Source organism: Agrobacterium sp. SOY23, assembly GCF_027212525.1.
GTDB classification, from domain to species: domain Bacteria; phylum Pseudomonadota; class Alphaproteobacteria; order Rhizobiales; family Rhizobiaceae; genus Agrobacterium; species Agrobacterium tumefaciens_I.
Genome location: NZ_JAPWDT010000003.1, coordinates 689,006 through 746,676, shown reverse-complemented (window position 1 = coordinate 746,676; position 57,671 = coordinate 689,006). Strand labels below are relative to the sequence as shown.

At 60.0% G+C, this 57,671-nt stretch carries 50 protein-coding genes (2 of these 50 running past the window's edge); 22 read left to right on the top strand and 28 right to left on the bottom strand.

Going from position 1 to position 57,671, the window contains the following annotated elements; genetic code table 11:
• The 4 genes from O3S81_RS12185 to O3S81_RS12170 form a co-directional block, all read left to right on the top strand.
• On the top strand, positions 1–506 hold the 3' portion of the coding sequence (locus O3S81_RS12185) for a quaternary amine ABC transporter ATP-binding protein (protein WP_269343478.1). Its footprint begins 574 nt before the window's first position; the window shows 506 of its 1,080 coding nt (coding positions 575–1,080); its start codon lies beyond the left edge, outside the window; it ends in the stop codon at positions 504–506.
• A 9-nt stretch (positions 507–515) separates the two neighbouring features.
• Entirely contained in the window at positions 516–1,760 is a 1,245-nt protein-coding gene (locus O3S81_RS12180; protein WP_269343476.1) for a DUF3422 domain-containing protein, read from the top strand.
• A gap of 115 nt (positions 1,761–1,875) precedes the next feature.
• Positions 1,876–2,892, top strand: coding sequence for an Ldh family oxidoreductase (locus tag O3S81_RS12175; RefSeq protein ID WP_269343474.1), 1,017 nt, complete (start codon positions 1,876–1,878; stop codon positions 2,890–2,892).
• A gap of 27 nt (positions 2,893–2,919) precedes the next feature.
• The gene (locus O3S81_RS12170; RefSeq protein ID WP_269343472.1) at positions 2,920–3,972 is read left to right on the top strand and encodes a proline racemase family protein; all 1,053 of its coding nucleotides are present in this window, start codon (positions 2,920–2,922) and stop codon (positions 3,970–3,972) included.
• A 92-nt stretch (positions 3,973–4,064) separates the two neighbouring features.
• Here O3S81_RS12170 and O3S81_RS12165 read toward each other — a convergent pair whose 3' ends face one another.
• Positions 4,065–4,814: an SDR family NAD(P)-dependent oxidoreductase gene (locus O3S81_RS12165; protein WP_269343470.1), complete on the bottom strand. Its 750-nt coding sequence runs from the start codon at positions 4,812–4,814 to the stop codon at positions 4,065–4,067.
• 102 nt (positions 4,815–4,916) lie between these two features.
• Between O3S81_RS12165 and O3S81_RS12160 the strand changes: the two genes are divergently transcribed.
• Positions 4,917–5,516 (top strand): TetR/AcrR family transcriptional regulator, encoded by a 600-nt coding sequence (locus O3S81_RS12160; RefSeq protein WP_269343468.1) that lies wholly within the window; start codon positions 4,917–4,919, stop codon positions 5,514–5,516.
• Positions 5,517–5,653: 137 nt separating this feature from the next.
• Here the strand turns inward: O3S81_RS12160 and O3S81_RS12155 are convergent, their stop codons facing one another.
• Positions 5,654–6,655 (bottom strand): glycine betaine ABC transporter substrate-binding protein, encoded by a 1,002-nt coding sequence (locus O3S81_RS12155; RefSeq protein WP_269343466.1) that lies wholly within the window; start codon positions 6,653–6,655, stop codon positions 5,654–5,656.
• A gap of 435 nt (positions 6,656–7,090) precedes the next feature.
• Positions 7,091–7,468, bottom strand: a complete 378-nt coding sequence (locus tag O3S81_RS12150) for a hypothetical protein (protein ID WP_269343464.1) — start codon at positions 7,466–7,468, stop codon at positions 7,091–7,093.
• Positions 7,469–7,631: 163 nt separating this feature from the next.
• Between O3S81_RS12150 and O3S81_RS12145 the strand changes: the two genes are divergently transcribed.
• Positions 7,632–8,999, top strand: coding sequence for an enoyl ACP reductase FabMG family protein (locus O3S81_RS12145; protein ID WP_269343462.1), 1,368 nt, complete (start codon positions 7,632–7,634; stop codon positions 8,997–8,999).
• 376 nt (positions 9,000–9,375) lie between these two features.
• Here the strand turns inward: O3S81_RS12145 and O3S81_RS12140 are convergent, their stop codons facing one another.
• Positions 9,376–10,263, bottom strand: a complete 888-nt coding sequence (locus tag O3S81_RS12140; protein WP_269343461.1) for a LysR family transcriptional regulator — start codon at positions 10,261–10,263, stop codon at positions 9,376–9,378.
• Positions 10,264–10,542: 279 nt separating this feature from the next.
• Between O3S81_RS12140 and O3S81_RS12135 the strand changes: the two genes are divergently transcribed.
• Entirely contained in the window at positions 10,543–11,319 is a 777-nt protein-coding gene (locus O3S81_RS12135; RefSeq protein WP_269343459.1) for an alpha/beta fold hydrolase, read from the top strand.
• Here O3S81_RS12135 and O3S81_RS12130 read toward each other — a convergent pair.
• Positions 11,294–11,527 carry a LysR substrate-binding domain-containing protein gene (locus O3S81_RS12130; protein ID WP_269343457.1) on the bottom strand — a complete coding sequence of 78 codons (234 nt, stop codon included), beginning with the start codon at positions 11,525–11,527 and terminating at the stop codon, positions 11,294–11,296. The two genes, O3S81_RS12135 and O3S81_RS12130, sit on opposite strands and share 26 nt — an antisense overlap.
• Positions 11,528–11,600: 73 nt before the next feature.
• Here O3S81_RS12130 and O3S81_RS12125 point away from each other — a divergent pair, with 73 nt between their 5' ends.
• The gene (locus O3S81_RS12125) at positions 11,601–12,809 is read left to right on the top strand and encodes an MFS transporter (protein ID WP_269343455.1); all 1,209 of its coding nucleotides are present in this window, start codon (positions 11,601–11,603) and stop codon (positions 12,807–12,809) included.
• Positions 12,810–13,274: 465 nt separating this feature from the next.
• Here the strand turns inward: O3S81_RS12125 and O3S81_RS12120 are convergent, their stop codons facing one another.
• Positions 13,275–14,087: a nickel-binding protein gene (locus O3S81_RS12120; RefSeq protein ID WP_269343454.1), complete on the bottom strand. Its 813-nt coding sequence runs from the start codon at positions 14,085–14,087 to the stop codon at positions 13,275–13,277.
• Positions 14,088–14,315: 228 nt separating this feature from the next.
• Between O3S81_RS12120 and O3S81_RS12115 the strand changes: the two genes are divergently transcribed.
• Positions 14,316–15,380, top strand: coding sequence for a class I SAM-dependent methyltransferase (locus O3S81_RS12115; protein ID WP_269343528.1), 1,065 nt, complete (start codon positions 14,316–14,318; stop codon positions 15,378–15,380).
• Between the two features lie 123 nt (positions 15,381–15,503).
• On the opposite strand, the gene O3S81_RS12110 is transcribed toward O3S81_RS12115, so the two are convergent.
• Positions 15,504–18,293, bottom strand: coding sequence for a bifunctional aconitate hydratase 2/2-methylisocitrate dehydratase (locus O3S81_RS12110; RefSeq protein ID WP_269343452.1), 2,790 nt, complete (start codon positions 18,291–18,293; stop codon positions 15,504–15,506).
• A gap of 363 nt (positions 18,294–18,656) precedes the next feature.
• Here O3S81_RS12110 and O3S81_RS12105 point away from each other — a divergent pair, with 363 nt between their 5' ends.
• From O3S81_RS12105 to O3S81_RS12090, 4 genes are read left to right on the top strand one after another with little or no spacing between them, the layout of a single operon-like run.
• Complete coding sequence (locus tag O3S81_RS12105) at positions 18,657–19,154, top strand: Csu type fimbrial protein (protein WP_269343450.1); 498 nt, start codon at positions 18,657–18,659, stop codon at positions 19,152–19,154.
• Between the two features lie 21 nt (positions 19,155–19,175).
• The gene (locus O3S81_RS12100; protein WP_269343447.1) at positions 19,176–19,892 is read left to right on the top strand and encodes a fimbrial biogenesis chaperone; all 717 of its coding nucleotides are present in this window, start codon (positions 19,176–19,178) and stop codon (positions 19,890–19,892) included.
• Entirely contained in the window at positions 19,864–22,302 is a 2,439-nt protein-coding gene (locus O3S81_RS12095; protein WP_269343445.1) for a fimbria/pilus outer membrane usher protein, read from the top strand. Before O3S81_RS12100 ends, O3S81_RS12095 begins: the two co-directional genes overlap by 29 nt.
• Positions 22,299–23,249 (top strand): Csu type fimbrial protein, encoded by a 951-nt coding sequence (locus O3S81_RS12090; protein WP_269343443.1) that lies wholly within the window; start codon positions 22,299–22,301, stop codon positions 23,247–23,249. The genes O3S81_RS12095 and O3S81_RS12090 overlap by 4 nt, the downstream gene beginning before the upstream one ends.
• Here O3S81_RS12090 and O3S81_RS12085 read toward each other — a convergent pair.
• From O3S81_RS12085 to O3S81_RS12060, 6 genes are all read right to left on the bottom strand, one after another.
• Positions 23,243–24,844 (bottom strand): ABC-F family ATP-binding cassette domain-containing protein, encoded by a 1,602-nt coding sequence (locus O3S81_RS12085; RefSeq protein WP_269343441.1) that lies wholly within the window; start codon positions 24,842–24,844, stop codon positions 23,243–23,245. The genes O3S81_RS12090 and O3S81_RS12085 overlap by 7 nt on opposite strands.
• A 183-nt stretch (positions 24,845–25,027) precedes the next feature.
• A complete protein-coding gene (locus tag O3S81_RS12080) occupies positions 25,028–26,842 on the bottom strand; it encodes an ABC transporter ATP-binding protein (RefSeq protein WP_269343439.1) in 1,815 nt (604 codons plus the stop codon).
• A 420-nt stretch (positions 26,843–27,262) separates the two neighbouring features.
• Complete coding sequence (locus tag O3S81_RS12075) at positions 27,263–28,252, bottom strand: Bug family tripartite tricarboxylate transporter substrate binding protein (RefSeq protein ID WP_269343437.1); 990 nt, start codon at positions 28,250–28,252, stop codon at positions 27,263–27,265.
• A 114-nt stretch (positions 28,253–28,366) separates the two neighbouring features.
• Positions 28,367–29,062 carry a superoxide dismutase gene (locus O3S81_RS12070; RefSeq protein WP_269343435.1) on the bottom strand — a complete coding sequence of 232 codons (696 nt, stop codon included), beginning with the start codon at positions 29,060–29,062 and terminating at the stop codon, positions 28,367–28,369.
• A 183-nt stretch (positions 29,063–29,245) separates the two neighbouring features.
• The gene (locus tag O3S81_RS12065) at positions 29,246–29,575 is read right to left on the bottom strand and encodes a GCG_CRPN prefix-to-repeats domain-containing protein (protein WP_269343433.1); all 330 of its coding nucleotides are present in this window, start codon (positions 29,573–29,575) and stop codon (positions 29,246–29,248) included.
• 261 nt (positions 29,576–29,836) lie between these two features.
• Entirely contained in the window at positions 29,837–30,019 is a 183-nt protein-coding gene (locus tag O3S81_RS12060) for a hypothetical protein (RefSeq protein ID WP_269343432.1), read from the bottom strand.
• A gap of 375 nt (positions 30,020–30,394) precedes the next feature.
• Here O3S81_RS12060 and O3S81_RS12055 point away from each other — a divergent pair, with 375 nt between their 5' ends.
• From O3S81_RS12055 to O3S81_RS12030, 6 genes are read left to right on the top strand one after another with little or no spacing between them, the layout of a single operon-like run.
• The gene (locus O3S81_RS12055) at positions 30,395–31,546 is read left to right on the top strand and encodes an extracellular solute-binding protein (protein WP_269343430.1); all 1,152 of its coding nucleotides are present in this window, start codon (positions 30,395–30,397) and stop codon (positions 31,544–31,546) included.
• Positions 31,543–32,427 (top strand): ABC transporter permease, encoded by an 885-nt coding sequence (locus O3S81_RS12050; RefSeq protein ID WP_269343428.1) that lies wholly within the window; start codon positions 31,543–31,545, stop codon positions 32,425–32,427. Before O3S81_RS12055 ends, O3S81_RS12050 begins: the two co-directional genes overlap by 4 nt.
• 1 nt (position 32,428) lies before the next feature.
• The gene (locus tag O3S81_RS12045) at positions 32,429–33,253 is read left to right on the top strand and encodes an ABC transporter permease (protein WP_269343426.1); all 825 of its coding nucleotides are present in this window, start codon (positions 32,429–32,431) and stop codon (positions 33,251–33,253) included.
• Between the two features lie 9 nt (positions 33,254–33,262).
• Positions 33,263–34,297, top strand: coding sequence for an ABC transporter ATP-binding protein (locus O3S81_RS12040; RefSeq protein ID WP_269343424.1), 1,035 nt, complete (start codon positions 33,263–33,265; stop codon positions 34,295–34,297).
• A gap of 1 nt (position 34,298) precedes the next feature.
• Complete coding sequence (locus tag O3S81_RS12035) at positions 34,299–35,135, top strand: glycerophosphodiester phosphodiesterase (RefSeq protein ID WP_269343422.1); 837 nt, start codon at positions 34,299–34,301, stop codon at positions 35,133–35,135.
• Positions 35,132–35,941, top strand: coding sequence for an inositol monophosphatase family protein (locus O3S81_RS12030; protein WP_269343420.1), 810 nt, complete (start codon positions 35,132–35,134; stop codon positions 35,939–35,941). Before O3S81_RS12035 ends, O3S81_RS12030 begins: the two co-directional genes overlap by 4 nt.
• A 30-nt stretch (positions 35,942–35,971) precedes the next feature.
• Here the strand turns inward: O3S81_RS12030 and O3S81_RS12025 are convergent, their stop codons facing one another.
• The 12 genes from O3S81_RS12025 to O3S81_RS11970 form a co-directional block, all read right to left on the bottom strand.
• On the bottom strand, positions 35,972–37,783 hold the full coding sequence (locus tag O3S81_RS12025; RefSeq protein ID WP_269343418.1) for an ABC transporter ATP-binding protein: 1,812 nt from the start codon (positions 37,781–37,783) through the stop codon (positions 35,972–35,974).
• Positions 37,784–37,787: 4 nt separating this feature from the next.
• Positions 37,788–39,572 carry a gamma-glutamyltransferase family protein gene (locus tag O3S81_RS12020; RefSeq protein ID WP_269343417.1) on the bottom strand — a complete coding sequence of 595 codons (1,785 nt, stop codon included), beginning with the start codon at positions 39,570–39,572 and terminating at the stop codon, positions 37,788–37,790.
• A gap of 21 nt (positions 39,573–39,593) precedes the next feature.
• Positions 39,594–40,466: an ABC transporter permease gene (locus O3S81_RS12015; protein WP_269343415.1), complete on the bottom strand. Its 873-nt coding sequence runs from the start codon at positions 40,464–40,466 to the stop codon at positions 39,594–39,596.
• A gap of 10 nt (positions 40,467–40,476) precedes the next feature.
• Positions 40,477–41,424: an ABC transporter permease gene (locus O3S81_RS12010; protein WP_006311351.1), complete on the bottom strand. Its 948-nt coding sequence runs from the start codon at positions 41,422–41,424 to the stop codon at positions 40,477–40,479.
• Positions 41,425–41,491: 67 nt separating this feature from the next.
• The gene (locus O3S81_RS12005) at positions 41,492–43,000 is read right to left on the bottom strand and encodes an ABC transporter substrate-binding protein (RefSeq protein WP_269343407.1); all 1,509 of its coding nucleotides are present in this window, start codon (positions 42,998–43,000) and stop codon (positions 41,492–41,494) included.
• A gap of 79 nt (positions 43,001–43,079) precedes the next feature.
• Positions 43,080–43,880 (bottom strand): FadR/GntR family transcriptional regulator, encoded by an 801-nt coding sequence (locus O3S81_RS12000; RefSeq protein WP_269343406.1) that lies wholly within the window; start codon positions 43,878–43,880, stop codon positions 43,080–43,082.
• A 136-nt stretch (positions 43,881–44,016) separates the two neighbouring features.
• Complete coding sequence (locus tag O3S81_RS11995; protein WP_269343405.1) at positions 44,017–44,883, bottom strand: aldose epimerase family protein; 867 nt, start codon at positions 44,881–44,883, stop codon at positions 44,017–44,019.
• Positions 44,870–46,057: a galactarate dehydratase gene (locus O3S81_RS11990; protein WP_269343404.1), complete on the bottom strand. Its 1,188-nt coding sequence runs from the start codon at positions 46,055–46,057 to the stop codon at positions 44,870–44,872. The genes O3S81_RS11995 and O3S81_RS11990 overlap by 14 nt, the downstream gene beginning before the upstream one ends.
• Positions 46,058–46,100: 43 nt before the next feature.
• Positions 46,101–47,825 (bottom strand): ABC transporter ATP-binding protein, encoded by a 1,725-nt coding sequence (locus O3S81_RS11985; protein WP_269343402.1) that lies wholly within the window; start codon positions 47,823–47,825, stop codon positions 46,101–46,103.
• Positions 47,826–47,833: 8 nt separating this feature from the next.
• The gene (locus O3S81_RS11980; protein ID WP_269343400.1) at positions 47,834–48,958 is read right to left on the bottom strand and encodes an ABC transporter permease; all 1,125 of its coding nucleotides are present in this window, start codon (positions 48,956–48,958) and stop codon (positions 47,834–47,836) included.
• A gap of 9 nt (positions 48,959–48,967) precedes the next feature.
• Positions 48,968–49,954, bottom strand: a complete 987-nt coding sequence (locus O3S81_RS11975; RefSeq protein ID WP_142841996.1) for an ABC transporter permease — start codon at positions 49,952–49,954, stop codon at positions 48,968–48,970.
• A 121-nt stretch (positions 49,955–50,075) separates the two neighbouring features.
• Entirely contained in the window at positions 50,076–52,025 is a 1,950-nt protein-coding gene (locus O3S81_RS11970) for an ABC transporter substrate-binding protein (protein WP_269343396.1), read from the bottom strand.
• A gap of 300 nt (positions 52,026–52,325) precedes the next feature.
• Here O3S81_RS11970 and O3S81_RS11965 point away from each other — a divergent pair, with 300 nt between their 5' ends.
• From O3S81_RS11965 to O3S81_RS11955, 3 genes are read left to right on the top strand one after another with little or no spacing between them, the layout of a single operon-like run.
• Positions 52,326–53,045, top strand: a complete 720-nt coding sequence (locus tag O3S81_RS11965) for a FadR/GntR family transcriptional regulator (RefSeq protein WP_269343395.1) — start codon at positions 52,326–52,328, stop codon at positions 53,043–53,045.
• Between the two features lie 54 nt (positions 53,046–53,099).
• On the top strand, positions 53,100–53,981 hold the full coding sequence (locus O3S81_RS11960) for an SMP-30/gluconolactonase/LRE family protein (protein ID WP_269343394.1): 882 nt from the start codon (positions 53,100–53,102) through the stop codon (positions 53,979–53,981).
• 31 nt (positions 53,982–54,012) lie between these two features.
• Positions 54,013–54,909, top strand: a complete 897-nt coding sequence (locus O3S81_RS11955) for a dihydrodipicolinate synthase family protein (RefSeq protein WP_269343392.1) — start codon at positions 54,013–54,015, stop codon at positions 54,907–54,909.
• Between the two features lie 169 nt (positions 54,910–55,078).
• Here the strand turns inward: O3S81_RS11955 and O3S81_RS11950 are convergent, their stop codons facing one another.
• The 3 genes from O3S81_RS11950 to fdhF all read right to left on the bottom strand — a co-directional run.
• Entirely contained in the window at positions 55,079–56,731 is a 1,653-nt protein-coding gene (locus tag O3S81_RS11950; protein ID WP_269343390.1) for an OFA family MFS transporter, read from the bottom strand.
• 115 nt (positions 56,732–56,846) lie between these two features.
• On the bottom strand, positions 56,847–57,191 hold the full coding sequence (locus tag O3S81_RS11945) for a formate dehydrogenase subunit delta (protein ID WP_269343389.1): 345 nt from the start codon (positions 57,189–57,191) through the stop codon (positions 56,847–56,849).
• A 74-nt stretch (positions 57,192–57,265) separates the two neighbouring features.
• Positions 57,266–57,671, bottom strand: the final stretch of a protein-coding gene (gene fdhF / locus O3S81_RS11940) for a formate dehydrogenase subunit alpha (RefSeq protein ID WP_269343387.1). 2,477 nt of this gene lie beyond the right edge of the window; the window shows 406 of its 2,883 coding nt (coding positions 2,478–2,883); the start codon falls outside the window, past its right edge — the gene reads right to left on this strand; the stop codon is at positions 57,266–57,268.

The window sequence follows — 57,671 nt, the reverse complement described above, 5'->3', positions numbered from 1 at the left end:
TGGATGAGGCGTACTCGGCACTTGATCCGTTGATCCGCACTGACATGCAGACCGTCCTCCTCGACATCCAGAAGGAGATAAAGAAGACCATTGTCTTCATCACGCACGACCTTGACGAGGCCCTTCGTCTTGGAGACCAGATCGCGATCCTGAGAGATGGTGAGGTCATCCAGCAGGGCACAAGCCAGGACATCGTCCTGCGTCCGGCTGATGACTACGTCGCGAACTTCGTAAAGGAGGTCAACCGAGGCAGGGTCGTGCAGGTATCTGCCGTCATGGTTCCCCTGAAGGCGGGCTCCGCTGCGAGCGGGATCACCATCCCGGCTGAAACCACCATCGAAGAAGGGCTCAGAACTCTTGCGTCCCTACCGGATGGGGAGGTCACAGTTGTCGGAGCGGCGTCCCAGCCTGTGGGAACGGTCAGCTTCCGACAGCTCGCCAACGCGATGGTGAACTCCCATCCTAATGAAGTTCGCGAGAACGCTATCAAGTTGGTACGGCAGTAGGGCGCGGTCATGTCTATCGGGACCGAGCATCCGGCTCGAAGGGTGCTCCACAGGGAGCTGCACGCCCGGCCGTCGCTCTACTTCGACGGAGAGGTCAATGTCTGGCACGCGGCGATCGTGCCTGACATTGACGCTCCGTCGTCTGTGGCAGATCTCTTGGACACGGAGGACGTCTCCTTCGAGGGTGACGAGCAGAACGGAACAGCAAGCTTGGGAACGGGTCGCCTGAAGTGGGAGTGCCACTCCGAGTTCGTGTCCCTCACCTACGCCGAACCAGCGACTCCTGACGCTTGCCTGAATGTTCCTTCGAGTTTCCGCCATCTGGTGGAAAGGACTTCTGGTCGCCTTGTCGCAGCGGTGGTCGTGATCGTGCGCGAAGGAGAAGCACCACCATCTTTTGGAAGCGAGGGTGACTTTGTAGCTTCCAAGGTCGGTGGTGGGGACGCCGAAGTGCACTCCAGCTTTCGATTGAGCGTGGAGGGGTTCGTTGAACTTCATCTGTTCAACCGGAACCTTAACTCCTACCGGGCAGGACGCATGGTGAGACGCCTGCTCGAAATAGAGACCTACAGGATGATGGCACTTCTCGCGCTGCCTGTAGCGCAGGACACCGTGGCGGCCCTGCCTGACATCGACCGACGTCTGGCGAGCCTCAACCAGCATCTGAAGCAAGCCGGCAGCGTGGAGAAGCGACTTTTGTCGGAGGTAACGCATCTCGCCTCGGATATTCTGTCGCGCTCCGTTTCGGCTCGTCAGAGATGTGGAGCTACAAGGGCTTACGCAGACATCGTCGCGAGCAGGCTGCAGGAGCTGCGGGAGGACCGCGTCGAGCAGCGGCAACGCATCTCGACCTTCATCGAGCGTCGCTTCCAACCATCGGTCCGCTTTATCCAGACATCCGAACGGCGGTTGGACGAAGTCACCCAGAGAGTGACAATGGCTAGCGATCTGCTCCGCACCGCAGTCCAGGTGCAACTAGAGGAGCAGAACGCCGAGCTGTTGCGATCGATGGAGGAGCGGACGCGCGTGCAGGTCCATATCCAGCAGGCCGTAGAAGGCTTTTCGGTCATAGCTATAAGCTACTACGCCGTCAGCCTTGCGAAGCTTGCTCTCGAAAGTCTGACCGAGGTCGGCGTTGAGTTGCATGCCGTGAAGCTGCTGCTGGCCATATCCATTCCTGCCCTCGTCGCGTGCGTCTGGCTCGCCATCCGTCACGCCCGGAGACGTATCGCAACCCCCTGCCCCACGCATTGAAGCCGAATCGCTGACTCATAAAGCCCGCGGGGAATCCACATGGCGCATCTACCGGAAAGTCGAGCGAGTTGCTCCGAGTTCAACGCATACTGAGAATGGTGATCGGGAGAAGAGAATGACAGAAGAAGTAGAATTGCCTATGGCGGAAGCGAGACAACTGGCAACCGACGCGTGCCTTGGCGCGGGAGCCGATGCTGCATCGGCCCGTTCCCTCGTCGACGCCACCTTGTCGGCCGCGCTTTTGGGCCCCCCGACGCTGGGGTTCCCCCACCTCGTGGACTATCTGAATGCGTTCATCGAGGGTCGCATCAACGGGCATCCAGAACCACGGCTGACGCACGCACTTCCCTCGTCTATCGTCTCCGACGCCGACAGAGGAATTGCCCAACTCGGATTCGATCTCGCGGTGAATGATCTCGTTGAAGCCGCACAGAAGAACGGAATAGCCATCTTCACCCAGACCAACAGCTACACGGCAGGTGAACTGGGATACTACGTGAGAATCCTCGCCTCTCACGATCTTGTCGGGCTTGCCGTGACGAATGCCAATGCAATGGTCGTCTCGAAGCCCGGTGACCCAGCCGTCTACAGCACCAATCCGCTGGCATTCGGCTTCCCTCTGGGGCCTGACAGCCCTCCTATGATCATCGATCAGGCCTCGAGCGCTACCGCGTTCGTAAACGTTGTCAGAGCTGCGGAGGAAGGACAGCCAATTCCGGAAAGCTGGGCCGTCGATGCCGAAGGCAATTCCACGACAGACGCAACGAAGGCTCTCTCGGGTGCGCTTCTACCGTTTGGCGGCCGAAAGGGCGGCAATGTGGCACTACTGGTAGAGATGCTGTCTGCAGGCCTTTCAGGTGGAAACTGGTCCCTTGACGTTCCTGATTTCCGCTCGGGGTCTACCTCGCCCGCCGTCGGACTGACTGTGATCGCCATAAGGCCAGGACAACCCAGCGACGGACGTATCCAAAGAGCGCACGATCAATCCAGGCGCCTTGCGGGGTATGGCGTATTCGTACCCGGTGTTACCGGAATCGCCCATCCGATGTCCATCGAGACGTTGAAGATTCCAAAGACCGTGTTCGACCGAGTTTCTGCAGTCGCTTCCAACAAGCGAGTAGCCCTAGCCTAGAACTCATACACTAACAGGAGCAATCACGTGGCATTCAAGAGAACGATTCAAGCGGTAGACACTCACGCCGGCACCCCGATGCGAGTTGTTACTGGAGGCATACCGAACATCCCCGGCAACTCGTCATATGAGAAGATGAAATGGTTGGAGGCTAACGACGACGGCCTTCGCAAGCTCCTGCTACGTGAGCCGCGCGGCTACCCAGCCCACTGCTGCAACATCATCGTGCCGCCAAGCCACCCCGAGGCGGACGCGGGCTATATCATCATGGAGCAGATCGAATACCCCGTGATGTCCGGCGGCAACACTATCTCGGTGGTGACCGTTCTGCTGGAAATGGGCATGCTCCCGATGAAGGAGCCGGTCACGGAACTGGTTCTCGAAGCTCCAGCCGGGCTTATCCGAGTGAAGGCCGAATGCGAAAACGGCAAGGTCAAGAGCGTCACCTTCAAGAATGTACCGGCGTTCGCGGCTCACCTCGACGCGGTGATCGACGTACCACACCTCGGTAAGGTCAGGGTCGACGTGGGTTGGGGCGGCATGTTCTACGTCATCGCCGACGTCCGTCAGTTCAAGGGATTGGAATTGAAGCCGGAGCATGGTCGGGAGATATCCCGGATCTCGTCGATGGTGCGCGAGGCGGCCATCGAACAGTTGCCTGTGGCGCATCCTGACTACCCCGGCGTGGGGATCACGATTTCTCAGTTGTCGGGTCCGACGGAAGACCCGAACGCGGACTGGAAGAATGCGGTCACGATGGCGTCGGGCGAATTCTCATGGGACGATCCTGGAACTTGGACGGGTGCTTTGGACAGATGCCCATGCGGAACGGGGACCTGCGCGAAAATGGCGGTTCTTCATGCCAAAGGCGAGTTGCCTCTCGACCAGGCCTTCCGTCATCAGGGCCTTCTGGGCAACATCTACACCGGCCGCCTTGTTGAGGAGACTTACATTGGCGACAAGAAAGCGGTCGTGCCCACGGTCAGCGGAAAGAGCTGGATCTACGGCCTGAACACCATCGTACTTGATCATGATGACCCCTTCACCGAAGGATTCATGCTCGGCGATATTTGGGCCTGATAATCTGCTTGCAACAACGGATTTAAAACAATAGCGCCGATTTAGAGTCGGCGCCATTCTCTTTGAAGACATAGCCAGCGTTTCTCAAACAGTCACCATGGAAGATGTCCGTGCACGTTCACGAACTCGCCCGACTGGCCGTCGGATCCGAGGGTGGCGGCGTGTACTGGCGCGCGTGCAGCCTGTTCGACTGTCTGCGGACCTAAGAACCTGTTGTTGTCGGTAGCAGTAAAGCCTGGGCAGACGGCATTGACCTTTATGTTTGTTCCCTCAAGCTCTATCGCAAACGCTTGGGTTACGGCGTTCAAGGCAGTCTTCGATGAAGAATAGGTGCCCGCGTACTGCCGGAGATGATGCTGCCGATCAGCATTCAATGTAAGGGAACCGGTTTCGCTCGACACGTTGACGATCCGTCCCGCCGGGCTTTCACGAAGAAGCGGCAGCATCGCCTGGGTGACGGCAACGACACCGAAGACGTTTGTTTCGAATATCCCGCGCATTTCGTTCAAGTCTACGACTGAAAGGTATGTTTCCTTGGCGATATCTTCGGCGGCACGAGAATCTCCACCCAAATGCGAAACCCCGGCGTTGTTGACTAATACATCCAATCGCCCGTACGCTTCTTTAATATATTCGGCAGCCTCCGCTATCGAATGTGCTTGCGTCACATCGAGGTAAACTGCAGACGCTCCCTCTCCGATCAGGGCGGCAGCGGTACGGCCAGCGTCCAAATTCCTTGAACCGAGAATGACCTTGTATCCTTTTTTTACAAGATCTTTGGCGATCTGCAGACCAATACCTTTGTTAGCTCCAGTTACTAGAGCTACTGAAGTTTCCAGCATTTTTTCTTCCTTGAAACGTGTTAAGACTAACAGTCGAGCCATAAGTGGAACGAGTGTCCGCTTAATATGCGGAATGCTATTCCGTTTATCAAGGGGATATTGATGAGACGGCAAGAACTTGTAACCGAGGATCAAAAGTCAGCCGCAGCGCAGCCGCGGTCACAGAGGTCGGATGCTCGCAAGAACATGGAACTGCTCATAAACGCTGCAGCAGCAGAGTTCGAAGAAGAGGGAGTTGACGTTCCGATTCACGTGATAGCAAAGAGGGCTGGAATGGGCGTTGGAACACTGTATCGCCATTTCCCCACGAGATCGGATCTTATCGTGGCCGTGTTCAAGAATGACGTCGAAAGATGCGTTTCTGAGATCTCGTCGATCAGAAGCCGCTTTGCGCCTGCTGAGGCACTGACTTTCTGGATAGAAAGTTATGTCGACTTCATCACGGCCCGTCGTGGGCTTGCGGCAGCTATGAACTCACTTGATCCCGCGTTGATAAATCTTCCAGCCTACTTTCAGGAGAAGCTGGGGCCGCTGCTTCAGGAGTTGCTAGATGATGCTTCGGTTGAAAATTCATCGAAAAGCGATCTTCGCGCATCTGAGGTACTACACGCGGTGGCCATGCTATGTGTGCCCTCAAGTTGCGGTGAAGTATCCGATCCGATGCGTTTAGTCAGAACCTTCATCGCTGGCATCAAGCAGTAAGCTGAAGGCTGAAGCGGATAGGAAAATTACGGGCACAAGCCCTGGCTGGTTGACCTGGGTATTGGCCGAATGATCACCCATTCCCTATCGAACTAAGCGGAAGGAGGCGCGCGACATGGCCGCGCGCCGTTTTCTGGTCAGAGCGCAGCTTCGACCTTCGCAGCGACGTCGGCGGTGACCCACTTCGTCCAAAGGTCCTTGTTGTCCTTGAGGAACTTCTTTGAACCTTCTTCACCCGTTGCCTGGTTGTCGGTCTGCCAAGCCATGATCTTGCCAACCGTATCGTTGCTCCATCCGCGAGTGCCGAAATAAGTCTTCACCTCTGCAGGAGCGCGCTCATCGAACTTCTTCGTCAGAACGGTATAGACGTTATCGATCGGCCACGCCGCAGGCTTGGGATCATTGCACTCCAGGTTGGTGATGCAACGCTTCCACTCCCCGGAATCCTGTGGAACCTCGAACTTGAGAAGAACCATTTCATACTTGCCAAGCAGAGCAGTCGGAGCCCAGTAATAAGTGATGAACCCCTGCTTACGTTCGTAAGCCTTGGCTATCGCACCATCTAGGCCGGCAGCAGAGCCTGGATCCAGCAGAGTGAAGCCTTTGTCTTCAGCCTTGTAGGCCTTGAAGAGTTGAGCGGTCACGACCGTCGCGCCCCAGCCTTGTGCACCGTTGAAAATCACGCCCTTGCTCGGATCCTCAGGCGCGGGGAAAAGCTCAGGATGTTTCAGCGCGTCGTCGATGGACTTGATATCCGGATGGGCGTCCGCAACATATTTCGGGATCCACCAGCCCTGAACGCCACCATCGGGCAGAGCCTTCGCCGCCTCAACGATCTTGTTTTCCTTGAGACCACGGGGAACAATCTCTGGCAGCAGGTCGACCCATGTTTCTGGCGATACGTCGGGCTGGCCCTTTTCGACCATGGAAGTCGTAGACGGAACTGTGTCGCCTGGTATCATCTCCACCGTGCAGCCAAAGCCGTTTTCAAGGATGAACTTGTCTACGTAGGCAAGGACTTCAGCACTTTGAACGTTGTGGAGTGCAAGGCTCACCGTACCACAGTCTGCCGCGCTTGCAGTATGCGAGAGCGCCATAAACCCGGCCACCAGACAGGTGGATGCGAGAAGATTCCTCATTTTTGTTCCCTTGTTTTATAGCGGCTGGTTCTGAAGCAGGTCGCCGCGTTCCCGGCTTCAATGAATGCTGAATGACCCGCCGTGTTCGGCGGTATATGCGCATGCTTTCAGAAACGGATTATGGATCCGTGTCCGGGAGGCGACGTCCAGCACCGCACTGATCGTGCAAGTAGGCGTTGGTCTGTTCCTCAATGCTTTCGTATCAAACACTCAAGCTTCTGCCAAGAGAAATGTACACATATGTCATTAAATTATTCTATTGCGAATAGTAAAATGACTAATATGTACATTTTATTGACGAACATTCCTGTCGCAACCGGTTTTCGGCGGCAGTGGACTATTTTGCGAGCGTTCTTCAAAGTCGGTTGAAGTGCGCGAGAAGTCTTTCGCAAGCACCAGAGATCGCTCGTGTTTTACCGATCCGCTTGCGGGCGATCAAAGGTCTTGTATCGCATAGACGTCGCGAAAGAGGACACTCCAATGGCGGATGTCAATCCGAAGGCACTGGCGCTTTCCGCAGCAGTTAAGCGGATATCCGGATAGCGTTTCCACGATCAGTGGCGGCTTGTGACCGATCTCGCCCACCGTCGGCAAAGCCTCCGGCTGGATCACTTCGGCTCCCGACGGCTTGTCCTTCTTCCAACGGCCGCTGTTTTCGGTGTCGGACGGCTTCGACTGCTCGCGCGAGCCTTGGGGTTTCTCGGTGGATGTGCTGGAGGATGCCGATCCGGATGCCTTGTCAAGCGACCGTCCGCTACTGCGCACCGCGCGTGCCGGAATCATGGTTGCAACGATTTGACTGACCAGTGGCATAGCCGTTGCCCGATCCACTTGTAGGCCTAACAGGGACCGACTTCACGTTTTGAAATGAACGGTCACCGAAAATGAGTTCCCATTCTGTGCCAATGCGGTCATGTCTCTGTGAAAGTTCGTATGAGCCATTGCTCGACGACACACGAATTAAAGAGCTGACAGTATGGAAAATCCGGTTGCACTGAATCATCTTTCCGAGAACACGGTCTTCCGTGAAGGCGATGTTTTCGTACTCTTCGGAGAACTGTTCGGTCGTGGATACGCCACCGGCTTGCTCGATGAAGCCAGACGGGCTGGAATGGAGATTGTGGGGATCACCGTCGGGCGGCGCGACGAGAACAACGCGCTGCGGCCGCTCAACGCCGAGGAACTGTCTTCGGCGGAGGCCCAGTTGGGCGGCAGGATCATCAACATACCTCTTATGGCGGGTTTCGATCTCGATGCGCCCGCAGGCGGCCCAACTCCTACCGATCTCCTGGCAAAGATGACGCTTGAGAGCTGGGAACACGACAAGCTCGACTGGGACTATGTCGGCCAGTGCCGCGACATCGCCACTGCGCGTTTCACGGAGTCGCTTTCAAAGGTCATGACCGTTCTGGACGGAATGATCGCCGATGGCCGCAATGTTTTCTTCGCCCACACAATGGCCGGGGGCATTCCGAAGGCGAAGGTATTCCTGGTCGTTGCCAATCGAATCTACAAGGGAACCGGCACTCGCCACATGTCCTCGCAGACCTTGCTCGACAGTGACATGGGAAAGCTCATTCTACAGAATTTTGAGGATGTCTCCGCAAACACCTTTCGCCATCTCATTGATTTCAGCGCGGCGATCCGCGAGCGCGTGGAAGCTTCGGGCGGACAAGTGCGGTACACGGCCTATGGTTACCACGGATCGGCGGTCCTCATTGACGGAAGCTATCGTTGGCAGACCTACACCAACTACACCCAGGGTTACGCGAAGATGCGGCTCGAAGGCATTGCAGAGGAAGCCTGGGCGACAGGGATCAAGGCAACTATCTATAACTGTCCCGAAATCCGGACCAATTCGTCCGATGTGTTCACGGGTATAGAGCTGCCCCTGATACCACTGCTACTTGCGTTGAAGAAAGAAAATGGTGGCCAATGGGCAGAAGAACAGTGGCAGGCATGCCAGCAGCTTCTGGCCGACGGCTTGACCATGACGGATGTTTTCCGGAAGATCACCGACATGCAGGCCAGCGAGGTCATGCGTCCGTTCTATGATTTTTCGGCTTGGCCCATGGCAAACAGCCAGGCACAGGCCGATTTGACCATCGGCACGTCAAACGAGATCACCCAGATGCATCGGGATGGCAAGGTGATGATCAGCGACCTTCTGAGCGGTCTCGTTGTGAAGGCAACCGGGCAGCTAATTTTCGGCGAATCTTCCGAACCCTCCGGTCCCGTCCTGTGGCTCAACCACGATATCGTGGCTCGGCGACTTAACGCTTCCCACCCGCATTCGAAGTCTCCCGCGCAGGGAATGCAATCCTCGCACCTTGAGACGGCGTGAAGGCTTCCCAGCCTAGCCTAAGAGCTGTTTTTTTTGGCGTGAAGCGACAAATCTTGCGCGGGAATCGCCCCCATATCTGCCGTAGGCGTGCGGCGGCGTTTTCCCGAAAGCAGAGGTCGATCAAGCCAAAGCTTCGACCGCATCGTTTTTCGCGCGAGCATCTCCAACCGCAATGACCATGGTTGGCACATTCGTGGCACCAATCCCATGAAGGTAGCCATCGGAACTGTCTGTCGCGCTTAGTCAATGTGGGCGGAAGGCGCCGCTTATTTTCCAGGAAACGCGGCCGGCGAATATTAACTGCGCAACACGCACAGCGGCACACGGAATTCTCCCCCAGCCTTTGCTGGACTGGCGATGGAGTGCCAATGCACAATCAGCCTTTGCCAAATTTCCTGACAGCAAAATCGAGGAAACTCCGGAGTCTGGGCGTCATCTGACGATCGGGCGGATAGAGCAAATGCAAGTGCCGATCAGGTGAACGGAAATCAGAAAGCAGCGGGAGCAGCCGGCCGGCCTTTATATCTTCCCTCACCAACTCCTCGGGCTGGAGAATCAGCCCCATTCCGGCCACCGCAGCCGCTCGTAGCGCCTCACCGCTATCAGTCGAAAAGCGCCCTTTGATTGCGATCGTCGTTGTTCCCTGGGGGCCGTGGAACAACCATTCTTTTCGCATGGACGTGTGAGAAAACAGCAGGCATTCGTGATGCCGCAACTCTTCCGGAGTGCTCGGTGTCCCGGCAGTTTTCAGATAGGCGGGTGCCGCGCACAACACAAGGCGAAGAGGCCGAAGGCGCCTGGATTGAAGAGCACTGTCTGCGAGGTCGCCCGTTCGAAACGCGACATCAAAACCCTCTTCCACCAAGTCCACTGTTCTATTGGTCAGGCTGAGATCAACGGTCACCTCCGGCTGATCTTTTGCATATTCAGGCAGTTCCGGCGCCAATGCGTGGCTCCCAAATGTAATCGGCGCGCTGATACGCAGGCGTCCCCGCGGCGTCGAGCGTGTCTGCGCGACGAGAGTTTCGGCCTCCGCAAGCTCCTCCAGAATGTTCTTTGCCCGTTCATAGAAGACACGGCCGCTGTCCGTCAGGCTTTGTCTCCGCGTTGTTCTGTTGAGGAGTTTGACGCCGAGGCTGGCCTCCAGCATACGCAATTGTTTCCCCGCCAGTTGCGGCGACAGGTTCAACTCGTTTGCAGCAAGCGAGATCGAGCCTTGTTCGACGGACTTCACAAACACAGTCATGCAAGCCAAGCGGTCCATTTGAAACGTTCTGTTCCTAGTGTTGCAACATTGTCATCATTTATCTCCCTGTGTTTCAAATGTAAATCTTCGCCGTCCCGAGCCTGAGACGCCCTAGAAACCGAAACTCGTTCATATCGAGCGGCCTCCGGCCAAGCCGGGACACGGCCTACGGAAGAAAGGCAGCCTTCGACGTGCGAGACCTCGATGGTCAGTGAGCGCTGCTGGTTAAGATTAATATCTACGCAAGGTCTCGAGGAACCAGGGTTCCGTCGCTTGTGTTTCCAAACGGAGAATAAGATGATGTCTTTTGTAAAAAAAGCAGCCCTCGCTGCCACGCTCGCCAGCACCGCCGTGAACGCGGGCGCGACGACAACCAGCGCGGCCGGCAAAGAAAATCCGACCATTGTTCTGGTACATGGCGCGTTCGCCGACGGCTCGGCATGGAGCAGAGTAATCCCCTTTCTTCAGGCACAGGGACTGAAGGTGGTTGCGGTTCAGAACCCGTTGACGTCGCTTGCCGACGACGTCGCCTCGACAAAACGGGTCCTTGATGCGCAGACCGGCCCCGTGATTCTTGTGGGTCATTCCTATGGCGGCGTGGTGATTAGCGAAGCTGGCAACAACGCGCATGTTCGCTCCCTCGTTTACGTCGCCGCTTATGCGCCTGGCGAAGCTCAGTCGATTGCGGACTTGAACAAGGACTATCCAACGCCGGCCGGCTTTTCAGAACTCGTTGCCGACAAGGACGGCTTCCTGACCCTGACCGCGAATGGTGTTGCAAAGTATCTGGCACAGGACGTTGCGCCTGAACAGGCCGGCGTGATTGCGGCAACGCAAAGGCCGACCCGCGGAAAGAACTTCGAGGAAAAAATCGGGAGCCCGGCCTGGAAGACCAAGCCGTCCTGGTACATCGTCGCCGAGCATGACTTCATGCTTCAGCCCGACCTGCAGAAGGTGATGGCCAAGAATATTTCGGCTCATGTCGTCACGCTTTCAACGAGTCATTCACCCCAGGTTTCCCAGCCGGACGAGGTTGCCAAGGTGATCCTCAAAGCCGCTGCCAATGTAGAGTAATATCGAGACGAAGACGCAGGCAATCGAAGGGCCGCCTGCGTCTTCTCCCGCCGGCCGCTGCGAAACGCGGCAGCATGGCAATTCCCATTCCTCCGACCGCGGCACGACGTAGCGCCAGGGCGTCATTGGCCTGGAAGCTGCCGGCCACCGGCAACGCACATGCGCGCCCGAACGTTGTGCAACGCACAAATTTCGGAGGAATAGGCATGAAATTCGGATTTTTAGATACATATCATCCGAAAAAATTCGTCTAAAACTCTCCCAACTCAAGGAGAGAAACCATGACGGACACGACATCCCAATTTGATGGGTCAACAATTGCCCTGGAGGCCGCCGAGCAACCCGCATGGACCGCTGCGACCTGGTTCGCGGTTCTTTCGATGGCGGCCACCAGCTTTGCGCTGGTATCGGCCGAGTTCCTGCCGGCGGGATTGTTGACGCCCATGGCGCGCGATCTCGGCATTACCGAAGGTACGGCCGGACAGGTCGTGACGGCGACCGCTTCCGTAGGCGCCGTGACGGCTTTGCTGAGCAATGTTCTGATCGGCAAACTGAACCGCAAGACCGTGCTTGTCGGCCTTAGCGCGCTGGCGATCGGCTCCAACATTCTGGCGTCATTTGCGAGCGATTTCTGGCTATTGCTGGTAGGCCGGGCGGGACTGGGGATCGCGCTCAGCGGTTTCTGGGCGCTTTCGGTTGCGGTTGTGGCGCGGCTCGTCGGCGCAAATTCGACCGGGCGCGGCATGGCTATCGTCACCCTCGGCGTTTCGCTTGCCACCATCGCTGCCCCTTCAATGGGCGCCCTGATCAGTGACTGGCTGGGATGGCGCATCGCCATGTCGATGACGGCGGGACTTGCCGTCATTGCCATGCTGCTGCAGATACTCAGCCTGCCGTCGCTGCCGGCAAGCACGAGCAACAGCCTTTCCGATGTTCTGCGGCTGACGCGGCGGCGCAGCGTTCAACTGGGGATGCTTGCAATCCTGTTGCTGATGACGGGGCATTTTGCCGGTTCGGTCTATGTGCGTCCCTTCCTCGAACAGGTGACGCTGCTTGACACCACGCCGATTGCCCTCGCCCTGCTCGGCTTTGGCGTCGCCTCCGTAATCGGCAATGTGCTGGGGGGCCGGATGGCTGACACCAGTATCCGCCTCGCACTCATCGTCACCGCCGCCCTGATGGCATTTGCGACGATTGCCCTCGTTGTCTGGGGTGTTCATACCAGTGCTGCATTTGCTCTCGTCGCCCTTTGGGGCCTTGCCTTCGGCATGGCGCCTGTGGTGCTGCCCACCAACCTTTCCCGCGGCGCGCCCGATGCCCTGGAGGCAGCGGGCAGCCTGATGGTCGTTTCTTTTCAGGTGGCTATCAGTATCGGTGCGGTTTTTGGCGGCTATATCGTCGATTCCTACGGTGCTACAGCTCCGTTGGCTCTGACCGCGATCCTGGCCGCATCCACGGTCGCTCTGGCTTTGCTGCAGCGTCCCGATTGATCACTGCCTTTCCGCCTTGCACCGTTTGGGGGCAAGGCGTCTGATCAAGTGCAAGTGTGCTGGCGTTGCCCACGCCAGCACACAGGCGGACTAAATGGACGGCGCTTCTCTAATCCGCGGGCGCTTAAGGTTCGCGGGTTTCGTTATTTGTTTTTCGCTTGATCGTGATGCCACTTGATGGCGAAAAACATGCCCACGCCTAACACGAGAAGCTTGAACGGCAAGAAGACTATAGGGAAAAAATCCCACATTTCAGATATTCCAGGCTGTGACTCGATACTGTCTATTGTTAGGAAGCACTACTTCAAAACCGCTGCAGACAACATCAGCCATTTTGACGCAGATGAGAGCATACATTCCCCATCACACGGCGCAGGTGGCTTGCGCCATGTTTCAGCGGACGCTCTCAGCGTCAAATATTGCGCAAGGACAATGTGATCCTTCCGATCGCGGCACAGGCCGTCGCTAATGCAGCCATTCGCAGCGATAAGCGAGAACCGGTTCGGCAAATCCTTTCAGACTGTAACGATCGCCATGCACAAGGACATCGGCGCCGCCATATTCCTGGAAGGTCTTGTCCGATATCAGGATTTGATCGCTCTGGGCGGCAGCGCAAAGTCTTGCGGCCAATTGCACGGTGGTGCCGAAGAAATCATTGCTGTCTTCGATCGGCTCCCCACAATCCAGTCCGATGCGGATGTGAAGCGGCTCGCCGTTTTCGCTGTTATAGCGATGGAACTCGCGCTGGATATCAATGGCGCAGTCCACGGCAAATGGCGTGGAGGAGAACACGGCCATTATGCCATCACCGGTGTGTTTGACCTCCCGTCCCGATCGTCGCCCCAGACAACCACGCACGAGAGCATCATGCGCCCGGATGAGTTCCGCCGCCATACGATCACCGAGGCGCGACGTCATTTCAGTTGAACCGACAATATCCGTGAAAAGGATCGCGCGATGGCCGGCATCCATGTTTTTCGAGGCAGTCCCAACCGCTACCGGATCCTGTATTCGCCCCAGAAACGCTTCGACAGCCGACAGGGCAACTTCCACCACTTCGCTGGCGACAAAGCCGTGCGCTTCCCGATGCACGCACTGCGCGGTTTCGGCATCCGGAGCGTCCATAAGGCAAAAGGCCGTGCCACGCCTTTCATCAAACCAGTAGGTTAAGAACCTGACGCCATACCGATCCTGGATGTTGATATCTTTGAGGTGTGCTGCGGCAATATCCGCCGCTGAAACTCCGGCAAGCTCGTGCCGGTCCATGAAGATAGGCATTGTTTCCTCCCAAGAGTATATCGTTGCCTCCTCTGCCGACCAGTTTACGACTTCCCCAAACCATCGTCTATCGCCCGTGTGGGTGACCCCGGACAGGAACGCACCACCGAAAAGAGCGATATCGGTTTAAGGGGTATTCGGCTATGTTATATGGCCTACGAGCATTCACTGACGCATCAATTTGCGGTCAGCCTTTGCCCGCCAACGAAGCAAATTGGGGGGAATGAGATGACACAGATCGACGAAGCAAAATTGCATTCTTTCATTGGCAAAATGCTGGGTGACCTTGGTGGCGCCTTCAGCGTTCCGACCGTCAGGATCGGCTTGAGGCTGGGCCTGTTCGATGCGCTGCATCGCGCCGGGCCGCTGACATCCGCAGGGCTGGCGGCAGCATCCGGCGGCCTGTCGGAGCGATATGTCAGGGAGTGGGCCCTGGCACAGGCGGCAAACGGATACATCGACTATGACGGCAGCTCCGGGATGTTCAGTCTCTCACCCGAGCAGGCGATGGTGTTCGTCAACAAGGACAGTCCCGTCTATCTGGAAGGGGCTTTCGATCTGGTGGCCGCGATGATCGAAGGAGAACCGAAGGTCGAACAGAGCTTCCGCACAGGCGGCGGGGTGCGGTGGGGAGACACCGCAGGTTGCCTGTTCTGTGCGACGGGCGCGTTCTTCCGTCCGGGATATGTGAACAATATCGTGCAATCGTGGCTGCCTGCCCTGCAAGGCGTCAAGGAAAAACTGGTGAAGGGTGCCAAGGTTGCCGATGTCGGCTGTGGCGTCGGTTTTTCGACGATTCTCATGGCCGAGGCTTATCCCAACACAAGCTTCATAGGCTATGACTTCCACGAGCCATCCATCGAAGAGGCGAACAGGCATGCCCGAAACCACGGGGTGGATGACCGGGTCAAGTTCCTCGCGGCAACGGCCAAGGACATCGAAGACAAGGACTTCGATCTCATAACCAGTTACGACTGCCTGCACGATATGGGGGATCCGCGTGGGTGCGCGGGGCACATGTCCCGTATCCTCAAAAAGGACGGCACATGGATGATCGTCGAGCCCATCGCCGGCGATCGCCCTCAGGACAACATGAACCCCGTCGGCCGCCTCTATTACAACGCATCGACCATGATCTGCGTACCGACGTCGCTCGATCAGGAAGTCGGTGAAGGATTGGGCGCCCAGGCTGGCGAAGCGAAGCTTGCCGAAGTCATCCGCTCAGGTGGGTTCACGCATGTCAGCCGAGCCTTTACGGGGCCTTTCAACATGGTCCTGGAGGCGCGCATCTAGGGCTGTTCGCGCTCTATCAAAGACAAACAGCGGGGATTTCTCCCCGCTGTGGTCGTTCAACCGATATTTTCAGTGGGTCGCCGGCACGGGCGGTCTTACCCCCGCGCGGCGACAATCACGGCCTCAGTAATGCACCGACTGGGAATCGATCGGCGTTACCTTCGGCGGGGCGAACTTCGTCAGGTCGATCCCTTCGACGGCGGAGCGATATTCCTCGATGCTCGGCGTACGGCCAAGGATGGCCGAGAGCACCACGACCGGCGTGGAGGCCAGCAGCGATTCACCCTTCTTTTCAGCCGTATCTTCCACCACGCGGCCCTGGAACAGGCGGGTGGAGGTTGCGAGAACCGTATCGCCCTTTTCGGCCTTTTCCTGGTTGCCCATGCACAGGTTGCAGCCCGGGCGTTCGAGATAGAGGATGTTCTCGTATTCCGTCCGGTTGCTGGTCTTCGGCTTCAGATCATCGAACTCGAAGCCCGAATATTTCTGCAGGATTTCCCAATCGCCTTCGGCCTTCAGCTCATCGATGATGTTGTAGGTCGGCGCGGCGACGACGAGCGGCGCCTTGAACTCGACCTTGCCTTCGGACTTCTCGATGTTCTTCAGCATCTGGGCGACGATCTTCATATCGCCTTTGTGCACCATGCACGAACCGACGAAACCGAGATCGACCTTCTTGGTGCCGCCATAATAGGAGACCGGGCGGATCGTATCGTGGGTGTAGCGCCGGGACACGTCGTTGTTGTTGACGTCAGGGTCGGCGATCATCGGCTCGTCGATCACGTCCAGATCCACGACGACTTCGGCGAAATATTTCGCATTGTCATCGGGCTTCAGCGCCGGCTTTTCGCCCGAGCGGATTTCAGCAATGCGCTGATCCGCCTTGTCAATCAGGCCCTTGAGCGTCTGGGCGGCGTTATCCATGCCCTTTTCGATCATGATCTGGATGCGCGACTTGGCGATTTCCAGCGACTCGATCAGCGTTTCGTCCTGCGAGATGCAGATCGACGCCTTGGCCTTCATTTCGGCCGTCCAGTCGGTGAAAGTGAAGGCCTGGTCGGCGAGCAGCGTGCCGATATGGACTTCGATGATGCGGCCCTGGAAGACGTTGTCGCCGTGCTGCTTCAGCATCTGCGCCTGCGTGGCATGCACCACGTCGCGGAAGTCCATATAGGGCTGCATCGTGCCCTTGAAGGTGACCTTGACCGATTGCGGGATCGGCATGGTCGCCTCACCCGTTGCCAGCGCCAGCGCGACGGTGCCGGAATCGGCGCCGAAGGCCACGCCCTTGGACATGCGGGTATGGCTGTCGCCGCCGATGATGATCGCCCAGTCATCCACGGTGATGTCGTTCAGCACCTTGTGGATCACGTCCGTCATGGAATGATAGACGCCCTTCGGGTCACGCGCGGTGATGACGCCGAAATTGTTCATGAAGGACATGAGCTTCGGAATGTTCGCCTGCGCCTTCTTGTCCCAGACGGAGGCCGTATGGCAGCCCGACTGATAGGCGCCATCCACCAGCGGCGAAATGACGGTGGCCGCCATCGCTTCCAGTTCCTGCGCGGTCATCAGGCCGGTCGTATCCTGCGAGCCGACGATGTTGACCTTGACGCGAACGTCCGAGCCGGCATGCAGCACCTTGCCGGGCGTAACACCAACGGCGTTGCGGTTGAAGATCTTCTCGACGGCGGTGAGACCCTGACCTTCGATCGCGATTTCCTTGTTCGGTGCAAAGACCGGGGTCACCTCGACGCCGAGCGTCTGGGCCGCGAATGTCTGCAGCTTCTTGCCGAAAACGATGGCGTAGGAGCTGCCGGCCTTCATGAACTCCATCTTCTGGGGCGTGAAGGCGGCGGCGATATCCACCAGTTCCGTGCCGGCCTCGTCACGAAGCTTGCGGTTCTTGGCATCGATCTTGAGGACGGTGCCGGTCTCGACCGAATATTTCTGCTCGAGGATCGGGTTGCCGTCATTGTTGAGGATCGGCTTGCCGTCTTCGCCGAGCTTCTTCACCCAGTTCTTGAGGTTGATGCCGATACCGCCCGTCACGTCGACGGTGGTGGCGAAGATCGGCGAAATGCCGTTGGTACCGGCAACGATGGGGGCGTAGTTAACGAAGGGTACATAGGGGCTGGCCTGCTTGCCGGTCCACAGCGCCACGTTGTTGACGCCGGACATGCGCGACGAGCCGACGCCCATCGTGCCCTTTTCGGCGATCATCATCACCCGCTTGTCGGGGTGTTGCTTCTGCAGCGCGACGATTTCCGCCTGCGCTTCCGGCGAGATCATACACTGGCCGTGCAGTTGGCGGTCGGAGCGCGAATGCGCCTGATTGCCGGGCGACAGGAGGTCGGTGGAAATATCGCCTTCGGCGGCGATGAAGGTGACGATCTTGATCTCGTCCTCGACATCCGGAAGCTTGGTGAAGAATTCGGCCTTGGCGTAGCTTTCCAGCACGGCCTTGGCGATCGCATTGCCGGCCTTGTAGGCATCGCGCAGGCGGAACATGTCGGCATCATAAAGGAAGACCTGGGTCTTCAGCACTTCGCCAGCCTCGGCGGCGATCGCGGCGTCGTTGCCGAGCGCGATATCGAGCAGAACCTCGATGGAAGGACCACCCTTCATGTGCGACAGCAGTTCCAGCGCGAAGGACGGCGTGATTTCCGGAACGGGCACTTCGCCGAGAATGATCTGCTTCAGGAAGGCAGCCTTGACGCCAGCGGCGCTCGTGGTGCCCGGCAGGGTGTTGTAAATGAAGAATTTCAGCGCATCGGCGCGGTACTCGCTGCCGGCATCCTTGATGAGGGCGATGATTTCGGCCGTCAGTGCGCCGTCATCGATCGGTTTGGGAGCAAGCCCCTGTTGTTCTCTGCTTTTGATTTCAGCCAGGTAATCCAGGTAAAGGTTCATCGCAATCCCAACGTCATGATGTCTATGGAGCCGATACAGAGCGCCACCCAACGGTATTGCTCATCGGCCCGGGTTTCTATCGATTTCGAGTACGCCAACCGGGGCTTGCTGACAAGATGTCGCATTTCAGTAAAAACCCGCAGAAGGGATTTAGCGTCGATCCCGGCACCGCAACCTGCCCAGGTGAATATACTTTCGATTGTACCCATCAATATAATTCAGCCAGTGGTTTTTCACGATCCCTTCATTAAGGATTTATTAACCAAATCAGCGCGAATATTAGACCATTCTAATTACCCGTTTTTGGCGTAGTTCGAAGGCGCGTTCCGGGTAACCGGCAGCGCGGCAGCTTGGGGAGGCAGCATGAGGTTTTCGACATCAGGCTACTTGTTATCGCTGGCGGCACTTGTTCTCACACCGGCATCAGGCCTCGCGCAGGTCGCCACGACAAATTTCAACGTTCAGATCACCATTCAGGCGGCATGCCAGATCAATTCGGCCGGCAATCTCGACTTCGGGACCAATGGCGTGATCGGCAGCAACATCGACGCAACCAGTAACATTGTCGTGCAATGCACGGCCAGCACACCCTATAGCCTCGGCCTCAGCGCCGGTGCCGGCTCGGGGGCGACGGTTGCCAACCGACTGATGACATCGCCCGCGGGTGCGACCATATCCTACTCGCTCTATACGACTGCGGCACATAGCACGGTGTGGGGGAACACCGTTGGAACGGACCGGCAAACGGGTACGGGAACCGGGGCACCGCAGACCTTCACTGTCTACGGGCGCGTACCTGCCCAGACGACACCTGCGGTCGGCGTCTATACCGATACGGTGACGGCCACGCTCAACTACTGATCGCCATAAGGAGGATCGCGCATGCGTCTTTTTACCTTAGCGGCTGCGTTTTTTGCCGGTTTGAGTGTCTCGCCTTCACAGGCTGCATCCTTGCGGGTCGCCCCCGTTCTTCTCGATCTCAAGGCCCCGACGGCGGCCTCCAGCCTGCGCATCTGGAACGATGCGAAAACCCCGATCAACGTGCAGGTCCGGATTTTCCGCTGGACCCAGCAAAATGGCCAGGATGTCTACACGGCGGTAAACGACGTCGTCGCCAGCCCGCCGATGACGCAGCTGAAGGGTGGCGCGGAAAATCTCATCCGCATCGTCCGGCTTTCCAAAACACCCATCAGGGCGGAGGAGAGTTACCGCATCATCGTCGACGAATTGCCGCCGGCGGGAAAACCGCAATCCGGCACCGTCAATCTGGTGGTCCGCCACTCCATACCCATCTTCTTCTCGCCCGCCTCCACCGGTGATGCGGAGCCGGTCTGGAAGGTGACGCCGCAGGGCAAGGGTTACAGGGTCTCGGTGTCGAACGCCGGTGAGAGGCGGATCAGGATCGCCAACCTGATACTTTCCGGCGGCAACGGCCAGCCGATTGGCCGCCAGCAGGGACTGGTGGGCTACGTGCTCGGCAAATCCGCGGCAACCTTCCTCGTTCCGGCAACGGGCGGCAAGGCCGGCGGCACGCTGAAGATTTCGGCAGACAGCGAAGGCGGCCCCGTCAATGCGACGGCGCGCGTCTCGGGCGGCTGACCTTGCCGTTTTGACGATTGCCGGTTTGACGGTCTTTTTTTCGGGCAGTTTCTCCATGGCGCAGGATATTCCCCCTGCGGCAGCACCGCCTTCTTTTGCCGCAGGAGAAGCGGGACAATTGCAGCTCGAAGTCTACATCAACGATGTTTCGACGGACCTGATCGCGACATTTCGCCAAAACGACGCCGGATCGCTTCTCATCGAGCCGGATCAGCTGAAGAATATCGGGATTTCTCCGGTTGAGAACGCCATAGGCGCGGATGGCTGGATCGATCTCTCCCGGCTGCCGGATGTGACGGCGCGTTACGATGAAAGCACCCAGTCCGTGCATTTCACCCTGTCGATGGCGGCCCGCGCGAGCAAGGTGATCGACGCCTCCGGCAAAAGTACGCAGGAGGAAGATGAAGAGACCGAGGAAAAGGCCACGAGCGATTTTGGAGGTCTGGTGAACTACACGATCTATGGCTCGTCCGGCGGTGGCACATGGTCGGATCTCGCCGATTTCAACGGCGTTTCCGCCCTTCTGGAAAGCCGGGTCTTCGGCCCGCTCGGCGTCCTGTCCTCGTCCCAGGTTCTGAGCACATCGCGCCTGTCGGAATTCGATACGCAGCGCCTCGATACCACCTGGAGCTATTCGAACGAAGAAACGCTGACGACCTACCGGGCCGGCGACCTGATCACCGGCGGGCTGAGCTGGACCCGCCCTACCCGGCTGGGTGGCCTGCAAATCCGCCGGAATTTCGATCTGCGGCCGGATATCGTCACCATGCCCATGCCCGAATTTGCCGGTTCCGCCGCCGTGCCCTCCACGGTCGATGTCTATGTCAACAATATCCGCCGCCTGTCGCAGGATGTGCCGGAAGGCCCCTTCTCCATCACCAATCTTCCCGTCATCAGCGGCGCAGGCAATGCGAGACTGGTGGTGCGGGATGCGCTCGGCCGCGAAATCGTGTCGGAAACGCCGTTTTATACCTCGCCGGACCTGCTGGCGCAGGGCCTCCTCGATTTCTCTGCCGAACTCGGTTTTGCCCGGCGCAACTACGGAACCTCGTCTTTCGATTATGACGACAGGCCGCTCGGATCGGCGACGGTGCGTTACGGTGTATCGGACGGGTTCACGGTCGAAGGCCATGCGGAAGGCGGCGAGGATTTCTACAATATCGGCCTTGGCGGTGTTTTCACGCTCGGGGCCCACGGATTGGCGGCACTTTCCGGCGCATCGAGCCGTTTCGGCGACGAGAGCGGCTATCAGCTTTCCGCAAGCGTCGAGGCCGAATTGCTCGGGGTAAGAATTAATGCACGATCGCAACGGGCATTCGGCGACTATAACGACATGGCCTCCGTCTCGGCCAGTTCATCGAAAAACCAGCCAATATCCGGACTGCTCAGCGTGCGGCCGCCGCGCGCCCTCGACCAGATTTCCGTTTCCACGCAGCTGGGTTTCGATGAAACCAGCCTGAACTTCTCCTACACCCAGCTCGAAACCTTCGACGAGCGCCGATCCCGCCTTCTCGGTCTCTCCGCCACACGGCCCTTTGGTGAAAACGGCAATATCTTCATCACCGCCTACAAGGACCTCGAAGACAGCAACTCTTACGGCATTTTTGCCGGCCTCTCCTGGTCGTTCGGCGGCGGTGTCTCGGGCTCCGCCGGCATGTCCTCCAATGCCGATGGATATTCGCTGACGGCGGAAGTCGTGAAATCCGAAGAACAGGCGGAGGGAAGTTATGGCTGGCGGCTGCGCGGCGCGCTCGGCGGCAACGACATCGTCTCCGCATCCGGCAGCTATCGCGGCAGCGCCGCACGGGTTTCGGCCGGTATCGACCAGTTCAACCACACGACACAGGCCTATGCCCAGATCGAAGGATCGATCGCGCTCGCCGGCGGTGATGTCTTTGTTGGCAACCGGATCGACGACGCCTTCGCCATCGTGGATGCGGGCGCGCCCGGTGTCGATATCCTGCTCGAAAACCGCCCGATAGGCCAGACGAACCGTCGCGGCAAGATATTGCTGCCGAACCTGCGCGCCTATGACGTCAACAACATCACGCTCGACCCCAGCAACCTGCCCGTCGACGCCCGCATCGACCGCACGAAACAGACGGTGAGGCCGACCGAGCGTGCCGGCGCGGTCGTCAATTTCAAGGTGGAAACCGAAGGCCAGGTGGCGCTTGTGACGCTGAAAAACGAAAGCGGCGACTTCATCGAAACCGGATCAACCGGCACGATCGACGGCAAGCGCGAGTTCATCGTCGGCTACGACGGGCAGGCCTATCTCGACAATATCGGCGAAACCCATCGGCTCAGCATCACCCAACCCACCAGGGGAAAATGCGAGGCCGAAATCACTGTCCCTACCGCAGGCGCTCAACGCGCAACTCTCGAAACCCTCTGCAGGAGCGTTCAATGAAGGTCCTGATCCGAGCTGCGCTTGCCATCGCCGCTTCTTTCGCCGCCTCCCCGGTTCTGGCGCAAACCTGCACCTTCAGCATGTCGGATATGAATTTCGGCTTCGTCAACCTCGCAGGTGGCGCTGCGGTGGACACCACGGCGACATTGTCGGTGACCTGCAATAACCCGTTGTCGCTGGCGCTTTCCATTCGCATCTGCCCCAACATCAATGCCGGCAGCGGTGGACAGTCGGGCGGCATCCGGCGGATGCTCCAGGGCAGCAACATCCTCAATTACCAGCTCTATCAGAATTCCGCCCGAACGACCTCCTGGGGATCGGTCAGTCAGCCGGCGCTCGGCTCGCCGCCGCCGATCGATATGGCGCTGCCGCTGCTGATCAACACCACGACCCGCACGGTTTACGGCAGGATCAATGCGGGCCAGGCCTCTGCAGCGCGCGGCCTTTATCTCTCCAGCTTTGCCGGCGCCGAGACCAGCTTCACCTATACGGGTTTTACCTTGATCGCACCGAGTTGCTCCTCCGTGACCCAGAACCCCACGCAGGTGCCTTTCACCGTGAGCGCCGCGGTGGCGCCCACCTGCATCATCTCGGCCCAGAACATCGATTTCGGCAGCCACGGCGTGCTCAACGCGGCGGTCGATGCGAATGGCGCCATCAATCTCACCTGCACCAACGGCCTGAACTACAGCGTGGCGCTGAATGGCGGCCTGAGCAACAGCCCGCCCGCTGCACGCCAGATGGTGCAGGGTGCGTCATCCATCATCTACGGCCTCTATCGCGATATAGGTCGCACCAATGTGTGGGGAAGCGCCACCGGGCAAATCGCTACCGGCACGGGAAACGGCAGCCTGCAGACTTTGACCGTCTATGGGCGCGTGCCGGCGCAGAACACACCGGCACCGGGAAATTACTCCGATACGGTCGTCGTGACGGTGAATTACTGAGGCGCATCGGATAAGGCCCCAAGTTCCAGCCGCCGATCAATGCCGATGCTGGTGAGAAACGCCTCGTCATGGCTGACGACCAGCAAGGCGCCGTCATAGGCCCTGAGGCCCGCCTCCACGGCGGCGATGGAGTCGATATCCAGATGGTTCGTCGGCTCATCAAGGATCAGCAATTGCGGCGGCTGAGGACCACCGAGGACACAGGCAAGGCCGGCACGCAGCATCTGCCCGCCTGAAAGTGTTCCGACAATCCGTAAGGCCGCATCGGACCGGAACATGAAGCGCGCAAGCGCTGCCCGGCAGGCATTTTCCCCTGATTGCGGGTTGAGCCTGAGGAAGTTATCGCGGATCGACAGTTTCGCATCCAGCAGGCTGACCTGCTGGTCGAGGAACGCCGCGTTGACACCGAGGTGAAACCTTCCTGCGAAGGGTGGCAAATCCCCTGTTATCACCGACAGCAGCGTCGTTTTTCCCGATCCGTTCGGACCGGTAACGGCGACCCGTTGCGGACCGGTGATCTCGAAGGACAGATCGACAAGCACGGGATGTTCGGCGGAATATCCCGCAGTCAGCTTTTGCAGGCTCAGCACTGTTTTCGTCGCGTGCAGGCCGCTGGGCGGCAGGGTGACGGTAACGTCCTGCAGGATTTCGATCCTTTCACGCGCCGTGCGCACATCATCCGTCGCTTCGGCTTTCAGGCGGGTAGCGAGATTGGCATTGTCACCGCTGGTCTTTTCGGCGCGTCTTTTCATGCCGCCGGCAACGATGCGCGGCATGTCCCCCTTCGCCGCCTTTGCAGCCCCCTTCGCATCGCGGCGGGCCTTGCGTTCCAACGCCTCCTGCGACTTCCTCCTGACCTCGGAGAGCCGTTTTTCGGCGCTGGCAAGGTCCTGTTCGGCAGCCGCCAGTTCCAGGGCCTTTTGCGCGCGGTAATGGCTCCAGTTGCCGCCATAGCGCGTGGCACCGAGCGAGGTCATCTCGACTATGGCATCGAGCGTCTCGAGAAGTTCGCGATCATGGCTGACCACGATCGCGCCGCCACGCCAGCCCGCCAGGAAATCGGCAACGAAGATGCGGCCATCGCGGTCGAGATTGTTGGTCGGTTCGTCGAGGATCAGGAAATCCGGCGCGGCGTGGATCTGCGCGGCAAGTGCTGCCCGTGTGCGTTGCCCGCCCGAGAGCGCGGAAAGCGGTGTGGTGGGGGATGCATCGAGCCCGACCCCGGCCAACGCCTCGGCAATCGCCTCCTCCAGCATCCAGTCGACGTCGCCGAGTTCCTCGAGCGTCGCCATTCCTGCCTGCGCGCGCGAAAGGACCTGCAGCGCATGGCGCGCGTCGAACAGGTCGGCGATGGTCTCGTCGTCCCCGACCTGCACGCTTTGCCGCAATACGCCGATCCTGCCGGAAACGGAGACCGTGCCGGCAGAGGGTGGCAACTCACCGGCGATCAGCTTCAGAAGCGTCGTCTTGCCGACGCCGTTGCGCCCGACAAGGCCAACGCGTTCAAGGCCGAAGCGAAGATTGATGTTGGAAAAAAGCGGATGACCGTCAGGTGTTGCCCACGAGAGGTCTGAAAGGGTGATGGAATGCGGCATGGATATGGGTTCTCCTGATGACAAGGCGTTGCGGCTTTGTGATCGGGTTGAAATCCATGGTGCACCATCCTGTTGGTATTGCGGAGAAAACGCCCTTAAGCGAACAAAGCGGCGCGTTCGTGGCGTGGGTTCAGTATTTCCAGAGGAAACGCCGGGAGGATGCCCCCGGCGTCTCTTTTTTTTTCAGGCCACAAGACCCTTGGTCAATTCCAGCGCCTGCCGTTCGAACAGCCGGCGATAGATGCCGTCATGGAGCCGGATCAGCGCCTGATGGTCACCCTCTTCGACAATCCTGCCCTTGTCGAACACCAGCAGCCGGTCGAGCGCCCGGACCGTGGAAAGTCGGTGGGCGATGACGAGCGTCGTGCGGCCATCCATCAGCCGTTCCATCGCCTGCTGGATCTGCACTTCGCTTTCGCTGTCGAGGCTTGATGTCGCCTCGTCGAGGATCAGCACCGGCGCATCCGCCAGGAAGGCGCGGGCAATGGCGACACGCTGGCGCTCGCCGCCCGACAGCTTGACACCACGTTCGCCCACCATGGTCTCATATCCCTTGGGAAGGGACATGATGAAATCATGGGCACTCGCCTGCTTCGCCGCCTGCTCGATCTCACGACGCGAGGCATCCGGCCGGCCATAGGCGATGTTTTCCGCCAGCGTGCGGTGGAACAGGATCGGTTCCTGCTGCACGATGGCGATCTGGCCGCGCAGGCTTGCCTGCGTGACATCGGCGATGTTCTGCCCGTCGATGCGGATCGCCCCCGCCTTTATGTCGTAAAGGCGCTGGATGAGCTTGACGAAGGTCGTCTTGCCCGAACCGGAATGACCGACCAGACCCACACGCTCGCCCGGCTTGATGGTGACAGAGAAGTCCTCATAAAGCGGGGTTGCATGCGCACCATACTGGAAGGTGACGTGATCGAAGACGATCTCGCCCTTGCCGATATTGATCCGCTTCGCGTCCGGCCTGTCTTCGACACCCAGCGGCATCTTGTCGAGCAGCACCAGCTCTTCCATGTCGTTGACGGCACGCTGCAGGTTGCGGATATCCTGGCCCACATCGCGCAGATAACCCTGCAATACGAAGAACATCGCCAGCACGAAGGTGATGTCGCCGGGGGTCGCCAGACCCTTCTGCCACATGATGAGGCCAGTGCCGAGGATGCCCGCCTGCATCGACACCATCATGAAGCTCTGGATCGTGCCGTTCAGCGTGCCGCGTTTCCAGGTCCTGCGCGTCCGGTTGTCCCATTTCACCAAAACATGGCCGAGCCGCTCTTCTTCGCGGGTTTCAGCACCGAAGGCCTTGACCACCGCGTTGCAGCTGATCGCATCCGCCAGTGCCCCGCCAAGCCGGGTATCCCAGGCATTGGCAAGCCGTGCCGCCGGCGACACATACCCCATCGAAAGCCCGACGGTGACGCCGATATAGATCAGCGAGCCGAGGCCGACGATCAGACCCATGACCGGCCAGTAGCTGCCGAGCACAATGGTGGCGCCCACCAGCATGACGATGGATGGCAGGAGCGCCACGAGCAGCAGGTCGTTGAGCGAATCCAGCGCCCACATGCCACGCGTGATCTTGCGCACCGTCGAGCCGGCAAAGCTGTTGGCGTGCCAGTCCGTGGAGAAACGCTGCACCTTGTGGAAGCCGTTATTGGTGACATCCGCCATGGTCTTCAGCGTCAGCCGGATGATGCCGTTGAAGATGAACCAGCGCAGCACAACACTGGTGAGGCCGAGCGCCACCACGATGACGAAGGCGCGCAGCGCGCCGTTGCCCCCACTGGCGCCCGCATTGGCGCCACCATTCCCGCCGGCAATGGCATCGACGATCTGGCCGGAAAAGACCGGCACCATGACTTCGGCGAGCGTGCTGGCAACCACCAGCACGATGATGAAACCAACGAGCGCCTTTCGGTGGCTCCAATGGTTGAAAACAAAGCCGAGCACATGGCGATAGGCATCGGCGCGGAAATCGAGCTTCTTGCTTGACATTTTAACCAGCCCGGCGCCCAAAAACAGGACGACCGGTCCTCAAAACGGAAGTTGGATGGCACAGCCCGGGCGGGAAGACAAAATGATCCCGTCAGATCAATCGGGCTATGGGGGAAAACAAAACCGCATGTCGGGCGCGCATAAGGCGGGCCGCGAATGGATATGACCTAGTGTCTGGTCATGCCCTGCGGGAGGGTTTTGATGAATGCTGATGTCATGCAACGCCTCCCTTGTTCGATCTGACGCGGTGATGAATTTGTAGCTGAGCCGCTCGACCTTGCCAAGCGGATTTTTGCAACCTTATGGCAAGTGATGCGGAAACGACACAGCGGCTGGCGCCACAGCAATGATCGTGGCCGATACCGATGGGGACCCGGCCACGATTTTTTTTGGTGTCAAAACCGGATTTACCGATCCTGATCAGTCCATCTGCACATTGGCGGCCTTGACGACGGGTCCCCACTTGGCGATTTCCGCCGCGACGTGGGTTTTCAGCTCATCCGGCGAGGAGGCGACGATCTTGGCGCTGAAATCAGCCATGCGTGCGGCGACACCCGCATCCGCAAGCGCCTTCTTGGCGGCGGCGTTCAGCCTGTCGACCACATCGGCCGGCGTGCCTGCCGGCGCAAAGAGCGCGTTCCAGGTATAGGTTTCGTAACCCGGTACGGTTTCTGCAATCGTCGGCAGATCCGGGAAGGACGAAGCCCGCTCCTTGGTGGTGACGCCGAGCGCCCGCAGGGTGCCGGATTTTATATGTCCGGACGAGGACGGCAGATTGTCGAACATGATGGAGATCTGGTTGCCGAGAAGATCGTTGAGCGCCGGGCCTGCGCCCTTATAGGGCACATGCTGCATGCTGACGCCCGCCATGCTCTTGAACAGTTCGCCGGAAAGATGCAGCGGCGTGCCGTTGCCGGAAGAGGCATAGGCATATTTGTCGGGCTCGGCCTTCAAAAGCGCGATCAGCTCCTCGACGCTGTTGACGTTGAGTTTCGGATTGACCACCAGCACATTCGGAACCACGACAAGCAGCGAAACCGGCGTGAAATCCTTTTCCGGATCATAGGGTTTCGTCTTGAGAATGAGCGGGTTGAGCGCATGGGTGGCAACGGTGCCCATCAGGATCGTATAGCCGTCCGGCTCGGCACGGGCCACCCGATCGGCGCCAAGATTGCCGCCGGCACCGGCGACGTTTTCAACCACGATCTGCTGGCCGAGTTCATCACCCATCTTCTGTGCGATGACACGCGCGACCACATCGGTGGAGCCGCCCGCCGCGAAAGGAACGACCAGCGTGATCGTTCGATCGGGAAAACCCGCGGCACTCGCAGCCGTTCCCATCATGCCAAAAGACACCGCCGCAGCGGCAAGTTTCAACACGGTGCGCCGTTTTGAAGACCGGTAAATCATGAACCCTCCTTATACATGGCCTCCTCGCCATGGGCGCATAGTAGCTCAAATGCACCTCAGGGCAACCCGCCGGGGACCGGACGTCCCGGCAGGCCCCAAGACAGGAAAGACCCGTCAGGCCTTCATGCGCTCTTCGACGACCCGCCAGTTGACCAGCCTGTCGAGCACCGCGCGGATATGTTCCGCCTTGCGGTTTTCATAATCGAGGTAATAGGCGTGTTCCCAAATATCGACGCCGAGATAGGCCGGGCGGCCGACGGCGACCGGGTTGTTGCCGTCCTCATATCCGACCAGCGCGAGCCTGTTGTCATCATCCCGTGTCAGCCACACCCAGCCGGTGCCGAACACCGTATCGGAAACATCGACCGCACGCTTGATGAAACCGTCATAATCGCCAAAGGTCTCGTTTACGGCAGCGGCAGGTTTGCCCGTCGGCCGGTTCGGCCCGCCTGGAACGAATTGATCCCAATAGGCGACGTGGTTCCATGCCTGCGCGGCATTGTTGAAAATTTTGACATCCGCCGCCGCCTTCGATCTGGCGGCCTCCGTCACGATCTCGGCCAGCTCCATGTCGGCATAACGGGTGCCGGCCGCAAGCGTGTTCAGCTTGTCGAAATAGGCCTTGTGGTGTTTTCCATAATGCAGGCCGACCGCTCTTGCCGAAATGACCGGCGCCAGATCGGCCTCGGCAAAGGGAAGTTTCGGCTGCGCCAGAGGCAGCGCGGCGCGTGCGACATGTGGCCGGGGAAAGATTGCAACGGCGGCAGTTGCCGCACCGGCGGTGAGAATGGTGCGTCTGGTGATGTCCATCATATCCTCCTTGGGACGGTGATATGGGACTAACCCGAAACTGCGGCCCGGGTTTCCTCAGGCCGAATGCAATTTTGCTTCAGGCCGTGGTGACCTCGTCAGGCACCCTCTGTCCACGGGCGCGATGATGAGGCTTCACCGCATAAAAGAAAGGCCCTCCCGGCTGGAGAGGGCCCTGTCCGATCAATATCGATAATAATCGCGACGGTCGCGGTAATCCCGGTAGTCCCGACGATCCCGCCATTCGCGCCATTCCCGTCTGGCCTGGCGTTCACGCCATTCCCTGCGGGCTTCCCAGCGATCGCGGCGGTCCCAGCCGCGCTCGTAACGGGGCGGGCCATTCGGACGGCAATAACCGCGGGGTGACAGGTGAAAGCCGCGTCCGCAGGCATAATCCACCTTTTGAACGTGGGATACCGAAGGTGCGGACGGCTGGCCGAGTGGCATGGCGTTCGCGCCGGTGCCGAACAGGGCGCCGAAGATCAGTCCGGCGGTTAAAATCATCTTGCGCATCTTATTTCCCTCCTTGTGGGATGCGGGGATTTAGCGCCACGCCGGGTGAACTGTGGCTGAATGAATCGTGATCTTTTCGTGGCAACGCCTGCCGTGCGGGCCACGCGGTATTTACCGGTGCAAGCAAACAGGAAAGGGAGAACCCGACGGATTGGAATCGCGTTGAAGACTACTGGAGACAGATGAAGGGCAAGGTACGGCCGTCAGGGCTGGTAAGCTGAAACCCCGCTTCAGCAGGGTTTTTCTTTGCCTCGATTTCTCTCAGCTGGCCACGGCAAGAACGAGTGCGATGACAAGCAGCAAAGGTCCCATCCATTTGAAGTGACGGACGACGGGCGGTTGGCTGTCCGTATTTTTCGACAATGGCAGATAACCAAAGCCGACACATGTCATCCACAGGCCGGCGCAAAACATGATGAATTCGTCAATATAAGCCGCGATCATCGCTTCCCTCCCCCTGCTGCAATTCCGCTACCTGCCCGTCGGTCTCGCAGACAATCATTCAGACCGAATCGGATGCGCGGCCTCGATGCGGTAGCAGACGCAATATATGCGATATTCGATTTTTCTCCGCAGAAATCGCAATGAAGCCGACCCAACAATGCCGGGATCACATTCTCTTTTCCTCTTATCCGCCTGAAGGTTTGCAGCCGTGCCCGTCCGCATCGGCCGTCACGAAAGCGTTATGGAAAGGCATTAGAACCGCCGCCGACCGCCAAAAAAATGCACAGCTGTGCAACGACCGGTCAGCGCCTCTCCCACCGCTTCCAGAGGGTCAGCGCTCAGAGTTCACTCGCGCCGAAAACATCGGAGACATAGATGAAACGCCGCACCTTTATGATGTCCGCCGCAGGCGCCGCCGCCGGTCTCGCCCTCGCACCCCGCATGAGCTTTGCCGCGCCGGGCACGATCGACTGGTACACCAGCTCGGATACCAATATCCTCGATTTCTGGTCCAACACGATCAAGCCCGCTTTCGAAGCCGCCAATCCCGGCCTCAAGCTCAATCTCGTCGATGCCGGCGACGGCGCCGGCATCATCGCCATCGGTGAGCGCGCCATCGCCGCAAAACAGACCGGCACCGATCCGCAGGCCGATTATTTCGAAACGGCCGATCCGCTGCTGCCCGCCGGCGCCATCGATGCCGGCATCTATGTGAACATGGCGAAGGCCGGCCTTTCCAACTATTCGCGCGTCAACCCGCTCGCCATCCGCAGCGAATACAGCCTGCCCTATCGCGGCAGCCAGGTTCTGCTCGCTTATGACACCAGCAAGCTCAAGCCGGCGGATGCACCGAAGACCTGGGATGAACTCGTCAAATGGATCAAGGCCAATCCCGGCCAGTTCGTTTACAACCGTCCCGACAAGGGCGGCTCCGGCGGCAACTTCGTCCGCCGCGCCATCCATCAGGCCAACGGTCTCGATCCCAAGGCCTTCACGGTCGACAACTACACCCAGGAAACCGGTGACAAGGCTCTCGGCAAGGCATGGGCGCTGCTGAACGACATCGCCCCGTCGCTTTATGACAAGGGCGCATATTCCTCCGGCAACACGCAGTCGCTGCAGCTTCTTTCCCAGGGTGTCGTCACCATGACCCCGGTTTGGTCCGATCAGGTGCTGAAGGCCATCGATCAGGGCGTTCTGCCGAAGGAAACCGGCCTCGTCCAGCTTCAGGATCTGGCACTTTGTGGTGATTTCTCGCGCGCCGTTGTGCTTGCGAACGGCGCCAATCGCGACGCAGCCTTGAAGCTCGCCAATTTCGTGCTGTCGGAAGAAATTCAGGGCGCCATCCTCACCGAACTGGGCGGCTTCCCCGGCGTTTCCTGGGACCATGTATCGGCCGACCTGCGCAAGCGCTTTGCCGACATCATCCCGCAAACCATTCCGACCTTCCCGGCCGGCAAATGGGAAACCGCCATCAATGATGGCTGGTATCGCAACGTCGCCCCGAACGTCGACCGCAAGTCGTGACCGAGGTTGCGGAAGGAGCGGTCCGCCCGCTCATCGACAATACGGCAGGCAGGAGGCCAATCGGCCTCCTGCTCGTCGCCATTCCCGTTTTCCTGATGATCTGGCTCGTCATCTGGCCGGCCATCAACGCGATCGGCCGCACCGTCTGGCGCAAGGGTGCCGACGGTCAATCGAGTTTCGATCTGTCGAGCTATGTTTTCTTCTTCTCGGATCGCTACAGCCTCGACAATCTCGCCGTCACGCTCTGGACCACGCTGGTCTGCGCGGCGCTTCTGCTGGTGATCTGCCTGCCGATCGCGCTTTATCTCCGCTTTTCGCAGGGCCGTCTGCCGGCCTATGTGCAGGCGCTGGCGATCTTTCCGATGTTCGTGCCCTCCATCATCCTCGCTTTCGCCTTCATCCGCGTTCTGGGGCCGAACGGCATGGTGGATATATTGCTCAATGCGGTCCATCTGCCGAAGATCCGCACACCCTATCTCACGCCCTGGGGACCGGTGATCGGCCTTGTGTGGGACAATATTCCGCTGACCGTGCTGATCCTGCTCGCGGGGCTCGGCAGTGTCGCCAACCAGTCGGTGGAGGCCGCGCGCGACGTGGGGGCGAATGCCCTTCAGGTCTTCCGGCATATCATCCTGCCGCGCATTTCCAACTCCATCCTCGTTGCGCTGTCCTTTTCGGTGCTCGGCATTTTTTCCTCCTTCACCCTGCCCTATCTGCTCGGACCGGCATCTCCCGAAATGATCGGCCCCTTCATGCAGCGCACGCTGCGCGATGTGCAGGACCCCATTGGCGCCATGACCCAGGCCGTCATCGCTTTTGGTTTCTGCATCGCATTCGGCCTGTTCTACGTGCGCTCGGTCGCGCGCAATCAGGGGAAATGACATGACGACCCTTATCCCGGCGCGACCGCGCATGGACTGGCCCGGCATCTTCTTTGCCACGCTTCTCACACTCGTCATCGTCGGGCCGCTGCTCGTTGTAGGCACCTGGGCCTTCACCGAGGTCTGGCGTTTTCCGAACGTCATCCCGCAGCAATTCGGTTTCCGCTTCTGGGGCCAGACCCTGGGGCGCGCCGATGTCTGGAATGCCCTGATGCTGAGCCTGCAGCTGACCACGGTGGTGACCCTGCTTTCGGCGCTTATCTGCCTCCCCGCCGCCTATGCCTTTGCGCGCATGAGCTTTCCCGGCCGCAATCTCCTGTTCTTCTCGTTCCTTGCCGGCCATGCCTTCCCGAAATTCGGGCTGCTGGTGGCGATTGCCGCCATTTTCCTGCAGCTCAACCTTATCGGCACGTTCTGGGGCGTTGTCCTGATCCAGCTTGTTGGCACGCTGATGTTCATGATCTGGATTCCGGTCGCCGCCTTCCAGGCCGTCGACCGGCGCATGGAAGAAGCGGCCCGCGATGTCGGCGCGAGCCCGCTGCGGGTCTTCTGGTCCGTGACCCTGCCGCAGGCTGGGCCGACCATCGCCGCCGCCCTGCTCCTGAGCTTCGTCAGCACATTTTATGAAACCGAAGGCGCCTGGCTCATCGGCGCACCGGGCATCCGCACGATGCCGGTGCTGATGATCAGCTACATCAACAACCAGATGGTCATCCAGTATGGCGCGGTTCTTTCTGTCCTGCTCTGGGTGCCCTCCTTCATTGCCCTCATGTTCGCCCGCCGCGTCATCGGCGGCGGCGCATTCGCCCGCGGCTTCGGCGGTTAGGAAATCAGCATGTCCGTACTTCACATCCGCCAGGTCACGAAAACCTTCACCGGCGGCACCAAGGCAGTCGACAGTTTTTCGCTCGATGTCGCCGATGGCGAACTCGTCTGCCTTCTCGGCCCTTCCGGTTCGGGCAAATCGACGCTGCTGCGCATGGTCGGCGGTTTCGAGCAACCGACCGGCGGGCAGATCACCATCGACGGGGAGGACGTCACGCATCTGCCGCCGGAGCGACGACCGACCGGCATGGTGTTCCAGAGCCACGCGCTCTGGAGCCATATGAACGTCTTCAACAACCTCGCCTTCGGCCTCAAGCTGCGCCGGATACCCGCTGCCGTCATCAGGGAGAAGGTGGAGGCCGTGCTCGATCTCGTCGGGCTTTCCGGTTATGGCGAACGCGCCACCAGCCAGCTTTCCGGCGGCCAGCAGCAGCGTGTGGCGCTCGCCCGCTCGCTGGTTCTTGAGCCAAAAATCCTCCTGCTCGACGAACCCTTCGCCAGCCTTGACCAGCATCTGCGCGAACGCCTGCGGGAAGAGGTGCGCGATATCCAGCAGCGCCTTGGCATCACCACGCTGTTCGTCACCCACGGTCAGGACGAGGCGCTTTCCATGGCCGACCGCATCGTGGTGATGGCCAATGGCAAGACCGAGCAGATCGACCGGCCCAATGTCATCTATCGCGAACCGCAGACGCCTTTCGTCGCCAGCTTCATCGGCACCATGAACCTGATGGAAGGCGCGGTTTCGGACGGCAACTTCATGCGCGCCGACTTCGCCCTGCCGCTTCCCGTTTCCGACGGGCCGACCGTGCTTGCGATCCGCCCGGAAGCAATCGACCTGACGGCATCCGAAACGCCGCAGGCGCATGTGCACCGGGTCACGGACTATGGCACCCACGGCCTTGTCGATCTCGACCTTGCCGATGGCACGCGGATCAAATCCATGGTTGCCCATCCGGATCTGTTCCGGGCCGGACAGGGGGTGCGCATCATGCCCCGCGCCGTCACGGCCTATCGCGACAACCGTCCCATCTACCGGAGCTGACATGACCCAGCCGATCTTCATCGAACGCGATGGCCACAGGACGTGGCTGAAATGGCACCGCGCCCGCCGCCGCGCGGCAGACCCGGTCTTCACCGGCGAGCGCATCATCGAGGCGATGCGCCTTGGCGCAAGCATCGAAGTCGATCTCGTCATTCATGCCGACCATGGCTGCGCCGTGCTGCACGATCTCAGCCTCGAACGCGAAACCACCGGCACCGGCAGGGTACGAGACACCTCCGCCGCCACGCTGCGCCAGCTTCACCTGCGCGACAATGAAGGCCAGCCGATCGCTTCGAAGGTGATGTTGCTCGAAGACCTCTGCGCCCTGCTCGCGGAAGGCGTCGTGCATCCCGGCGCCTTGTTGCAGCTCGATTTCAAGGAAGACCGACAGGCGCTCACCCCGCAAATCGTCGCCGGCTTCGGGGCGAGCGTTTCGCCCATAGCGGGTTCGATGATCCTCTCGGGCGGCGACTTCGACGCCATCGCCATGCTGGCGGGCTCCGCCCGCGGCCTGCGCACGGGATACGATCCCTGCCATCGCAACACGCTCGCCGAGCTGCAGGCAAGTGGCAACTATCTTGGCTTCATCGATGAGGCGCTTGCCACGGCACCCGAGGCGGGGATGATCTACCTCGCTTATGACATCGTGCTTGCCGCCGAGGATGCGGGCGTCGATATCATCGCTCCGATCCATGCCGCCGACCGCCGTATCGACGCCTGGACGATCAACAGCGTCACGCCGCAATCCATTGAGGCGGTCGAGCGTCTTCTGCGGCTCAAGGTCGACCAGATCACTACCGATGACCCGGAAGGACTCGCAAAGGTTTTCACCCGATGACCATCAATTACAGCAGCATTCTCGACCATATGGTCGCCACCGCCCGCGAGGCCGGCGCATTGACGCTCGACCATTTCAGGCGCTTCCGCGATATCGAGATCGGCGTCAAGGGACCGGGGGATTTCGTTTCCGATGCCGACAGGGATTCCGAGACGCTGATCCGTGACCGCCTGCTCGGGCAATATCCCTGGGGGCTGACCGGGGAGGAATTCGCACCCGTCGACGGTTCGGACCGGGATCATCGCTGGCTGGTCGACCCGATCGACGGCACCACCAATTTCATCTACGGCCAGCACTATACCATCGCCATCGCCCTGCGCCGCGGCAATGAAACCATCTGCGGACTGGTCTATAATCCCGTCTCCGACGAGATGTTCACCGCAATCAAGGGCGACGGCGCCTATCTCAATGGCGAGCGCCTGCGGGTCAGCGCCAGCACCGATGTCGCCCTGATGTGTGTCGGCACCGGCCTGCCCACACCCAACCTGTCGCTTTATCCCGGCGCCTATCAGCGTCTCGACGATATTCGTGCGCCCATCGGCGCGGTTCGCGTGGTCGGCAGCGCCGCCAATTCCTGCGCTTACGTGGCCTGCGGCCGGCTGACCGGCTATTACGAGGAAACCGGCTTCGTCGATACGGCGGGCGGCATCCTGCTGGTTCAGGAAGCCGGCGGTATCGTCACCGACTGGTGGGGCCGCGGACCGGAGTTTTATGAGAAGACCGGCACGCTGATCGTCGCCAATGCCGCGACCCATGCCTATCTTATGGAGCACCTGCGCGGCGTTCCGCCCAAGAACCCCGCATAGCTTCGGAACATCCGCGCCGCCGCAATCGTCTCAGGCCACCTGCACCAGGTGGCCGGGCGACACGGTCCTGTAGCTTCGCGTCGGTGTTTCATATCCCATTGCCCGTATCGGGCTCTTCAGCTCGTCATTGGATATGCCGCGCCTCACCCCACGCCTTGCCGGATCCGGCACCGGCACCGCCGCCATCAGCTTTTTCGTATAGGCATGCTGCGGATTGTCGAAGACGGCGGCACGCGGGCCGATTTCCACGATCTCACCGAGATACATCACCGCGACACGGTGGCTGACACGCTCCACCACCGCCATGTCATGGGAAATGAACAGGAAGGCGAGGTTGAGGCTCTGCTGCAGGTCCAGCAGCAGGTTGCAGACCTGCGCCTTGATCGACACATCGAGCGCCGACACGCTTTCATCGGCAACGATGACCTTCGGATCGAGCGCAAGCGCGCGGGCAATCGCGATGCGCTGGCGCTGGCCGCCGGAAAATTCGTGCGGATAGCGGCTGGCCATATCGGCGGAGAGGCCGACCTTTTCCAGAAGATCGGCGGTCTTTTCCTTCGCCTGCTTCGTGCTGCCCAGCTTGTGCTTGATGAAGGGTTCAGAAATCGCCGTGCCCACCGTCATGCGCGGATTAAGCGAGGAGAACGGGTCCTGAAAGATCATCTGCACGGATTTGCGCATGGTGCGCAGGCCGACCGTATCGAGCCGCATCACATCATAGCCGTCGAGCGACACATCGCCGGAAGACGGCTCCACGAGGCGCATGATCGAGCGTCCGGTGGTGGATTTTCCGCAGCCGGATTCACCGACCAGCGACAGCGTTTCGCCCTGGAAGAGATCGAAGGAGACGTTTTCAACGGCATGAACTGCGCCCGTCTGGCGTGCCAGAAGCCCGGAGCGGATGGGAAAGCGCGTGACGAGGTTCCTGACCGAAAGAACCGGCGTCTGTCCGCTCGCAACGGTCTCGGCCACCTCCTGAGGCTCGGTTGAAAGGCCGGTCTTCATATCGAGGACAGGAAACCGCGTCGGCCATTGCCGGTCACGCATCGAGCCGAGCCTCGGCACCGCCGAAAGCAGCGCCCGCGTATAGGGGTGCTTGCCGCGCCGGAAGATGTCCTCCGTCGGCCCGGTCTCGACCGCATCACCGCGATACATCACGATCGTCCGGTCGGCGATTTCGGCCACCACACCCATGTCGTGGGTGATGAAGAGAACCGACATGCCCTCCTCTTCCTGCAGCAGTTTGATGAGATCGAGGATCTGGCCCTGAATGGTGACGTCGAGCGCCGTCGTCGGTTCGTCGGCGATGAGCAGCTTTGGCCGCGAAGCCAGCGCCATGGCGATCATCACCCGCTGGCGCATGCCGCCGGAAAACTGGTGCGGATATTCATCAAAACGGCTCGCCGCATTGGGAATGCGCACCTTTTCCAGAAGCCGCACCGTCTCCGCCCGCGCCTCCAGCTTCGAAAGCCCCTTGTGGCGAATGAGAACTTCCGAAATCTGACGGCCGATGGTGAAGATCGGATTGAGCGAGGTCATCGGCTCCTGAAAGATCATCGAGACATCGTTGCCGCGCACGCCACGCATGTCCTTTTCGGGAAGCGAAAGCAGATTGCGACCGTTGAGCAGCACTTCCCCTTCTATCCGGCTGGAGGCCGGGGCAAGCAGGCGCATCAGGGACAGCGAGGTGACCGACTTGCCGGAACCGGATTCACCGACAATGGCAACGGTTTCACCGGGCGCAACATCGAAGGAGACGTTGCGTACGACGCTTTTCCACACCCCATCGACAAGGAAGGAGGTGGTGAGGTTACGGACGGACAGGACTGGTGTTGTCTCCATGGTCTCACCGCCCCACCGCATAGGCCTGCATCAACCGCGGCGTCGCGGCGGCGCGCAGCAGGCCGTCGGCATCGCGGCGGGCGGCGGTGAGCCGCCCGACCGACCAGCCATCGGCAACCGTGACCCGGTGGCCGCGACGGCGAAGCGCCTCGAGTGTTGCCTCGCCCACCGTGCCTTCCACCGTGATTTCGCCCGGCGAACTGGTGCGTGGATAAAACGAACCCGGAAAATGCGCGGTGTGGAACAGCGGCATGTCAATGGCCGCCTGCAGGTTCTTGCCGTGATGCGCATAACGCAGGAAGAAAGGCAGCTGCCACTGGTCCTGCTGGTCGCCGCCCGGCGTGCCAAAGACCATCGAGGGCCGGCCCTGATGCAGTGCAAGCGAGGGCGTCAGCGTCGTGCGCGGGCGTTTGCCCGGCGCAAGCGAGGTCGGCAGGCCTTCCTTCAGCCAGAACATCTGGGCGCGCGAGTTGAGCGCAAAACCGAGACCCGGCACGATGGGCGAGGATTGCAGCCAGCCGCCTGACGGCGTGGTGGAAACCATGTTGCCCCAGCGGTCGATGACATCAATATGCACGGTGTCACCGCGCTTTTCCGTCAGGTGCGACATGGTCGGCTCGTAGACGGTGCCCTTGCCGCTCATCTCGGCCAGCATGGCCATGGTGTCGTCCACCTGCTTTTCGTAACCCGGCACGGTGCCGGGGCGCAGCTCCAGCGAGGCCTCGCTGCCGATCAGCGCGCGGCGTCCGGCATTATAACCTTCGGAGAGAAGATATTCGGTGGGTATCTGACCAAATTCAGGATCGCCGTAATAGACCTCGCGGTCGGCAAAGGCGAGCTTCATGGCCTCAACGATGGTGTGTATGAAATCGGGACCGGACGGGTCCATAGCCGCAATATCGAAGCCCTTCAGAAGTGCGAGCGATTGTAAGAGAACCGGGCCCTGCCCCCAGGCGGGCGTCTTGGCAATCGTCCAGTCGTGATAATCAAGTGTCTGCGGCGCTTCGACGGTTGCGCTCCACCCGGCCATATCCTGCGCCGTCAGCACGCCCTTGTGACGTGCGCCGCTGGCATCCATAACCTCCGCCGACCTTACGTAACTGTCGATAGCTTCCGCAACGAAACCCCGATAGAAGGCATCGCGTGCCGCCTCGATCTGGTTTTCGCGGCCTGTGCGCGCTTCGGCTTCGGTGATAATCCGCTGATAGGTCGCAGCCAGAACCGGGTTCCTGAAATTGGCGTGAGGCTCGGGCGCGGCACCACCCGGCAGCCATGTCTCATGGGAGGTCGGCCATTCCTTCTCGAAGAAATCGGCCAGCCCCTTGATGGTGGCGGAGACGCGCGGCAATGTCGGATGCCCCTGCTCGGCATAATAGATGGCGGGTTCCAGCACGTCGCGCACGCTCATCGTGCCATAATCGCGCAACATCAGCATCCAGCCGTCGAAGGCGCCGGGAATGACGGTGGCGAGCAGCCCGTTGCCGGGGATCAGCTTCAGCCCTTCAGCGGTGTAATGTTCAATCGTGGCGCCGCTTGGGGCCGGCCCCTGTGCGCAGATGACTTCGACCTTGTCCTTCTGCTTCGAATAAAACACGGCCGGCATATCTCCGCCCGGACCGCAGAGATGCGGCTCGACAATCTGGAGGACAAAACCGGTGGCGACAGCGGCATCAAAAGCATTGCCGCCCTTTTCGAGAATGGCCATGCCAACGGCCGAGGCGATCCAGTGCGTTGAGGTGACGACGCCGAAGGTGCCAAGGATTTCAGGGCGTGTTGTGAATTCAGTCATTCCGATATTCCTTGTAAAAAATCATGCTTCGCGCGGATCGAGCGCGTCACGCAGACCATCACCCAGAAGGTTGAAACCGATGACGACGAGGAAGATGGCGATGCCGGGCCACATCGTCATCCACGGCGCCTGGCTCAGGAAATTCTTCGCGGTGTTCAGCATCGAACCCCAGGATGGCGCCGGGGCCTGCTGTCCGAGACCGAGGAAGGAAAGGCTCGCCTCCGCGATGATGGCGGTCGCCACCGTCAGCGTCGCCTGCACGATGATGGGGGCAAAGACATTCGGCAGGATGTAACGGGTCATGATGTCGATGTGGTTGAGACCGATGGACCTTGCGCCTTCGACATAATCCTCCATCTTGACGGCCAGCACCTGCCCGCGCGTCAGCCGCACGAAGATCGGCATGGCGGAAAGGCCGATGGCTATCATCGCATTGGTGAGGCTCGGGCCGAGGAAGGCGGCGAGCGCAATCGCCATGATCAGGAAGGGCATGGCGAGCAGGGCTTCGGTGATGCGGGAGATGACCATATCCACCCAGCCGCCGAAATAACCGGAAATCAGGCCGAAGGGCACGCCGATCACCACCGCGATCATCACGGAGACGACGCCGGCCATTAGCGAGGCGCGGGCGCCATAGATCATGCGCGAGAGAATGTCGCGGCCGAGATCGTCCGTGCCGAGCCAGTGGGCAGCCGACGGCGCCTTGCGGATGGCGGACCAGCTGGTCGCAACCGGGTCGGCAATCGGCAGGATCGGTGCGGCGATGGCAAGCACGGCGAAAAACAGCACGATGACCATGCCGACAAGCGCCGATTTGTTGCGCTTCATTTTTTTCCAGGCGCGGCTTTCCTGCCGTGTCGTCGGTATGGATAGATTTTGATCGAGAACGGTCATGATATCAGCCTCAGATCGTCGCCCTGAGGCGGGGGTTGAGCAGGACATAGGCAATGTCGGCCAGAAGGTTCATGAGGATGAAGCCGACGGCGGTGCAGAGAACGATGCCCTGCACGACGGCATAGTCCCGCGTGAACACCGCATCGACCGTCATCTTGCCGAAGCCGGGAATGGTGAATATCTGCTCCGTCAGGACGGCGCCGGCCAGCAGTTCGCCGAAGAGCAGCGCCAGCAGCGTGATGACCGGCAGAAGCGCGTTGCGGAAACTGTGCGACAGGATGATTTCGCGCGGCGAAAGCCCCTTGGCGCGGGCGGTGCGGATATAATCGGAACTTAAGACCGCTACCATCGCCGAGCGGGTATGGCGCATCAGCGTTGCCGCAAGCGCGTTGCCCAGCACGAAGGCAGGCATGATCATGGTTTCGATGGAGCGAACAGGGTCGACAAAGATCGATTCATAACCGGATGCCGGTAGCCAGCCGAGCTTCACCGACACCAGCAGGATCAGCATGATACCGAGCCAGAAATTCGGGATCGACAGGCCGGAAAGCGCCACGATATTGGCCGTATAATCGATCCACGTATTCTTCTTGACGGCGGCCAGAATGCCGATGGGAATGCCGATGACCATGGCAAAGAACATCGCCATGACAGCCAGCTGAATGGTGACCGGCAGCTTCTGGCCGATCAGTTCCAGCACCGGCTGGTTGGTGCGCAGCGAAATGCCGAAATCGCCCGTCACCACTCCGCCCAGCCAGTTGAGATATTGCAGCGGCACGGGGTCGTTGAGGCGATATTTCTCGCGCAGGAATTCAATCGTCGCGGGATCACGCTCCTCGCCCGCCATGGCAAGCACCGGATCACCCGGCAGGAGTTTCTGCAGCGAGAAAACGAAGATGGAAATGATCAGAAGCGTCGGGATCGCGACCAGCAGTCGCTTGCCGATATAAACAGGCATGGCATTGCCCCCGTTTGGGTCCGGTCTTGGCGGCCGCACGGCAAACCGTGCGGCCTATGCGAAGCGATCAGTCCTTGGAAACGCCGAGAAGGCGGATCATGCCGTCAGGCGACGGCGCCCAGCCCTTGACCTTGTTGGAAATGGCATAGGCATAGGGCTGGTGGCCGAGATAGATGATCGGCATATCGTCGTTGAGGATGACGCTTGCCGCATCGTATTTTTCCTTGCGGACCGCATCTTCGGTCGAGGCGCGGGCCTCGTTCAGCAGCTTGTCGACCTCGGGATTGCAATATTTCACGTCGTTGATGCCGCCTTTGCAGGTGACGAACTGGTGCAGGTTGCCATCCGGATCGATACGTCCCGACCAGTCGGAACGGCTGAGCTGGTAGTTGCCGGCCGTCTGCTCGGACAGAAGCGTGGCAAATTCGGTCGCCTTCAGGGTGACGTTAAAGCCGGCCTCGGCCACCATGGACTGGATGACCTGCATCATCTGCGTCTGCGTGGTGTTGTTGGCGTGCTGAAGCTCGACATCGAGCGTCTCGTAACCCGCCTCCTTCATCAGTTGCTTGGCCTTGTCGATATCGCGCGGCGGCACGGCCAGGTTCTGGTCGAACCAGGGGCTTGTGGGCGGGAAAGCCTGATTGCCGGCCTTGGACGTGCCTTCGAAAACGATCTGGCCGATCGCCTCGCGGTCGATCGCATAAGAGAACGCCTGACGCAGGCGCTTGTCCTTGCCGAGCGGATTATCCGCACGCGCGCCATTGTTGATGTTGACATACATGGCCATGTAACCCGGCCCGATCACATCGGCATAGGTCAGCTTAGGGTCGTTCCTGACGGATTCCGCATCTGACGCCGAAATGCGTTCGGCGATATCGAGATCGCCGGCGCGAAGGTTCGCAAGCTTAACGGTCGTATCGGGGATCGGCAGATAGACAACCTTGTCGACGAGGACCTTGTCCTTGTCCCAATAATCAGCGAATTTCTCGAGCACGATACGGTCCTGCTGGATACGCTCGACAAATTTGAACGGCCCGGCGCAAACCGGTTTCGAACCAAAATTCGCGCCCAGTTCCTTGGCCGCTTTGGGTTCAACGATCATGCCGGCGCGGTCGGAAAGCTGCGCCAGCAGGGTAACGTCAGGCGTCTTCAGCGTGAATTTCACCTCCAGCGGTCCCGTCGCCTCAACCTTCTCGACCGAGGAGAGCTCGCTTTTGCGGCGCGATTCCGGCAGCGTCATATTGCGCTCGATGGTCGCGACCACGGCAGCCGCATCAAGCGTCTCGCCATTGTGGAACTTGACGCCATCGCGGATTTTCATGGTCAGCACCTTGCCGCCTTCGGACCATGCCCATTCGGTGGCGAGCTGGGGCACGATCTTCATGTCCTGCGAGATATCCACCAGCTTGTCGCACATCGCGGTGTAGACGATGCGGCCGACGAAAGTGCGCGATTGCGCGGGGTCGAGCACATCGGCATCGTCATTGAGGCCAATGCGCAATTCGGACGATAGCGCCGGCGAGGAGAGCAATGCGCTGGCGAGCAGCGCCGCAGTCAGTGTCTGGATTTTCTTCATGTTCGTTCCTCTGGTCTGGTTATTTTGACTTTTTGTCATTGGCCTCCCCTTTACGGGACGACAGTTTTCATCCGTGGCCTCAAGAGGCCTCGGTCAGCGAATTATCGGCCTCGGCCACATTGCCCTCCCCGGTGCCTTCCTCCAGAAAGCCGAGCGAGGTGGCGCGGATCAGCCTTTCCTGATGCATGAGAAGATGCTGGCGCATGGCTTCACCGGCGCGTGCCGGATCACGGTCGGCAATGGCTTCGACAATGGCCATATGCTGTTCGAAAGACGCCCTGCCGTTCGTGCCGCTGCGCCGGGCAAGCTCGCGGATCGACTGCCATGCATCATCCTGGCGGATGCGGTTGACGACATCGAAGATCGACAGGAAGAGCTTGTTGCCGGCGCTCTGGGCGATCTGGCGATGGAGCGAGCCATCCCATAATTCCTTGGCGTCGGCATCCGTGCTCTGGCCGGTCTTTTCGACAAGGGCGCGCATGCGCTCCACCTCGGCCGGCTTGGCGCGCATGGCCGCAAGCTGCGCCAGCTGCGGCTCGATGCGCAGGCGCACTTCCATGATTTCCATGAAATCCGTACCGGCGACCAGTTCCGTGACCTGGGCGGACCAATCGTCCGGTTTTTCACCCACAAAGGTTCCGGCCCCCTGTCGCCGCCAGATCAGACCTTCGGCTTCCAGAACCTCCAGCGCCCGGCGGATCGAACGGCGGCCAACGTTAAAACTCTCCGCAAAGGCCCGCTCCGTCGGCAAACGCCCATCCCTGTCGAGATGATTCGTCTGAATATAGTCACGCAACCGCGCTAAGGCGTAGTTGGAATTGTCGTTAGGGCCTGCTGCCACACCGCACCATTTGTCTGAACCAATCTTATATTGGTTCATTTGGTGAGAAATTTTCGCCGACGTCAAGCGCATTTTTGAGCTGCAATTTTTGACGCTCAAAATATGGGCAAACGGCGTTCTTTTGAATGTGAAGACAGGCGGCAGGGGCATGGCGCTCTCGCCTCCCTGCTCGCCCTCAAGAGCTGATGGAAAGCCGGATGCGCCCTGACAGATGCTCGCCGGGCGCGACGATCCTGACACCAAACGCTTCCCGCTGCGTCTCCGGCAGACCGAGCGCTCCGGCCGCCATGGAAACGGGCTCGAGGCAAAGATAGCGGTCCATACGGTGGACGGCCAGATGGCCGAAAACGGGATCGGCCTCGATCAGCAGTGAAAACCTGTCAAATTGGAGATGCGCATTTGACCAGTCGGTGTAATGCAGCGTGTATCCTGTCGCCACGGGAATGGCGGTGGTTTGGCGAGGGATTGCCGGCTGGCCCGTCGGCACGTTCTGCCCGTCTAGGGGATATTGCAGCGTCGCATCCGTCCGCGCGTTGCAGCCAGGTCCGGCAGCCAGATAGGGGTGCCAGCCGAGCGCCATGGGCGCGGGCACATCCGAGAGATTGGTGATCGACAGGCCAACGGTGAGGCCGCCGTCTTCAAGCAGAAAGGACTGCTCAGCGCGGAAGGAAAAAGGCCATTCTCCATCAGCCTCATAGTGGAGTACCAGCCCAACCCGATCGGAAGCCAGATCGGAAATCTCCCACGGCCGGCGGTGCGCAGGCCCATGCATGGCATCCGGCGCAAGGGCTGGATGTGGCAGCAGGTCATGGCGGATGCCCGCATGAACGAAGGAGCCACCATAAAGCCGGTTATGATAGGGAAACAGCGGATAGGCTCCGGCACGCGGCCAGTTGAACGGTTCGAAATCCTCTCCCATTGTCGGCACCAGAATATCGCCGTGGTCCGCGTGGTGCAGATGGGTCATCCTGCCGCCCCATGCGGGGCGCAGGCGGGCCGAAAATGGCCCGCAGGCAATTGCAACCGTCTCAGGCAAAGGCATAGGAGCCGTCAGGCCGTTTCGGCACCCGTCTCTGCCAATGAATGTAGCCATCCTCCTGCATGGCTTTTTCATCCATCTCGACACCCCAGCCGGGACGGTCCGGCCTCAGTTCCAGATATCCGTCCTTCGGCAGATAGGGGTCGACGACATAACGGGTTTCATCCTCGCGTTTTTCAAGATCGGTGCCGCCATAGACGTAGCATTGCCCTTTTGGCAGCCGGTATTCGAGAATACGGAAATTCTGCTGGGCAGCGGAAAAATGCACGTTGACGGCGGTGGCGAGCGGCCCCATCGGGTTATGCGGCGCGATGCTGACGAAGTGGGCTTCCGCAAGCGTGGCAATGCGGCGCATCTCCGAAATGCCGCCGACGACGCAGATATCAGGCTGGATGATATCCGCACCTTTTACCTGAAGAAGACGCAGGAACTCATTGCGATTATAGAGACTTTCACCCGTTGCTAACGTGCAGTTCAGTCCCTGTTTCAAGTCTCCCCACATCTCGATGTTTTCCGGACGCAAAGGCTCCTCGAAGAACAGCGGATCGTAAGGAGCAAGCGCGTTGCCAAGCTGGCGGGCGGCGGCGGGCTCGAAAATCTTGGCATGGGCGTCAAAGGCGATATCGTAATCGGGCCGCACGGTTTCACGCAGCGAGCGGAAATATTCGGCCGAACTGCGCACCACCTCGCCCCAGCGATGGGCGTGGATATCGAGGCGCCACGGGCTGAGCTTGAAGGCCGTGAAGCCCCAATCCTCGTTGAGACGGTCGAATTCCTCCTTCGCCGCCGGTGCGTCCGGCGCCGTGTAGACACCGGCATAGACCTTGATACGGTCGCGCACTTCGCCGCCCAGCAGCTTGTAGACCGGCACCCCCGCCGCCTTGGCGGCAAGGTCCCACAGGCAATGGTCCAGCGCCGAGATGGCCGAAAGGCCAAGCGCGCCGGGCGGAAAGCGGTTCTGTTGGAGAAGAAGATTGTAGAGATATTCAACCCGTGTCGGGTCCTGCCCGGCAAGAAAACCGTAGAGGTAATCCAGCACCGGCGGCAGGGCGAGATCGGGGCCGTGATTGTAACATTCGCCCCAGCCGGTCAAACCGTCATCGGTATCGAGAGCGACGATGACGCGGGGACGGTCCTTGTCGCGGGTGACGAATACCCGCATGCGATCGATTTTCATGCTTCAGTCTTCCTCGTGAATTGCAGAACGAACAGGCCCGGCGCTATCGCGCAACGGCGCCATTCTTGATTTCGGATGGTTCGACGTAGCGGAATCTGCGGGTGCGATCCCGGTCGCGGGGGTCGGGGCGCGGAATAGCGGAAAGAAGCGCCTGCGTGTAAGGGTGATCCGGCGCGTTGCAGACCTTTTCGGCCTCTCCCACTTCCACCAGCTTGCCGCGATACATCACGCCGACGCGGTCGCACATGTAGCGGATGACGCCGATATCGTGGCTGATGAAGATATAAGCGAGCCCCAGCTCGTCCTGCAGCCGCATGAGTAGATCCAGCACCTGGAATCGCACCGAAACATCGAGCGCCGAGGTTGCCTCATCCGCCACGATGATACGCGGCTTCAGGGTAATGGCACGGGCGATGCCGATGCGCTGGCGCTGGCCGCCGGAAAAGGCGTGCGGGTAACGCTCACGCCCGGTCGGATCCAGCCCCACCTGCTCCATCAGGGCGCAGACGCGCTCATCCAGCTCCCTGCCCCTGGCAATGCCGTTGACCAGCAACGGTTCGCCGATGACCTGCGCCACCGTCATGCGCGGATTGAGTGAGCCGAAGGGGTCCTGAAACACCATGCGCAATTCGCGCCGTGCGGCTTTCAGCTCGGCACCTTCGATTTTGGCCAGATCAACCACGCTGCCATCCGCCCGGCGATAGAGCATCGCGCCACCGGTCGGATCGTAGAGACGCATGATGGAGCGGCCCATCGTGGTCTTGCCGGAGCCGCTTTCACCGACGATGCCGAGCGTCTCGCCGGGCAGCAGCTTGATCGAGACGCCATCCAGCGCCTTCATCTCGCCGAAATGCATGGAAAGGTCGTTCACTTCGAGCACAGGCGCTGCCGCAAGATCGAGCGGAGGCCGCGCAAGCCGGATTTCCGCCTTCTGCTCCAGCTTCAGCACGGAGCCGATCAACATGCGGGTATAGGGGTCCTGCGGATTGTGGAATATCTCATCGACGGTGCCATATTCCTTGGCGACGCCGTGATGCATGACCAGCACGTCATCGGCAATCTGCGCCACCACTCCCATATCGTGGGTGATGAACAGCACGGCCATGCCATGCGCCTTTTGCAGCCGCGATATCAGGTCAAGGATTTCGGCCTGTGTCGTCACATCAAGCGCCGTCGTCGGTTCGTCGGCGATCAACAGTTGCGGTTTGCAGGCGAGCGCCATGGCGATCATCGCCCGCTGGCGCATGCCGCCCGAATATTGGAAAGCGTAACGATCCAGCGCCTTTTCTGGATTGGGGATTTCCACCTGCCGCAACAGCTCGATGGCCTCAGCCCGCGCCTGCGCCTTGCTCATCTTCAGATGCAGGCGCAGGACCTCGGTGATCTGGTCACCAACGGTGTGCACGGGTGAAAGCGACGACATCGGCTCCTGAAAGATCATCGCGATGTCAGCGCCGCGCACCGAGCGGATGGCACGGCTGCGCGGATCGAGCTTTGCCAGATCCAAAGAGGTGCCGTCGGCGCGATTGAGGATGATCGACCCGGACGCGATCCGGCCGGGGCTGTCGATGATCTGCAGGATGGAGCGGGCGGTGACGGATTTGCCGGAGCCGCTTTCGCCGACGACGCAGAGCGTCTTGCCGGGATCGATGGAAAAGGACAGATCGTTGACCGCCCGGAAAACGCCGTTCCTCACCGGAAATTCGGTGACCAGATTGCGCACTTCGAGCAGCGGCTTGGCTGGCTTCATGGAGAGAATGTCGCTCATCCGGGGCCTCACTTGTTATAAGGGTCGGCTGCATCACGCAGACCGTCACCGAGCAGATTGAGCGCCATGACCGCAATGACGACCGCCACACCGGGCAGGAACAGCCAGGGTGCGGTTGCGATCGAGCGGATGTTCTGCGCCTCGCGAAGTAGCACGCCCCAGGAGATGGTGGGGGGCTGAAGGCCGAGGCCGAGGAAGGACAGCGAGGTTTCCGCAAGGATCATCGCCGGAACCGCAAGCGTGACAGAGGCGATGATGTGGCTGGAAAAACTCGGCAGCATATGGCGGAAGATGATGCGCCCTTCCGGCACGCCATCCAGCCGGGCCGCAGCCACGAACTCCTCGGTTCTGAGCGACAGGAACCGGCCGCGCACGACGCGGGCAAGCTGCGCCCAGCCGGTCAAAGACAGGATGATGGTGATCATCATATATTGCAGCGTCGCAGGCCAGCCCTGCGGCAGCGCGGCGGCCAGCGCCAGCCAGATGGGAATGGTGGGCAGCGAGAGTACGAAGTCGATCACACGCTGCATGACGAAATCGATGCGGCCGCCGTAATAACCGGAGATACCGCCCAGAACGACGCCGAGCAGCAGCGAGAAAAACACGCCGACAAGACCGATAGACAGGGAAACCTGCGCACCCTGCACGACACGGCTGAAGACATCACGGCCGAGACGATCCGCGCCGAAGAGAAACAGCGGCCGCGTTTTATCGGTGGAGGCCAGCAGATGGATATCCGTGGTGAACAGGCCGAACACGGAATATTCGTAACCACGACCGAATAGCTGGACCGGGATTTTCTTCGCCGTATCTTCGACGAAGACTGCGGCGAGCGTTTCAGGATCGCGGGTCAGCTTCAGCGGATAATAATGCAGCCCGAGCGAAAAACCCTCGGTCGTATCGATGAAATGAACGCGTTGCGGCGGATGGAAGGTGGCGCGGGCGTTCTGCAGCACCGGATCGTTGATGGTGAAAAAACCGGGCACCAGCGCAACGATATACATGGCGATGGTGATGAACAGGGCGGCCATGGCCAGCTTGTGGCGCTTGAATGCCCACCAGATGAGCTGCCACTGCGAGGCGACGGCGGCGCGGTCCTGCCGGGCATTGGTGGTGATGGTGATATCGCTCATGGCGCCCTCCTATTCGAGCCGGATGCGCGGATCGACCAGCGCAAGCAGGATGTCGCTGATAAGCGATCCGATCAGCGTCAGCGCGCAGATCAACAGCACGAAAGCGCCGGCGAGATACATGTCCTGCGCCATCAGCGACTGCAGGAGCAGCGGCGCGGCCGTCGGCAGATTGAGCACGATGGCGACCACCACGGAGCCCGAAATGAGATTGGGCAGCAGCCATGCGATGGTGGAAATGAACGGGTTGAGCGCAATTCTGAGCGGGTATTTCGTAAGCAGCTTGAACTCGGACAATCCCTTCGCCCGCGCCGTCGTCACATAGGGCTTGGGCAATTCGTCCAGCATATTGGCGCGCATGACGCGGATGAGGCTTGCGGTGGAAGACACGGCAAGGATGGCGACCGGCAGCCAGATATGGGCCATCAGGTCGATCATCTTGGCAATGCTCCAGGACGCCGTTTCATATTCCGCCGAAAACAGCCCGCCGACATCGGCCCCGAACTCCACGGCCGCCACATACATCAGTACCAGCGCCAGCAGGAACGAGGGTATGGACAGGCCGAAAAAGGAAAAGGCGGTGAAGAGATAATCGCCGATCGAATATTTGCGCACGGCGGAGAAAACACCGATCGGAAGGGCGATGGCCCAGGTGGCGAGAAGGCTGGCGACGGCGAGAACCAGCGTCAGCGCCATGCGCTCCCAGATGAGGCCGGAAACCGGCTGCTGCCATTCGAACGAAATGCCGAAATCACCGCGGCTGATGATGCCCCATATCCATTTCAGATATTGCACGATCATCGGGTCATCGAGGCCGAAGCGTTCACGCAATTGCGCCGCCGTGTTGTGGTCGATGACCTCGTTGGAGGCGGCAAGCGTTGCGATGTAAGTCGTCACATAGTCGCCGGGCGGCAGCTGGATGAGGACAAAGGCAAGGAAACTGACGGCAAACAGGGACGGTATCATCCACAGCAGGCGTTTTACGATAAAAAGCAGCATGTCGCTCTCGCAATCACATTGGGCCGCAAGCACCGCCTTCCCTAGGAAAAACGGTTCGTGGCCGGTCGAAACAACCTGAGAGGCGTCGCCGCGTTAAGGCAGCGACGCCCATGTGGCGATGTCAGCTTGTGAAGGTGAACTGTTGCGGCAGCGCCGGGCCGGGATTGGGCCAGGTCCAGCTGTCGGGTTCCGTTTCCGGCACATTGCGCAGATTGTTGCGGATGATGCCGAAGCCGCCCACAGCAAGGCAGAGGCCGATCGTCTCGAACTCTTCCGCCGCGATGTCGAAGATCTGCTTCATCTTCTCGCCGCGCTTGGCAAGGTCGGCCGTCGAGCGCGCCTCGTCAAACAGCTTGAAGCGCTTCTTCTGGCTTTCCGGCGGCTCTTCGCCCTTCTGGCCATTCGAGGTGTACCAGAGCGCCCACGGAATGGCGTAACGCGATCCCTGCGGATGGAAAGCGAAGAAATCGCGCGGGTCGAGCATCGGATCGAGACCACCGGGGCCGGGCCAGACCGCCGCATCATGGGCGTTGTCATCGCCGCGTGTGTAGTACAGCGCGCGTTCGATGGTGTTGACCTTGATATCGACGCCGATCTGCGCCCACTGCGCCTTCACCAGTTCCAGCGCATCGACCAGATCGGGATAGAGCGTCGGGATGACGTCGATCGAAAAGAAGACCGGCTGGCCGTCAGGCCGCAACCGCATGCCGTTGCCGTTTTTCTTGTCGTAACCAGCCTTGTCGAGCAGATCATTCGCCTTGTCAGCATCGTATTCGGTGAACTGGCGCGCCAGCTTTTCATTATACCAGGGATGTGTCGGGCGTGGCCCGGCCTGGTATCCCTCGCTCTGGCCGAAATAGACGATGTCGATGATTTCCTGCCGGTTGAGCGCGATGGACAGCGCCTGACGGAAGGACTTGTCGGCGAACATCTTGCGCATTGCCGGGTCCTTGTGGGTGATGTTCAGATAGATCTGGCACTGCTGCGCGGCTGATGGCACCAGCGTCAGCAGGCGGTAATCACCCTTTTTCATGTTCTGCGACAAGGTGGGCTTGTTGGCGAGAACGCTGATATGGCGCTCCTGAATGTCGATCTTGCCGGAAATGACGTTCAGCATCAGCGATTCCACATCCTGCGAAATGCCGAAATTGATTTCATCGATATAGGGCAGCTGGTTACCTTCGGTATCGACCTGCCAGAAATACGGGTTGCGGGTCATGACCACGCGGGTTGCGCCGCCGGAATAGGGTTCCTTCACCACCCAAGGGTCGAGCGTCGGCTTGTCGACATTCGACCAGCGGGACGGAATTTCGATATCGCCGCATTTGGCCCGGAACAGTTCCGTCCAGCTGGAGACGCCCGCCGCCTTCACATCGGCATCGAGCGTCGTGTTGTATTTCGGCAGGAACTTGCTGCAATAATGCTTGGGAAACAGCGTCGGATGCTGGCCGAGCGGGGTGGCGAGGTTTTCGAGATAAAGCGCATTCGGCGCCGCGAATTTGAACTTCACCGTGAAATCATCGACCTTTTCGACATCGACGGCCTTGCCGGCCACGGAAAGCTGCGCCGGGGTGGCGCTGTAAAGCTCCTTGTTCTTGATGCAATCCTCGATGGCGAACACCACGTCATCTGCGGTGAAAGGATGGCCGTCCGACCATTTTGCGCCCTCCAGCAGATGGAAGGTGAATTGCGAAGCGTCCTCGTTGACCTCCCATTTCACCGCAAGGTTCGGCAGAACCTCGGTGAAGTCCATGTTCCAGCGGACGAGCCCCTGATTGCCGACCATGCGCAGGATGCCGTTATGGTCGGACGAACCGCGCAGGCCACGGCGCAATGTGCCGCCATAGGTGCCGACTTTCTCGTGCGGTGTCACCACCATCGGATTTTTCGGCAGACGCTCGGCCAGAGGCGGCAATTTGCCATCCTTCACCAGCGCTTCAAGTGCCGGCGCTTGTTTGCCGGTGGCAGCCCTGGCCGAGGTCCCGATGACGGAAAGGGCGGCGACGCCCCCAAGCCCCGCCATGAAGGTTCGGCGCGTCACGCCCAGTGAAAATGCATCGCCATCGCGCATCGATTATCCTCCCAAAAAATCACCGGCAGCGAGACGGCTTTCACCGTACCGCAACGGCCCTCCCGGCCAGCCAGCACACCGATCCTCCATCGGCAGGGGCAGACCATATGGGCGTTTTCAGATGATTACAAGTATTGACAGATTTTTACATATTTTTTATTCGTAGATTGGTTTTCAGGATCAGGATTGAAGAAAAAATCGGCACGACGGCGCCTCGCTCACAAAAACCCCGGTATTTCTGTTGCGATTGAAATGCAGGAAATCCATTAACTTCAGCGATTTGCAACGGAAGGGCTGCTGATGGACAATCAAACCGCATCTGCCGCCGCTCGAGGCGAGACCAGGCTGAGCGACATCATCTACGAAAAGATCGTTGGCATGATTTCGGACGGGCGGTTTCCCGTAAACGAGCGGCTGCCATCGGAACAGAATCTGGCGTCGTTATTCGGTGCATCCCGGCCGGTCGTTCGCGAGGCCCTGGAGCGGCTGCGAAACGATGGACTTATCGTCTCCCAGAAGGGGTCGGGCTCCTATGTGCGCCAGCAGCCGGATTCGTCCGTGTTGCAGCAGGTGCCCGTCGGCTCGCTTGCCGACGTACAGCGTTTTTTCGAATTCCGGTCCGGCCTTGAATCTGCAGCCGCCGAACTTGCCGCACGCAACTGGCAGGCCGCCGACAAAACCCGTATCGAGCAGGCCATCGCGGCACTGGAGCAGTGTCTGGAGCGCAACGATCTTGGTGCGGAGGAAGACTTTGCCCTGCACGAAGCCATCGCCAAAGCGAGCCATAACCAGTTCCACATCACCGTGCGGATCTGGTTCAAGCCGCATTTCGCAATCGGCCAGTCGGTGACACGCAGCCTCAGCCTTAAGCGCACGCCGCAACATGTGCGCGAGGTGCAGAACGAGCATACCGCAATCGTGGAAGCGATTTTTGCACGGCAGGAGCAGGCCGCGCATGACGCGATGAAAGACCACATCCTGAAGGCACGCGCCCGCATGTTTCAGGGTGTCGGCAGCTAGAGCCGTTTCCGCAATTCGAAAGACGAGACCGTACAGGGCGATGGAGAATAATCAGTGAGCCAGCCGCGCATCATGGAACCGAAACTCCGCTCGCTTGTCGATACGCCGTTGAAGGTTGGAGAATCACCGGCATGGGACGAGCGGACCGGCAATCTGTGGTTCGTCGATATTCTCGCCCTCGCCATTTTCTGCCTGCATCCGGGCGGAAAGCTCGACAGATACGATATGCCCGCTGAGGTGGGGTGTCTCGGTCTTTGCGACAATGGCCTGATCGTGGCGGGCCTGAAAACCGGCGTGCATCTTCTTGATCCCGCAAACGGCAAGCTCGAACTTCTATGCGACCCGGACGAAGGGCGGCCTGACAGCCGCCTCAACGACGGAAAGGTCGGCCCGGACGGCCACTTTTGGGTCGGAACCCGCGACGAGGCCACCATACAGACAGGCAATGCGCGCCTCTATCGCGTCGCGCCTGATGGCGGCATCGAACGCATCATCGATGGCGGCATGTTCACATCCAACGGGCTTGCCTGGAGCCCGGATGGCAGGCGCATGTATCATTCCGACAGCAGCGGGCTGATGTATCAGGCGTTCGATTTCGATGCCGCGACCGGCAGGCTCGGCCCGGCCGAACGTCTTCACGATTTCGCACCGGACGAAGGCAGGCCGGATGGCGCGGCAACCGATAGCGAAGGCTGTTACTGGAGCGCCGGCGTTCAGGCCGGGCGTCTCAACCGCTTTTCGCCGGACGGCGAACTGTTCGAAGTCTACAGGCTGCCGTTCAGGGGGCCGACCATGCCGTGTTTCGGCGGTCCGGACCTCAAAACGATCTATCTGACAAGTCTCGTCACCGAGACGGACGGCATCACCACCGCCGGCACCGTTGTGGCATTCGATGCCCCCGTCGCCGGCACGCCCGTTCACAAATTCTCCATCTGAAGATGACCTTTGACCTTAAGGAACCCAGTTGATGACGACATTCGATTTTCGCCAGGCCCTGCAGGGTATCTCCGGCGTTCCGGTAACGGCTTATGATGCAAGCGGCGAAGTAGACACCGGTGTCACCGCCGAGGTTTACGCCCGTGTTGCAAAGGCAGGCATCCATAATATCGTCGCGGCGGGCAATACCGGTGAATTCTACGCCTTGACGCCCGCGGAAATTCTGAAGGTTTATGAGGCCGCGATAAAAGGTGTCAGCGGGAAAGCCCCGGTCACGGCGGCGATTGGACGCTCGCAGCGCGAGGCTCTCGCCATGGCCCGCCAGGCAAAAGAAATGGGCGCATCCGCCGTCATGTCGCATCAGCCGGTCGACCCTTTTGCGGCGCCGCAATCGCAGATCGACTATTTCGTCGGTCTGGCGGAGGGCAGCGAATTGCCGCTTGTCGCCTATGTCCGTGCGGACGGTTTTTCTGTCGATGACATGGTAAGGCTTTCCAGCCACCCGAATGTTGCGGGCATCAAGTTCGCGACCACAGACATCATGCTTCTGTCGCGGGCGATTGCCGCTTCCAATCCGAAGGGCGCTCTTTATGTCTGCGGCCTTGCGGAAAGCTGGGCACCCGCCTTTTCGGCGGTCGGTGCACGCGGCTTCACATCCGGTCTCGTCAACGTGGCTCCGCAATTCTCCCTGCAGGTACATGATGCCCTGACATCAGGCGATTTTTCAGCGGCACGGAAGATCGTTGAAAAGATCGAACTCTTCGAACGGCTGCGGACGCGCTATCGCAACGGCGCCAATGTGACGGTGGTGAAGGAAGCCATGGAAATTCTCGGACTCAAGGTTGGCCCGGTGCGCGCGCCGGGACTTGCCCGACTGGACAAAGACGACCACGCAACACTTGAAGGATTGCTTGCCAGCTGGCGTTGATGGACGCCAGACCGGCAAGCTGCACATTTTGCGAATACCGGGAGGCGGTTCATCTGACGTGATCTGAACCGCAGCCTCTTTTCGCTTCGATAAGGTGATATGCCGGCCATGAGCCGGCATATGCTTTCCGGGTCGTGCACAGATCCTGCACGACCGAGGTAGCGGATGTTCAGCCAAACAGCGCGAGACTGCTCCTCACGGTAACCCACACGCCCCAGAGAAGCGGAATACCGACCGCAACCCAGGCAAGGGCTGCCTTGGTGTCCAGGCCGCCACGTCCGATGCCGAAGGAACCCGTCGGGCCGGCATTGGCGGCAGCGGTCTTCGCCTGAAGCGCCGCCACTTCCGCATCCGACATGAACCACTTGTCCGAAAGTGGCCGCACGAAAGCATTGGCCACAAGGCCGATCGCCAGCATGCCCGCCAGAATATACATGGTGCTGGTATAGAGCGCTGGTCCCGGCGCCACACCCGCCGCGATCTGCGCCTCGCGGATGTAGTTGACGACGACCGGACCGGCGATACCGGCAGTCGCCCACGCCGTCAGCAGGCGACCGTGAATAGCACCCACGAACTGCGTACCGAAGATATCGGCGAGATAGGCCGGGATGGTGGCGAAACCACCGCCATACATGGACAGGATGATACCGAGAGCCAGAACGAAGAGCGCCTTGGAGCCCATCGTCGCCAGCGTCGGCGCCAGCGCATAAAGAATGATGCCGAGAATGAAGAAGCAGAAATAGGTATTCTTGCGGCCGATCTTGTCGGACATCGACGCCCAGAAGAAGCGGCCACCGATGTTGAACAGGGAAAGCAGACCGGTGAAGCCAGCCGCAATCGCCGCGATCTGCGCCTTTTGCCCGGCATCGAGATCCGCAAAACCCACACCGGGCAAACCGATCAGCGAGCCCGCGAAGATTTCCTGCAGCATGGGTGAAGCCATGCCGATGACGCCGATGCCCGCCGAAACGTTCAGGCACAGCACTGCCCAGATAAGCCAGAATTGCGGTGTCTTGTGCGCATCGCGCAGATGCACGTGGCGATGGGTTATCATGGCGCTTTTGGCGGAGGGCGCCGTCCAGCCTTCCGGGCGCCAGCCCGATGGCGGAATGCGGTAACCGAAGGCACCCGCCATCATGAAGACGAAATAGATCAGGGCCATGACGACGAAAGTCTGCCAGACGCCGACCGAAACATCCGTCTTGAAGTTGTTCATCAGAAGATTGGCAAGCGGCGCACCGATCATCGCACCACCGCCGAAACCCATGATGGCCATGCCCGTCGCCATACCGCGACGATCCGGAAACCATTTGATCAGCGTCGATACGGGCGAAATATAGCCGAGCCCAAGCCCGATGCCACCGATGACGCCGGCGCCCAGCCACATCAGCCACAGTTGATGCGTGATGACACCGACTGCCGCCACCAGGATACCGCCGCACCAGCAGCAGGCGGAAACGAAGCCGGCCTTGCGTGGCCCCACTCTTTCCAGCCAGCCACCCCAAATGGCCGCAGAGCAACCCAGAAGAACGAAGAAAAGCGTATAGATCCAGCCGAGATCGGCCACACGCCAGTTGCACTCAGTGGTAAACAGCGCCCCGACAAGCGTGAGGCTGGAGCAGCTGGGGTCCGTCGCCGGCAGCGCCTTCGACAGCGGCAGCCAGAACACGCTGAAGCCATAGGCCATGCCAATGCATAGATGAATGGCAAGGGCCGCCGGCGGCACCAGCCAGCGATTAAAACCCGGTCTTGCGATTATTCGTTCGCGGTCCAAAAACCCGGCTTGCGCCGCCTCTCCCGCCGTTGCATCTGCTACTGCCATTGACATTACCTCCCTCGTGAATGTCTGGACATGTCACGTTCGCCCCGCCTGGTGAACGCCAATGTCGCCGAACGTCCCCTGTCCGGCCAAAACTCTGATTTTGCGGCCGTGCCGCTCAAGCCCCTGTGCTTTCCGGCACGCTCGGCTCCGAAAGGGACTCACCCGCAATTGGTCCCTTCCCGCCCGGAGCGCCCTTCGCATCGTCGCCGAGACCCACCGCATCGGCTGCCGGATCACCGGGCCGCCTTATCTCCTTCGACGCGGCAAGCACCAGCGGCAGAAAATCACCAGCCCCGGCATCCACCATCTCGAAGAACCGGCGCCGCATGCGCGGTTCCCAGAACTTGTTGATATGCGTGGCAACACCTTCGATGCGAATATCTTCCGACTGCGACAGAAAGAACGTCGCGATCTGGTTCGCCATTCTCACCAGCTTTTCATCGGTGTGGTTGAGCAACATGACCTACTCCCCGCGCCGGCTCCCACGCCGACGCCTCCATGAATGAGACGGCCGGGGCCAGGCCCGGCCCCCGATTATTCCGCAGCTTCGAGCTTGCCGGCGATGCGGCGGGACTGACGCGAGAGCGCATCATATTCTTCCTGCCATTCCGTCGGCCCGTTGGAGGGCGAGACCTGAACCGCCGTCACCTTGTATTCCGGGCAATTGGTCGCCCAGTCGGAAAAGTCGGTGGTGATGACGTTCGCCTGCGTGCCGGGATGGTGGAAGGTCGTGTAGACCACGCCCGGCGCCACACGGTCGGTAATCAGCGCCCGCAGCGTCGTGTCTCCCGACCGGCTGACGAGCTTGATCCAGTCGCCGTCCTTCACGCCGCGCTGTTCGGCATCATGCGGATGGATTTCGAGACGATCCTCCTCGTGCCAGACGACGTTTTCCGTGCGCCGTGTCTGCGCCCCGACATTATATTGCGACAGGATGCGG

Excerpts from the sequence above, each read along its gene's own strand:
- O3S81_RS12180 (WP_269343476.1), top strand. The coding sequence starts at position 516 with ATGTCTATCGGGACCGAGCATCCGGCTCGAAGGGTGCTCCACAGGGAG.
- O3S81_RS12175 (WP_269343474.1), top strand. The coding sequence starts at position 1,876 with ATGACAGAAGAAGTAGAATTGCCTATGGCGGAAGCGAGACAACTGGCA.
- O3S81_RS12165 (WP_269343470.1), bottom strand. The coding sequence starts at position 4,814 with ATGCTGGAAACTTCAGTAGCTCTAGTAACTGGAGCTAACAAAGGTATT.
- O3S81_RS12160 (WP_269343468.1), top strand. The coding sequence starts at position 4,917 with ATGAGACGGCAAGAACTTGTAACCGAGGATCAAAAGTCAGCCGCAGCG.
- O3S81_RS12155 (WP_269343466.1), bottom strand. The coding sequence starts at position 6,655 with ATGAGGAATCTTCTCGCATCCACCTGTCTGGTGGCCGGGTTTATGGCG.
- O3S81_RS12150 (WP_269343464.1), bottom strand. The coding sequence starts at position 7,468 with ATGCCACTGGTCAGTCAAATCGTTGCAACCATGATTCCGGCACGCGCG.
- O3S81_RS12145 (WP_269343462.1), top strand. The coding sequence starts at position 7,632 with ATGGAAAATCCGGTTGCACTGAATCATCTTTCCGAGAACACGGTCTTC.
- O3S81_RS12140 (WP_269343461.1), bottom strand. The coding sequence starts at position 10,263 with ATGGACCGCTTGGCTTGCATGACTGTGTTTGTGAAGTCCGTCGAACAA.
- O3S81_RS12135 (WP_269343459.1), top strand. The coding sequence starts at position 10,543 with ATGATGTCTTTTGTAAAAAAAGCAGCCCTCGCTGCCACGCTCGCCAGC.
- O3S81_RS12130 (WP_269343457.1), bottom strand. The coding sequence starts at position 11,527 with ATGCCTATTCCTCCGAAATTTGTGCGTTGCACAACGTTCGGGCGCGCA.
- O3S81_RS12125 (WP_269343455.1), top strand. The coding sequence starts at position 11,601 with ATGACGGACACGACATCCCAATTTGATGGGTCAACAATTGCCCTGGAG.
- O3S81_RS12120 (WP_269343454.1), bottom strand. The coding sequence starts at position 14,087 with ATGCCTATCTTCATGGACCGGCACGAGCTTGCCGGAGTTTCAGCGGCG.
- O3S81_RS12115 (WP_269343528.1), top strand. The coding sequence starts at position 14,316 with ATGACACAGATCGACGAAGCAAAATTGCATTCTTTCATTGGCAAAATG.
- O3S81_RS12110 (WP_269343452.1), bottom strand. The coding sequence starts at position 18,293 with ATGAACCTTTACCTGGATTACCTGGCTGAAATCAAAAGCAGAGAACAA.
- O3S81_RS12105 (WP_269343450.1), top strand. The coding sequence starts at position 18,657 with ATGAGGTTTTCGACATCAGGCTACTTGTTATCGCTGGCGGCACTTGTT.
- O3S81_RS12100 (WP_269343447.1), top strand. The coding sequence starts at position 19,176 with ATGCGTCTTTTTACCTTAGCGGCTGCGTTTTTTGCCGGTTTGAGTGTC.
- O3S81_RS12095 (WP_269343445.1), top strand. The coding sequence starts at position 19,864 with ATGCGACGGCGCGCGTCTCGGGCGGCTGACCTTGCCGTTTTGACGATT.
- O3S81_RS12090 (WP_269343443.1), top strand. The coding sequence starts at position 22,299 with ATGAAGGTCCTGATCCGAGCTGCGCTTGCCATCGCCGCTTCTTTCGCC.
- O3S81_RS12085 (WP_269343441.1), bottom strand. The coding sequence starts at position 24,844 with ATGCCGCATTCCATCACCCTTTCAGACCTCTCGTGGGCAACACCTGAC.
- O3S81_RS12080 (WP_269343439.1), bottom strand. The coding sequence starts at position 26,842 with ATGTCAAGCAAGAAGCTCGATTTCCGCGCCGATGCCTATCGCCATGTG.
- O3S81_RS12075 (WP_269343437.1), bottom strand. The coding sequence starts at position 28,252 with ATGATTTACCGGTCTTCAAAACGGCGCACCGTGTTGAAACTTGCCGCT.
- O3S81_RS12070 (WP_269343435.1), bottom strand. The coding sequence starts at position 29,062 with ATGGACATCACCAGACGCACCATTCTCACCGCCGGTGCGGCAACTGCC.
- O3S81_RS12065 (WP_269343433.1), bottom strand. The coding sequence starts at position 29,575 with ATGCGCAAGATGATTTTAACCGCCGGACTGATCTTCGGCGCCCTGTTC.
- O3S81_RS12060 (WP_269343432.1), bottom strand. The coding sequence starts at position 30,019 with ATGATCGCGGCTTATATTGACGAATTCATCATGTTTTGCGCCGGCCTG.
- O3S81_RS12055 (WP_269343430.1), top strand. The coding sequence starts at position 30,395 with ATGAAACGCCGCACCTTTATGATGTCCGCCGCAGGCGCCGCCGCCGGT.
- O3S81_RS12045 (WP_269343426.1), top strand. The coding sequence starts at position 32,429 with ATGACGACCCTTATCCCGGCGCGACCGCGCATGGACTGGCCCGGCATC.
- O3S81_RS12040 (WP_269343424.1), top strand. The coding sequence starts at position 33,263 with ATGTCCGTACTTCACATCCGCCAGGTCACGAAAACCTTCACCGGCGGC.
- O3S81_RS12035 (WP_269343422.1), top strand. The coding sequence starts at position 34,299 with ATGACCCAGCCGATCTTCATCGAACGCGATGGCCACAGGACGTGGCTG.
- O3S81_RS12030 (WP_269343420.1), top strand. The coding sequence starts at position 35,132 with ATGACCATCAATTACAGCAGCATTCTCGACCATATGGTCGCCACCGCC.
- O3S81_RS12025 (WP_269343418.1), bottom strand. The coding sequence starts at position 37,783 with ATGGAGACAACACCAGTCCTGTCCGTCCGTAACCTCACCACCTCCTTC.
- O3S81_RS12020 (WP_269343417.1), bottom strand. The coding sequence starts at position 39,572 with ATGACTGAATTCACAACACGCCCTGAAATCCTTGGCACCTTCGGCGTC.
- O3S81_RS12015 (WP_269343415.1), bottom strand. The coding sequence starts at position 40,466 with ATGACCGTTCTCGATCAAAATCTATCCATACCGACGACACGGCAGGAA.
- O3S81_RS12010 (WP_006311351.1), bottom strand. The coding sequence starts at position 41,424 with ATGCCTGTTTATATCGGCAAGCGACTGCTGGTCGCGATCCCGACGCTT.
- O3S81_RS12005 (WP_269343407.1), bottom strand. The coding sequence starts at position 43,000 with ATGAAGAAAATCCAGACACTGACTGCGGCGCTGCTCGCCAGCGCATTG.
- O3S81_RS12000 (WP_269343406.1), bottom strand. The coding sequence starts at position 43,880 with ATGAACCAATATAAGATTGGTTCAGACAAATGGTGCGGTGTGGCAGCA.
- O3S81_RS11995 (WP_269343405.1), bottom strand. The coding sequence starts at position 44,883 with ATGCCTTTGCCTGAGACGGTTGCAATTGCCTGCGGGCCATTTTCGGCC.
- O3S81_RS11990 (WP_269343404.1), bottom strand. The coding sequence starts at position 46,057 with ATGAAAATCGATCGCATGCGGGTATTCGTCACCCGCGACAAGGACCGT.
- O3S81_RS11985 (WP_269343402.1), bottom strand. The coding sequence starts at position 47,825 with ATGAGCGACATTCTCTCCATGAAGCCAGCCAAGCCGCTGCTCGAAGTG.
- O3S81_RS11980 (WP_269343400.1), bottom strand. The coding sequence starts at position 48,958 with ATGAGCGATATCACCATCACCACCAATGCCCGGCAGGACCGCGCCGCC.
- O3S81_RS11975 (WP_142841996.1), bottom strand. The coding sequence starts at position 49,954 with ATGCTGCTTTTTATCGTAAAACGCCTGCTGTGGATGATACCGTCCCTG.
- O3S81_RS11970 (WP_269343396.1), bottom strand. The coding sequence starts at position 52,025 with ATGCGCGATGGCGATGCATTTTCACTGGGCGTGACGCGCCGAACCTTC.
- O3S81_RS11965 (WP_269343395.1), top strand. The coding sequence starts at position 52,326 with ATGGACAATCAAACCGCATCTGCCGCCGCTCGAGGCGAGACCAGGCTG.
- O3S81_RS11955 (WP_269343392.1), top strand. The coding sequence starts at position 54,013 with ATGACGACATTCGATTTTCGCCAGGCCCTGCAGGGTATCTCCGGCGTT.
- O3S81_RS11950 (WP_269343390.1), bottom strand. The coding sequence starts at position 56,731 with ATGGCAGTAGCAGATGCAACGGCGGGAGAGGCGGCGCAAGCCGGGTTT.
- O3S81_RS11945 (WP_269343389.1), bottom strand. The coding sequence starts at position 57,191 with ATGTTGCTCAACCACACCGATGAAAAGCTGGTGAGAATGGCGAACCAG.